This window comes from Methanomassiliicoccales archaeon (assembly GCA_026394395.1).
Taxonomy (GTDB): domain Archaea; phylum Thermoplasmatota; class Thermoplasmata; order Methanomassiliicoccales; family UBA472; genus UBA472.
The window spans coordinates 223,709-279,610 of record JAPKYK010000003.1 but is presented as its reverse complement, the minus strand read 5'-3'; the positions used below and the strand labels follow the sequence as shown (position 1 = coordinate 279,610).

The following is a 55,902-nucleotide window of genomic DNA, read 5'->3' as shown; positions in this document are numbered from 1 at the left end:
CGACGAGTGCGGTTTCATCATCACCGGGGTGAACCCCCAGGGATATCTATCTTTCAGTCAGCTCGGCGGTTGGTTCGACCAGGTCCTGCTGGGTCAAAGGTTACTGGTGCATACCAACAAGGGAGAGCTGAGAGGCGTCATCGCCTGCAAGCCCGTGCATCTCATGGACCCTGAGGAGGCCAAGAAGGTCGTGGTAAAGGACATGATGTTCATCGACATCGGCGCTTCGAACAAGGAGGAGGCTCAGGCCATGGGAGTTAGGCTGGGCGACGCCGCGACCCCCGATTCCAGGTTCCACACCATGGTGAAAGAGGCCTACAAGGACGGCAAACCCGCCGGCAAGAGGACCATCGCCTTCGGGAAGGCCTTCGACGACCGCCTCGGCGTGTTCACCGCTGTGGAGCTGGTGAAGGAGATCAAGAAGAAGAAGGTGCAGCATCCCAACCACCTGGTGTCTGCCGCCACGGTGCAGGAGGAGGTCGGGTCCAGAGGCGCCAAGACCGTCTCCGCCTCCGTCAAACCGGACGTAGCCATCATACTGGACGTGGACATAGCCGGGGACGTTCCGGGGATCGATCCACTGCAAGCCCCGGCGAAGATGGGCGAAGGGGTCGCTGTGACCGTCTTCGACGGCATGATGATACCCAACCTTCCGCTGAAGGAACTGGTCATTTCCACATGCGAGAAGAAGAAGATCCCTTATCAGCTGGCCTACGTGGTCCGTGGGGGGACGGACGGGGCGTTCATACACACCTCACTGGCCGGGATTCCCACCGTGGCCATCGGCGTTCCCACGCGGCACATACACTCGCACGTCGGGGCCTTCGACATGAAAGACCTGGAGGACTGCCAGAGGCTCGCTCTGGAGCTGGTCAAGGCGCTCGACCGCAAGACCGTGGATTCGCTCACCCGGATTTAAGCCTGGTCCACCAAAAGATATAATTAGAAAGAATCACTCAACCAATTCGCCTTAATTAGTATCACTGGTGAATATCATGACCACTAAATCTGCGACCGCTAAGGTCTCCAAGGGTGACATTGTCCACATTGATTACGACGCCTTCCTCGCTGAGAGCGGCGTGCTTTTCGACACTACCAACGCGGACAAGGCCAAGGAGGCCGGTATCTTCAATGAGAACCTCACCTACAAGCCCCTACCACTGTTGATCGGCGGCGGAAGGGTGTTCCCCGGTTTGGACGAGGCATTGGCCGAGGCCGAGGTCGGCGTCAAAACCACCGTGGAGATTCCCCCGGAGAAGGCCGCCGGAGCCAGGGACGCCAAGCTGATGGAGAACATCCCCCTGCGCGAGTTCTTCAGGCAGGAGATACGCCCCGAGCCAGGCATGGAGGTCAACATCCACAACCGCGTCGGAACGATCATCACCGTCACCAACAGGATGGTCCGGGTGGACTTCAACCGCCGCTTCGCCGGAGCCTCCCTGAAATACGAGTTCACCGTCCTGGACAAGGTCGAGGGCGACGATAACAAGGTCCTGGCCATCTGCGAGATGGACTACGCCACCAGCGAGGGATTCCGTGCCACCGTCACCGCCGAGAAGGTGGTCCTGTACCTGCCTGACGTGTGCAAGTACGACCAGAAGTGGCTGCTGACCAAGTACAAGGTGGTGGCCGACCTGCGCGAGGCCTTCGGCGCTGTGGACGTCGAGCTGGTGGAGGAATACCTCAAGAAGGAGGACAAGCCCGCCGCCGAAGAGACCAAGGAAGAGAAGGCTCCAGAAGAGCTCTGAAACCCTTCCCTCAAAACATTTTAAATAATCATCTTATAATCAACGGAACGCAAGGGCGGGTGGCCTAGTCTGGATATGGCAGCAGCCTCCTAAGCTGCAGGCCGGGGGTTCGAATCCCCCCCCGCCCGCTTTCATTTCTAAGAGTTAAAAAATAACATGTTTCACCGAACTCAGTTCCGTCCGAACCACACCGTCTTCCGGGGCAGGGCGAACTCCACCTTGCTCTCGTTGAACAGGCGATAGAGGTTGGTGCGGTACTCGGTGCGGGCCAGATAACGGTTCTGGACCCGGTCCACCCATAGGAAGATGGTAAAAAGAATCCGTCCATCCTTGAGGTCCGAAACGCGCACCACCGGGGCGCTCTTCCCTTCCTGCAATATCTGCGGGACGAGCCGGGCGGCTTCGAGCATCAGTGCCTCGATGCGCTTGGGGTCCTCCCCCACTGGTACCTTGACCTTGACGTCCACGATGTACCGGACGTCCGGAGCGGACATGTTGACGATGACCTTGCTCATTAGTAAAGAGTTAGGGATTACCACAGCCTCGTTGGTATCCAGGTCCAGGAAATGGCAGGTCTGCAGTCCGATGTGCTGCACATGGGCGATATGTCCGCCCTCCAAAGGTACCTGGTCCCCTATCTTGATGGGGCGGTCGAACAAGAGCTGTATCCCGGCGAAGACGTTGCTGAGCCAGGCCTGCGTGGCGTAACCGACGATCAGGCCCAGAAACCCCAGCCCGATAATGGCGCTGCCGAGGTCCAGCCCGAAGATGGCGGCGATGACGAAGATGGTCACCACCGGGACCAGGACCTTTCCCAGCATCTCCATCGCTCCTACCAGTATGTCGTCCGCCTCCGTTTCGGTGGTCTTGCTCCGTTCGCGGGCGTAGCGGACCACGACCTTCACCAGCAGTCGATACGCCAGAAGGGCCCCGACCAGCACCAGGACCACCAGGTAGAGCAGCTCCATGTCCGCCATCAGCTCGGAGCTCAGGGAGAGGATCTCCAGCGAGGATATGGTCCCGTAGGCCAGGATCAACAGGAAAATAGGTTGTTTGAGCACGTCGATGATGATATCGTCCCATTCCAAGGCGGTCCTCTTGGTCAGGGCGTGCAGGGCCGGTCCGAAGACCTCCATTATCAGAAAGGCGATGGCCAGCCAAATGAGCAAGCTGACCAGGAAGGCGCCCCAGCTGCCGTCGAAGGGGGCGGGCAGAAAATTGTCCCAGGTGCCCATTATCTTGTTCTGACGGTCCAGGTGTCCGTAGATGGAGTTTACTTCCAGCGCCACCGAGTAGTCGCTCTCTTCGGAGACATCGGTGACCATGTCGGTCACGTTGAAAAGGACCTGCAAGTACAGGTCATCGCTGTACATATCCGCATCCGCGGTCACGTTCAGGAACACATCCTGCCCCCGCCCTGGCTCAAGGACCAGGAAGGCCGGTTCCAGTACGTATGACATGCGCGATGGAAGCCCCGTCTCCAGCTCCACGGTGAGCAGTAGCGGGTCGGAGCCGTTGTTGTAGACCACCCATTGGAACGAGGCGGTGGAACCAGTGTCCATTGCCTTTTGCTCGTCCACCTGATAGATGGTGGCATCTTCCGGGGATGCCTGCAGGGCAGAGCTGAAGCTGACCAGCAAGAGCGCGATCACCATCAGGGACCAGATGTACCTCCATTTCCGCAGCATGGCTGTCCTCCCCCATGACCCCGCAGCATAAAACTTTTGCTTCAGGGAACGGTCAACCGTTCACCCGGATGGAGTAAGGTCAATCGGAACAGGGCGTTCGCGCAGCATTGGCGCATACGGTCCTCAGGAACGACGATGTCCTCGAATGTCCCGTAATGCATGGGCACCATTATTTTGGCCCCCAGGAGTCGCATCGCCCGGACCGCGTCCTTCAAACCCATGGTGAAAACCCCGCCCACAGGTAAGAGGGCCACGTCAATAGGCGCCTCCTCCCCTATCAGTCTCATGTCCCCGAACAGCGCGGTGTCGCCGGCGTGATAGACCACCTTCCCGCCGATTTCGATGAGGAAGGAGCAGGGGACGCCCACGCTATTCACGTCGTCAAAGGATGAGGAGTGCACCGCCTGGAACAGCTTTACTCGGCCGAAGGGAAAAGTGAACTCGCCGCCTATGTGAGCGGATATCACCGAAGCGCCCATCTCGGCCATCCTATTGCCGACCTCGAAGGTGGCCAGGACCGGGCATCCGCAACGTTTGGAGATCTCCACGGCATCCCCGGAATGGTCGCTATGGGCGTGGCTGACCAGGATGAGCGTCGGCTTGATAGCGCTGGCCGAGGCTGGTGCTTTAGGATTTCCAATTATGAACGGATCAATGAGGATGATGTTCTGTCCATGCCGCAAAGCAAAGGCCGAATGCCCCAGATATTCGATGTCAACCATCGTTGCCTAATTTCATTTCACGGCTCTTCAACCTTTGCTGAACGGCCTCGCTATTCAACTCCTTAAGGGCGTCCGCAGCTACCCACCTCGAGAATTTGTCGCCCTTGACCATGATCCTTTCCGCTGTCTCCACGGAAATCCGATTCAGATGGAGATTCCGTTTCCCTATCTGCCTCAGAGCCCAGTTCACCGCCTTCCTGACGTAATTGCGTCCGTCCGCGCTTTCCCGTTCCACGGCCTTCAGAAAAGGTAGGAACTCCTCGTCTCTCGCCTTTTTGTCATGGACGGCCAGGGCGGCCATCAGGGCGAAACCAGCCCTCTTCTGGAACACCCCCTCTCTTTCGCTCCATTGTACAGTCTTCGTCCAGGCCATAGGGGTATAGCTGAACAAGTTGGAGCAGCATTGGTCGCAAACGTCCCACGAAGAAAAGTCTTGGACCATGGCCTCCATCTGCCCTTCCGTGACCTTTCCCGGTTCATCCACCAGGCTGGCCATGATCATAGCCTCATGCACCCCGGAATCCCATAAGGCCAGAGCCAGCTGATGGTCCCTCCCGGCCAGTTTCGCCAAGGTCCTCATCTGAGGTAGGCTTACGCCCAGAGCCCTATCGATGGGGATCCCGTAGCGAGCCATCCCCTCCAGGCGCGAGCGGTCGGCCATGTCCTTCAATCGTTGCATAACGGTGTCCGCTTCCATACGATAAAGTAATGGATAAAAAAGGATAAAAAAGGGGAAGGTAGAGGCCGTCTCAGGCCTTCCCGTTGCTGTTCTCGCCGGTCCTTATCCTTATGACCTCCTCCACTGGTGAGACGAAGATCTTGCCGTCCCCGATCTCTCCGGTCCTGGCGCACTCGATTATTGTGTCGATGACCTTCTTAGCATCATCGTCCTTCACCACCAGTTCTATCTTGATCTTGGGAAGCAGGTCGATGCGGTACTTACCAGTCCGGTGAGTGAATTCCAGCCCTTTCTGCTCGCCGCGGCCCATCACGTCGGTCACGGTCATGGCGTTCATTCCAATCTTCTCCAGCCCGCACTTGACCGCGTCCAGTTTCTCGGTGCGTATTATCGCTTCGATCTTTTTCATTCTCATCACCTAAAGTAGTATGCGCTCTCACCGTGCTGAATTATGTCCGCGCCTATCCTCTCCTCGTTCTTGCTCATGCGCAGGGGCATTACCTTGGATATTATCTTCAATATTGCGAAGGTCACCCCGAAGGCGAAGGCCCACACAACGAGCACGGCTATGGTCTGAGCCACCAGCAGGTCCGCTCCACCGCCGTATAGGAGCCCGTCCTTGCCCGCCGCGTTGACCGCGGTGGTGGCGAACAGCCCAGTAGCCAACGCCCCAAAGGTACCGCCGAGCCCGTGCACACCCCAGACGTCCAAGGCGTCATCGAACCCGGCTTTCTTGCGCAGCAAGATGCCGCCGTAGCAGACCACGGCCGCGCCTAGGCCGATGAACAGCGCACCAGTGGCATTCACATAGCCCGCAGCCGGGGTTATGGCCACCAGTCCGGCCACGCCTCCGGAGATCAGACCGAGCACGCTCACCCTGCCGGTGTGTAGCCAGCTTATGAGGCCCCATATCAACACGGCCATCGCCGCAGAGATTTGTGTGACCACAAGGGCGTTGGCCGCCAGTCCGTTGGCCGCCAGAGCGCTGCCGCCGTTGAAGCCGAACCAACCTATCCAGAGCAGAGCGCCACCTAGCACAACCATGGGTATGTTGTGAGGCACCTCAGGGTTACCATTGCCATGACCCAACCTTTTTCCCAGCACCAAAGTTGCGGCCAGTACGGAAACGCCGGCGGTGATGTGCACCACTGTTCCCCCGGCGAAGTCCAAGGCCCCAATGTCGTAGATCCAACCTCCGCCCCAGACCCAGTGGGCCACAGGTATGTAGACCGCCACGGTCCAGATGGATAGGAAGACGATGAGCGAGCTTAGCTTCATGCGCTCGGCCACACCGCCGATGATGAGGGCTACGGTGATGATGGCGAACATGCCCTGATACATCATGAACAGGATGTGAGGTACGGTGGGGGCGATGCCATTAGGCGACAGGCCTACACCATTTAGCATGATGTAACCGGCATCCCCGATCAAACCCCAGTTATCCGAACCGAAGCTCAGGGAATATCCGAAGATCACCCAGATCAGGGTCACTACGCCTATGATTATGATGCTCTGCCCAAGCATGGACAGGAAGCTGTTCTTTCGCAGCATTCCGCCGTAAAAAAAGGCCACGGCCGGGGTCATGATGAACACCAGCCCGGTCGAGATCATCAGCCAAGCAGTATCGCCGCTGTCCACGTCGCCGCCCGCCGCTGCCACCGGGGAAGAGGCCAGGGGTAGCAGCAACAGGGCGAATCCCAGTAGCAGCGCGAGCTTCATTCCGATTCCATGTTTCATTATTTACGACCTCTTTGCAGTCTTAGACCGTTATATTTGCGGTCTTACGGCGCCTTCAATAGATAATTAACTAATAAAATGTTTCTATACGCAACATATGAATGTTATTTCAGTTGAATATTGTGTAAATGTATAGATGGAATCAAACGATTCCAATAAGAATTAAAACGATAGGTTCCCGAGATTAATGAATGAATATGAAAATCAGTTCTTGGGCAGGACGTCCTGACATAACCGTACGGCGCGGTCGACGTCGCCCAGTTCATGCCTCAGGTCATCGACCTTCTTCAAGCCCAGGTCGGTGATGAGCACATGATGCGTCACCTTGATACCAGCCTTTTCGAGGGTCTTCCGGGCGCATTTGATCGGACAACCGTCCACCGCCAGGACGTACTTGGCCTGGTTGGCCCCGGTTATCGGCCCGGGCATTCCCACCGACACTGCCGCCAAGCAAGCCATCTTACCAGTGCCGCTCAAGACCAAACGTTCCACGGCATCATTGGCTAACTGCCCTATGTTGCATCCTCCCGAGCAGGAAAAGATCATCAGTTCATAGCCGCTGCATTGGCATTCGTCGTTCCCGGTCATATTGCTCAAGCAGAAATGACACCCGCCATCACATAATCCTTGCGCCAGGAAAGCTTAATCTAAGATGGGCGCACCTAAGATGGGACGGGGTTCCGCATGAAGGAGTACGACCTGATCGTGATCGGTTCCGGGGCAGGACTGAACGTGGTCTCAAAGGCCAGACAACGAGGTATGAAGGTGGCCTTGGTGGAGAACGGACCCATGGGAGGGACCTGCCTTAACCGGGGCTGCATTCCCAGCAAGGTCCTGGTCACCCCGGCCGAACTGGTCCGGGTCATTGCCGACGCCAAGAGGATAGGCATACATGTTAAAGTGGAGATGACGGACTTCCAGCTGGTACGGAAGCGCATGTGGGACCTGGTACTTCCCGACCGAGAAGGGATGCTAAAGAGCGTGAAGGCCGACGACGGGTTGGACTTCTACTCGACCACCGCCCATTTCGTAGGAAAGAACACCTTGCAGGTGGGGGAGGAGCAGATAACCTCTCAGAGGATCATCATCGCCGTGGGGACCCGCACCAAGGTGCCCGACGTCCCCGGCCTGCTAGACGCCGGATTTTTAACCACGGAGGAATTCTTCGAGATCACCGAGCTTCCGGAAAGCATGATCATCCTGGGTGGAGGGTACAAAGCCTCCGAGCTCGGTCTGTTCCTTTCTTCCTTCGGCTGCCGCACCACCATAATCGGACATAACGCCCGTCTGCTCAAGAACGAGGAGCCGGAGATCAGCGATATCGTCCTCAAGAAGTCCAGGGAATACATGGACGTGCGAGTGAACCAGGAAGTCACCTCCGCGCGCGTGGAAGGGGGCATCAAGGTCGTTGTGCACAAGGACCGGAATACCGGCGAGGTCAAGGAGGCAAGGGCTTCTCAGATCCTGGTGACCACCGGGATCCAAAGCAACGCCGATTGGTTGCGACCGGCGGCCGGGGGCATAAACGTGGATAAGGACAACTACATCGTGATCGACGAGCACCTGGAGACCAGCGTCCCTGGGGTGTTCGCCATCGGTGATGTCATCGGCCGCACTATGTTCCGCCACACCGCCAATTACCATTCCGAGCTGGTCTGGTACAACATGTTCGGGAAGAAGAAGGTGGAGCTGGACGAGCACGCCGTGCCCCATGCCGTCTTCGGATACCCTGAGGTGGGCAGCGTCGGCTTGACCCAGGAGCAGTGCAAGAAGTTGGGGTACAAGGTCCTGGTAGGGACCAGTAACTACATGGACTGCGCGAAGGGGTACGCCATGGGCGAGGAAGAGGGGCTCGTCAAGGTCATAGTGGACCAGGGCAGCCGGCGGATCCTCGGGGCCCACATCGTCGGTTCGCACGCCGCCATCCTGGTGCAACAGATCGTGTACCTGATGAACGCCGGGGACCAGACCTATATGCCCTTGGCCCGCAGCCAATGCATCCATCCCGCTCTAAGCGAGGCGGTCACCAAGGCCTTCGGCGCCCTGCAGGACCCGGAGCACGAGCACTATCATCATTGATGTCCATCAACGGTGTGGTAGACCGCGGCCCGCTTGGGGTTGTTCATGAATTTCATTATCTTGACCCCGGTGACGCTGGTCAGGAAGGGCACCGGCGGGGTGAGGAAGAACATGGATGATATGAGGGCGCCCAGCTTCCATTCGCCCTTCATGGAGTTTATCTTCTTGATCAAGGGATCGTCCGGATCGTCGCTCTTCAGTATTCCGAAGAAGGACTCCAGCAGAAGCTTGTCCGCCTGCAGGACCACCTGAATGCTCCACTTGACCCCCATCTCGAGGGTAGAGATCATGCCCTGGGCCATGGTGGTCTTGTTCAAGAGCGCCTGGCGAAAGTCCTCGGCCGTCTGGCCTGGGAAGGTGGTATGCGAGCATCCTAGCTGGCCGATGGAGTGAGCATCGCTTCCACCCACCTCCGCCCACCTTCCGCACTTAGCATGCTCTTTGGCTGTAGCGTTAGCATATCCGTCCAGATGCCCGCCGTTCAAGGTCTCCAAGGCGTCGATGTCCAGCTCGTCCACCAAGGAGCCTAAAGCCGGTACGTGCCTAGAAAAGGGATGAGGGGCCACGACCAGTCCGCCCTGCCGGCGTATGTTCTCTATGGTCTCGGCCGCCGGAAGGTTCATGGGCACGTCCTCCTCGATGAACAGCCCTATCACCTCGCCCTCGGCCGTCTTTATCTCGGAACCCACCACCACTTCGATGTCATCGTACTTCTTGGCGTATTCGCGGGCCTTAAGGCCGCCCTTAACTGAGTTGTGGTCGGTTATGCACAGCACCCTCAGCCCGATCTTGCGGGCGATGTCCACTACGTCCTCTGGACGGCTTATGGACTCCGGGAACTTCAGTGCCTTGTATTGGCCAAAGCCAGAATATTTTGTGTGCACGTGAACGTCGGCCTTGCTGAGCACAAATTAGTGAACGGATGTTCACTTATTTAATACGGTCCGGGCACTGGGTAAGAAAATATTATGTAAAAAAGGGTTGCGATGAACGTCAACCGCTGACCTTGGTCATGTCCTGACCACAGCATACCAGGGTCCCGTCCCCGGAATCCACGACCTTGACCTTGTTCCCGCAAATCTCGCATTCGTAGACCTCTCCGACCTTGGTCATTTCAAAGCACCTGCCAAGTGAACGCAGCATTTACGACTTAATGCTTTTCGCTATCTCCATGCCGAATGCGTGGCATTTTTTCACGCCCTCCTTCATCGGGGCGAACTTGATGTCCAAGTCCTGATACGGCAGCTCGAACCCGCCCGCTTCCAGGTTCTCCCGGATGGCCTTGGTAGCCCCTCCGCCCCATCCGTAGGAGCCGAACACCGCGGCCTTCCGCCCCTTGGGCCTCAGCCCTCTCATGTACGTGGTGATGTCCGCCACGGTGGGGAACATGCCATTGTTGATAGTGCACGAGCCCACGACCACCACACGAGAGCGGAGCACTTCGCGCATGACCGCAGAGCGTTCCGTGCCGGTGAGGCGCATCATGGTGACCGGGACGCCCTGGGAGCGGACCCCCTCCGTGATGGTCTCGGCCATGGTCTCCGTCGATCCCCACATGGTGTCGTAGACCACCAGCACCCTTTCCTCGGTGCGCCCCTCGGCCCATCCCAGGTACGCGTCAACGATGTCCTTGATGTGCGAGCGCCAGAGGATACCATGGGAGGTAGCGATGGTGGCGATAGGAAGGTCCTTCACCTTCTCGTAGGCCTTCTTGACCTGGCTGCCGAACGGCAGCACGATGTTGGCGTAATAGGTGGCCGCCTCCTCCATGAGGGTGCCAAGCTCCACCTGGTCATCGAAGCGCTCCGAGCAGCAGTAGTGCTGGCCGAAGGCGTCCATGGAGAACAGGACCTTATCTTCCACGGCGTAGGTGAACATGGACTCTGGCCAGTGCAGCATGGGCGTCTCGAGGAAGCGCAGAGTGCGCTTACCTATGGAGAGCTCCTCGCCATCCGCCACCCCCCTCATCTTCATCTCGCCATAGTTCAGTCGCAGCGCCTCCAGGCCCTTCTTGCTGGTGACGATCTCCGCCCCGGTGAGGTGCTGGGTCATGGGCAGTCCGCTGGCGTGGTCCCCCTCGGCATGATTGGAGACGATTAGATCGATCTCCTTGGGATCTATAACCGATTTTATGCGGGATATCATCTCCCCCAGGAACGGGGTCTTGACGCAATCGATCAGAACGTTCCTCTCGTCCAGGATGAGATAGGCGTTGTAGGACGTCCCCCGTGGCGTGCTGAACCCGTGGAAACTGCGGGCGTTCCAATCCAGCGCTCCGACCCAATAGATGCCTTCTGCGATCTCGACCGCGTCCATGGTATCGGTCATTGATAGCGCCTTGGATTTATACATTCTTGGCAGGAAGGTTTTTTGAGCTCCCCCGCAATCACCCGTCGATGAATGAGACCCTGCAGATGGTGGTCGTGGCCTTGCGCGACGTCATGGGCGAGGGCCGTTACACCACCAGAGAGATGGAGGACATGCTCTTCTCCTTCTTCGGGTACCGCTGTCCCGACGACCTTTCACGTTCGCTCAACAAGCTGCGCCTGATAGGACTTATTTGCGGCGAGGTGGACCGTGAGAAGGCCTGCTGGGTATGGTGGATGGGTTCGGAGAAGGCGCCTCAGTCCGAATAATAGTACTCGCCCTTCTCCTTCTGTTCCCGATCCAAGCGGGACCCGGCCTTGTTTATGCGCGGGCGGTTGGTGTCGTTGTCCCTGCGGAAAGTGACGTCCACGTCCTTGAGGAAAAGGTTCATGCCCTGGCGCATTTCGAGCGGTCCTTTGCCCAGCCCCTCTTTCCCGGCCACGCCGCTAAACACCATTATGGAGTCAGAGACCATGTCCAGGAAATAGATGTCGTGGTCCACGACCAGGGCGCTGCGCCCCCTCTTCTCCATCACCCGGCGGACGGTCTTGGCCGCCTCCATCCTCTGGTTGGAGTCCAGGTAAGCGGACGGTTCGTCCAGCAGATAGATGTCCGCCTCGCGGGAAAGGCAGGAGGCGATGGAGACGCGCTGCAGCTCGCCCCCGGAAAGGGTCATTATGTTCTTGTCCAGGAGGTTCTTGAGGGACAGCGGCTTGGCGATCTCGCTCTGGAAGAAGCTGGATTCGAAGAAGTCCTTCACCGTGGCGGTGAACATCTCCCGCACCGTGCCCTCGAAGTCCGGGCTGATGTATTGTGGCTTGAAGCTGACCTTGAACTTGCTGTCTATCTTGCCCACCGTGGGCTGCTGCACCCCGGCCAGCACCTTGACGAAGGTGGTCTTGCCGATGGCGTTGGGACCGACCACGCCCACAGTCTCCCCGATCTTGATGGAGCCTGGCTCCACCTTCAGGTGGAAGGAAGGGTACTGGCACTCTATCGTCCCATACTCCATGAGGTTGAACTGCTCCCAGTTGGAGCGCGGCGGCCGGGACTCGAACACGATACGGGTATCCCGGAAACGCATGTTCTCCTCCTTGGCGTACCCATCCAGATAGATGTTGATAGCCGAGCGCACCGGCCGGGGGAGGGAGAATATGCCGAAGGCTCCCTCGGAACCGAACACCAAGTAAACGTTCTCGGCCAGGAAGTCCAGGATGGCCAGGTCGTGCTCGATGACGATGACCTGCTTCTCCTTGGCCAGCTTCTCGATGATGCGGGCTACCCTCATCCTCTGGTAAATATCCAGGTAGGACGAGGGCTCATCGAAGAAATAGATCTCGGCGTCCTTCATTATGGAGGCGGCTATGGCCACCCTCTGCAGCTCACCGCCGGACAGTTCGGTCATATTGCGGTTGACCGCCTCCTGCAGCTCCAGCAGCGGCACCACCTCGTCCAAGGTCATGCGTCCCTCCACCTTCTTCAGCAGCTCCCGCACGCTGCCCTTGAACACCGACGGCAGCTTGTCCACGTACTGCGGCTTGATGGAGGTGCGCACCTTCTTGTCGAACACCCGTTTCAGGTGGTCGTGCAGCTCGGTGCCGGCGAAGTGCTCTAGCACCTCGTCCTTGCTAGGAGGGTTATCGTAATGCCCGAGGTTAGGTATCTCCTCCCCGGACAACAAACGGAAGGACGTGCTCTTGCCGATCCCGTTCGGACCAAGTATTCCTGTGACCAGGCCCTCCTTGGGAATGGGAAGGCGATAAAGGCGGAAGCCGTTCTCCCCGTACTGGTGTACGATGTCCTGGTTCAGCTCGTCCGGGAGACCGATGATCTTGATGGCCTCGAAGGGGCATTTGTGCACGCAGATGCCGCAGCCCACGCAAAGCTCCTCGGATATGATGGGGCGGTGATCCTCGCCGATGACGACCGCCTCCACTCCAGTGCGGACCTTGGGACAGTACTTCAGGCATTCCTGGTTGCACTTCTTGTACTGACACCGGTCCCTCAGAAGCACCGCTATGCGCATGCCCCCACCTATTGAAAGGGGGCATAAAAAATTAATGGACGGACGTCACGCCCGTTCGTAGTACAATATTTAAGATCCCAGCGATTCGGCCAAGCGTCTGACCGCCTGCATGTACGGTCCATTACCGCCGACCAGTGGAGAGACGTCCGGCTCACGCTCGCCTACCTCAGGGTCCAAGGGCAGCAAGTGCACCCGGTCGAAGTCCGCATCAGGCAACAGCCACCGTGCCTTCTGCTCGTCCTCCGTTCCATGGCATTTGTTCAGCACCAGGTCCACCCGGCGCACCCCGATCTCCCGGGAGAGATGAGCGACACGCCCCGCCACCTGCAATGAGTTGAAGGTGGGCTCGGAGACGACCAGCGTGGTGTGGAAACCATCGGCCACGGTCCGCCCGAACGGTTCCAGTCCGGCCTGGGCATCCATGACGATTAGGTCGTCCTCCCGGGAGTTGAGGAAGCGAACCAACGCTCCGAGCAGAGAGTTCTCCGGACACAGGCAGCCGGTAGAAGCCTGCACTACCCCGCCCATGACCAGCAGATGCAGGTTCGGAGAGATACGGATGCCGAATCGCTCGGTCACGTCGGAAACGTCCGGGTTCAGGTTGATGAGGCCGCCCCAACCCTGGCCGGGGCGGGTGCCCACGCGCTGTTCCACGTAATCCAGATCCTGGGTGATGGGACGGAGGGCGGCCGCCTTCTCCGGCGGATATCCTAGCGAATAGGCCAGATTCTGCTGGGCGTCCTGGTCCACCGCCAGTACTCGCCGTCCTTCAGCAGCCGCCAGGAGACAGAGCGCGGCCGAGAGGGTGGTCTTGCCCGCGCCCCCCTTTCCGGCCACCAATATCCTCTGTCCGCCCTGGTTCCCCGATCTCCGGCGCAGTTCCTTGACCAGTTCTGAAGCGCCCTTCCGGCTCATAGTCCCAGTTCCGCCCTCTTCGTCTCGATGTGGTCGAAGAGTATGGCTGCGGTCTTCTTGGGATCTGGTTCGACCCAGAACTTGGCCTTCACCGCTCCTTCGAGGTCCTCGGTCAACAGCTTGATGACGTTGGGACTGCCGGAGATCTTGGGCATGACCCCCAGTGCGACGCTGATGCCCGAACCTACGAAGTAACAGCCTATGGTCACCGCTTTCGGCGAGTACCACTCGGGAGCGGCGCCGGCCACAGGCAGCTGGTCCACTCGCACTCCGGCCAAATTGGCCAGTTCCGCGGCTAGGGTCAGGATCCTGGTGTTGTCCACGCAGGAACCCATGTGCAGCACCGGGGGTATACCGAGGGATCGACAAACATCTCCCAGAGATTTGCCCGCCAGGTCTGCGGCCTCTGGCCTCATCAATCCCGCTTCGGCGCAGGCGATGGCGGCGCATCCGGTCTCCACCACGATGATGTTCCGGCGAATCAGCTCCTTGGCCAGGGTGATGTGTCCGTAGTCCTGCTTTATCTTTGGATTGTTGCAACCGACGATACCCACGGCCCCTCTGATCTTGCCCTCAAGGATAAGGTCCAGCAACGGCTTGAGCGTTCCTCCCAGAGCGGCCCGCAGCGATTCGACCGAAAACCCGACCATGGCGTCCATGGGCTTGTTCGGTATGAGCACGCGTCCCTCATCCCGGTTCTTGAAGTTGGCTATGGCCATGGAAATCATGCGCTTGGCCTGCTCGTAGGCGTTCTCCGGATTGACCTCCATATATATTCCGCCCGGGATCTTGGCCTTGGGGGAGGTGGTGATCACCTTGGTGTGGTAGCAGGCGGCAGTGTGCGGCAACGACGGGAAGATGCACTGGTAATCTACTATCATGACCTCCAGGGCACCGGTGGTTATAACCAGTTCTTGGCTTAGGTGATTACCGGCCTGCGGCACACCCTTTCGCATTAGCAATTCGTTGCCAGTACAACATAGTCCCACCAGATTGATGCCTTTGGCTCCAACCTCCTCGGCCGCCTTTTTCATTTCCGGCAATGCGGCAGCTTTCACTATCATCTCCGACAGCACCGGGTTGTGGCCGTGCAGGGAGATGTTCACCTGGTCCTTCTTCAGAACGCCCAGGTTCACCTTAGTCTTCTTGATGCTTGGCGTACCGAACATCACGTCACTGACCTCGGTCCCGATCATGGAGCCTCCCCAGCCGTCACCCAGCGAGGCCCTCACTCCGTGCGCCAGGATGTTGCGGTAATCCGCACCCACGCCCATATGCACCCGGTGCATGGCCTCCACGATCTCGCGGTCGACGGAACGGGGAAGCAACCCACCTTTCTTGAGCATCTCGTATGTTCCCGGGGGTAGGCGCTTTATCATGGTCAGTTCCCCCTTCAAAGTGCCGAACTCCTCCAGCATGGCCAGGGCCAAACTCTCCGCCACCTTGTTCACCGGGGCCTTGATGTCCAGGTCGTATTCCTTGGCCAAGGTCATCAACTTGACCTCGTCCGTGATCCCATACTTGGGGGCTTCGCCTCTGGCCGCTTTAAGCAGGGTCTCAGCCACCTCTCGCCCGTGGTCGGAGTGCGCGGCAGCCCCAGTGGCGATCTGGTCCAACAAGTTGCGGGAACATATTAGATCAGCTGTGGCGCCACAGACCCCGCGGTCCCTCCCTTCACCCATGATACGGCAGGGGCCCATGGCGCAGCGTTGACAGGATACCCCGCTGTCGCAGAACTTACAAGAAGGCTGTTGCTTCTCGAAACGGTCCCAAACGGTCTCCACGCCCTCCAGCATGGTTTTGGCCAGTACCTCCTTGACCGAAGGGTCCATTGCCCTCTTTTCCACATTCTCCGGCACCTTATCCGGGGTGACGCGTCCTGGAGGTGTTCTTATACATTCCACCGTAATGATTTCGATTTCCTGATCATCTGCCATACGACCACCTGCATCATCTTCAATATCTTCTGCACGATAATGATATTAAAATTTGAATTTGTAAGTATATGAAGTTGCGCTATTTTCTTTCGACAGCAAAGTTAAATGCCGAAAAACTATTCCTCCGCCGATGGAGCGACCAAAAGTATTCATCGGCGTGGCCTGGCCTTACGCCAACGGCGCAATTCACATGGGGCACCTGGCAGGATCGCTGCTGCCCCCCGACATCTTCTGTCGCTATCATCGTCTGAAGGGTCACGAGGTCCTCATGGTATCCGGCTCGGACCAGCACGGGACACCGGTGACGGTCCGCGCTGATAAGGAAGGCTCAACGCCGGAGCAGGTGGCCGAACGCTACCACGAGATCAACAAGAAGGCCATCGAGGACCTGGGCATAGAGTTCTCCCTCTTCACCAAGACGCATACTCAGAACCATATCAACGTGGTGCACGATATCTTCCTCACGCTCTTGAAGAAAGGATATCTGGAACAACGCCAGACGATGCAGTACTACTGCCACAAGTGCGCCAAGTTCCTACCCGACAGGTACGTAGAAGGAAAGTGCGTAAAGTGCGGTAACGAGAACAGCCGCAGCGACCAGTGCGATAATTGCGGCACCACCTTCGAAGTGGGAGACGTCGTCGATCCAGTGTGCATCAACTGCGGGTCCCGCCCGGAGATGCGTGAGGCGCAGCACTACTTCTTCAAGCTGACCGATTTCGAGCAGCCGTTGCTCTCCTATGTTCAAGGAAGCAAGCACTGGCGCTCCAACGTGCAGCTCTTCACCCAGAATTGGCTGGAATCGGGTCTCAAGGACCGCCCCATCACCCGTGACATGACATGGGGCGTGCCGGTACCGCTTCCGGGAACGGAAGGCAAGGTCATCTACGTCTGGTTCGAGGCGGTCATCGGTTACCTCTCGGCGAGTAAGGAGTGGGCCCAGAGGATCGGCCGGCCTGACGCCTGGAAGGACTACTGGATGGACCCCGAGATCAAGAGCTACTATTTCCTGGGCAAGGACAACATACCCTTCCACACCATCATCTGGCCGTCCATATTAATGGGATATGGCGGACTGAACCTACCGTACGATGTTCCGGCCAACGAGTTCCTTACTTTCAAAGAGATGAAGCTATCCAAGAGCAAGGGGCCGAGCATCGACATACCAAGCATACTCAAGCTGTTCGACGCCGACCTGTTGCGTTATTACATGTCGATCAACATGCCAGAGGGCAAGGATGCCGACTTCTCTTGGGAGGACTTCGAGACCAAGATCAACAACGAACTGGTAGCCACGCTTGGCAACTATTTCCACCGGGTCCTCAGTTTCACCCAGAAGAACTTCAAGGAGGTCCCGCCCCTGCCGGAAGGGCTAGAGGCGGAAACGAAGCTGGTCGACGAGGCCATCGCCCAGGCACTGCTGGAAATGGACACCAACGTCTCCATCTGCCAATTCAAGAAGGGTCTGAAAGCGGTCATGGACCTGGCCCAGTTCGGCAATCGCTTCTTCGATTCTGTGGCACCATGGAGCCTGCTGAAGACGGACAAAGAAAAGTGCGGCGGAGTGTTGCACCTGAACCTCAGGATCGTGCAGGCGCTGGCGGTCCTCGCCAACCCCTACCTGCCCTTCTCCACGCAAAAACTCTGGGGGTTCCTGGCCAACGACGGTAAGATTGCCGACGGCTCCTGGGAATGGGCCACCAAGGAATTGAACGTAGGACGGACATTACCAGAGCCGAAGCCGCTATACAAGAAGGTGGAGATGCCCAAAGAGGAGTCTCCTTTCTCCGCGTTCGAGTCCCTGGACCTCCGCGTCGGACTGATCGAGGAGGTCAGCGACCATCCTAACGCCGACAAGCTGATGGTGCTCAAGGTCAACATCGGCCGGCCGATACAGTTGGTGGCCGGGCTGAAGGCATTCTACAGCAAGGAGGAGCTCACCGGGAAGAAGGTAGTGGTCATCACCAACCTGCAGCCGGCCAAGCTGCGCGGCGTGGAGTCACAGGGTATGGTCCTAGCGGCCGAGGCCGGAGAGAAGGTCAAAGTGCTCACGCCCTCGGGACCTGCCGATCCTGGCGATAAGGTGACCAGCGGATTGAACCCCGGTAGTAAAGTACTCTCTTTCTCGGAGTTCCAAGCGTTCGTGCTGCGCACCGGAACCGTCGTCGACGACAAAGAAGCGGACCTAGGATACAGGGTCAAAGCGGACACATCATCCTTGGTGAAGGGCAAGCAGGCGGCCTTCTTCTTACCCAAGGAGGGGGCGGACGTCGCCCTGCCGCTGTACACCGAGAAGAAGGTGAGCATCGGCGTGGACGGGGAATTGGACAACGGGGCGAAAGTGAGATGAGGTTCGACCTTCATGTGCACTCCTGTCAGTCCCGCGATTCCAGCAACCTGATTGAGGAAGTGCTGGACGCCTGTGCCAAAAAGGGCCTGGCCGGAGTGGCCATAATGGACCATAATTCCATGAACGGATCCCTTAAGGCCATAGCGTTGCACTGCCAGGACGTTCTGGTCATCCCTGGGATGGAGATATCCTCGTCCAAGGGGCACATATTGGCTTATAACATCCAGGAGGAGGTCCCTCGGAACCTGGAGGTGGGGGAGACCATAGACCGTATTCGGGCACAGGGAGGCATCGCCGTGGCCGCCCATCCCTACCGTGTCTGGTCAGGCCTGGGCGAGGAGGTCGTACGAGCGAACGACTTCGACGCCATCGAGGTACACAACGGCCGCTCCACCCATCGGCACAACGCCATGGCCAGAAAGCTGGCCTCCGATCTGAAGCGCCCCTTCTCGGCAGGCAGCGACTCCCACGAACCAGAGACTATCGGGACAACATATTTCGAGACCTCAAGGGACTGCGGTTCGGTGGAAGAGGTCATCAAAGAGATCCTTTCCGGGTCTGGCAACACCGGGGGCCGGAACCGGCCCAGGGTGGAGTCGGTCGGGTATGGGGTAAAGTGCATCGGTCAATGGATGGGTCGTGGCCTGAAAAGAATGTAAATCGTAGGTCATCCGATCATATCAACGCACCTTCCAGAACACTTTTTTGTCGCGTCGATCACATCAATGATCGAATCCAGATTCCCATTTTTTATCAGCTATCCTCATTGAAAACACTCCTCAGTGAGCAACATCAACCCTGTTACACCGGGTCATGTCTGACACCCGTCATCCAATATCCAGGGTTTTAAAATAAAGCAAACTTTATATTTGCGTTTTTCCTTATCCTATGCAGAGGGATGCACTAATGACCAGTTCTTTGGTTAAGAATGCTTTAGCGAACACTAAGTATGAGAACGCCAACGGCAAGGTCGACCCTGCAAAGCAGGAGCCGATCCAGTCGCAACCAGCCCCCAAGTCCGCCATCGATGAGGATTTGGAAAAGATAGCCGCCCAGCTTGATGTCTGCATCAAGATCATAGGCTGCGGTGGCGGCGGTTGCAACACCATCAACCGTTGCTGGGAAGCCAACATCAACGGTGCTCAGCTCTGCGCCATCAACACTGACGCCAAGCACCTGCTGACCATAAAGGCCCCGCATAAGATCCTGATCGGACGCACGGCCACTCACGGAATGGGCGCCGGTGCCAAGCCCGAGATCGGCGAGTCAGCCGCTCGAGAGAACGATGGAGAGATCAGGGAGTTCCTGAACGGCTCCAACATCGTCTTCGTAACCGCCGGTATGGGTGGCGGGACCGGTACTGGCTCTGCGCACTATGTAGCGCGGATCGCCAAAGAGCAGGTCCGCGCGCTCACCATCGGTGTCGTCACCATCCCCTTCAAGGCCGAAGGGACCGTACGCATGGAGAACGCCCTGGACGGCCTCAACAAGATGAGGCTGATCTGCGACACCACCATCGTCATACCCAACGACAAGCTGCTGGAGCTGGTGCCTAAACTGCCGGTCGACGCCGCCTTCAAGGTGGCCGATGAGGTGCTCATGCAGACCATCAAGGGCCTGACCGAGATCATTACCAAGCCCGGCCTGGTCAACCTGGACTACGCCGACATCATGACCGTCATGAACGAGGGTGGAGTAGCCTTCGTCGGTATCGGAGAGGGAAACAGCGACGAGGACGACCGCGTGAAGTCCGCGGTGCACGAGGCGCTAACCTCCCCCATGCTAGGAGAGATCGAGCTGAAGGATGCTAAAGGCGCCCTGATCCGTGTCGTCGGCGGTCCAGACCTGTCCGTGGGCGAGGCCCAAAGGGTGGCCGAGCTCGTCACCAACAGCGTCTCTCCGCGTGCTCGCATCATATGGGGATGCTCCATCGATCCTGAACTGGAAGGGATCGTCAAGGTGCTGCTCATAGTGACCGGGGCCAAGTCCAAGTACATCATGGGCAGCCGCGGCGCCCCAATGGAGGCACAGCGCAGTGGCCAGGGTTACCCGCAGCAGAACCAGCAGCCGCAACAGCAGCAATACCAGCAGCAGAGGCCGAAGAACCGGGACGACGATATCGACTTCGTGCGCTGATGCGGAGGGGGTCAACGAGGGCTGCGCCGATTGACCCGGCCACCGTCCACTATATGTCGCCGGTGGCCTCTAAAAGTCAAAAGCGGCGTCGCCGAAGCTGATCGCCGGGCAGGGCTCGAAGCATCTACCGCAATGGATGCATCGGCTCGCTTCCACGCGAATCCTGCCCTGCGTCAGTAAAAGTGCACCCTCATTGCATCTGGCGATACACACTCCGCAACCGACGCATTCCTCGGCCTTAACCACCGCACGGCGAACCTTTTCCACATTTTTTCTTATTTGCTCTTGGTCCGGACCTTTGGCGATCAACGCCCCTTCGCGGAACACCGTGACGTTGCCAACGGCAGCCCATCCGTCCATCGCGCCGTTCTCCACTTCCCCTAACATATTGAGCACACTGCTGACCTGCTCCAGGTCCAGGTCCCGGCTGAAGGCCCCTTCGATGCTGAATCCTAAGGTGCAGGGAGAGAACCCGTCCTGCATGCGCAAACGGAGGTTCCCTTCTCCTGTGCGCATCCCCTCCTTTCTGGTCAGCTCGAAACCGGGGATGTTGCGCTTGAGCTCCTCCATCACCGACGGAGGGACCTTCTTCCACCTCCACAGACCATGTTCCACCCATTCCGGGCCCAGCCCCTTCTTCTCCGCATAGCTGCGCAGAAAAGCCTCCCATCTTTCGTAGGCCGGGCTCCCCCTGATTAATCCGATCTCGGCCATGTCCGAGGCCGGGCACAGGAAACAGCCGATGCGGTCCAATCCCCTCTCGTACCAGGGGTTGTAGCTGACGCCGCTCTGGAAGATGTATAGCCAGACGTGTAGGGAGGTCCAGTCTTGTATAGGGGAGGCGCCGATCTGCCCCGGAGTCCAAGGATTGCGCCAGACCCGGGGCTTGCTGGCCCGTTGCTCCGATTCGTATCTGCGCTGGCCGATGAAAGAGAGAAGACCGTTCGGATAGTGTTCAACGATGGCCTTCACTGTAGGTCCCAGCTTATTGGTCTTGCAGCACCAGCGATAGTCCTTTCCCGGAGGCCCGAAGAACTCCAAGTTGCCGAAGAAGGCGTCCTCCTCCGCCTTCCCCAGGACAAGATCGAGGTTCAGCTCTTCTTTGAGGCGATAGACGTATTCCACCGTCTCCGGGAATTCCAGTCCGGTATCGATGAAGAATGCCGGGAGCCTTAGGCCGGCATCCCTGGTCAAAAGCAACGTGGCCAGACTGTCTTTACCTCCGGAGAAGGAAACCACCTGCGGAATGTCCTTGTGCTCCTCCGCCAGGCGGCGCACGAACTCCATGCTTTCCTCCACGCGACGGTGCATGACCTTGGAATTGGCCTCGATGGCCACTTTCCAATCGGCCTTTGCGCCAATCTCCACCGCGCCTGTCCTCTCCGACCACCGGACCTTGACGGCCACCCCCCTCTCGGCAGAGCACATCTCTGCGGAGTCCATGCGGGCGACGCCAGTGGCCAGGGCGTTCCCGTCGGGGTGCAATACGATAACCTCCTCTCCCTTGCCGAACTCGCCCACGACCTTCCCAACACCCGGGGCCATGAGGTTCTGCGAGCCAAGGATCGGTTCCACCGCCCCGGCGTCGGCCACGACCATATTCTTGGTGGCCTTCGCAATTATGCGGGACGCGCCCTTGACCCTGAGGAGCACTTTCCATCCCACCCCCAGGTCGTAGCGCATAGTGGCCACGACCATGCCTCCGGAGATGACCTCGTCCATACGGTCCAGCCCGGGGACCTTGTTCATGACATGGGCCTGGTCCATCGGAAGCAAGGCCTCTCCGGAACCTGGACCGAACTGCAGGTCTATCAGGCTTCGAACCATGTTCAAGTCATATGGGAAGGCCGGTCTGGCGTCACCCGGAGGGGTCATTTCCACCGCCTCCGTCCTACCTCCGCAGCGCCCGCACTTATCATCCTCGAGGACCGGGACGTTGCACTGATCGCACCAGCGCAGGTGCATCTTCCCAAGGCGGACCAAGGCCATGCCTGCGGCTAGTGCAGGGACCCCTATAAAATCTCCGTTTCCCTTCGGGGTAGGTTTTGTCGGTCAAAATGACTTCCTTCGGGTATAGTGTCAGCATATCTAAGCCTAAATAGCAGTAATTTCATCATCCCGCCCTGATACCATGAAAGCCACCAAGCGCACGATGGGTATCAGCTATGCGATCCGGGAGATGCTGCTGCCAGCGAGGGAACTGGAGAAGCAGGGTCACGAGATCATAAAGCTGCATATCGGGGACCCCAACAAGTTCGACTTCAAGACGCCGAAGCATGTAAGGGACGCCCTCTGCGCTGCCGTGGAGAAGTGCGACAACGGTTACGAGGAGTCCGAAGGCAACGTCGAGCTGAGGAAGGCCATCATCGAGAAGGAGAAGAAGAAGAACGGCATCGACCTGGACCTCCAGGACCTGATCGTCACCAACGGTGTGACCGAAGCATTGCAGATGATATGCGCGGCCACCATCGACAACGGCGACGAAGCGCTGGTCCCCGGACCCAGCTACGTCTCTTATCTGGAGTTCCCCAAGTTCTTCGGCGGGAAGGCGGTCACCTACCGCACCATCGAGGAGGAGAACTGGCAACCGGACATCGACGACCTGAGGAAGAAGATCACTCCACATACCAAGTTCATCGCGGTCATCAACCCTAACAACCCCACTGGAGCGGTATATGGCCGGAAGAAGCTGAAGGAGATCGCTGACCTGGCCGGAGAGTACGGCCTTTTCGTCATATCCGACGAGATTTACGACCTGATGACCTTTGAGGGCGAGCACTACTCCCCGGCCACCCTGGCCAAGGACGTACCCTGCATATTGGTCAACGGGTTCTCCAAGGTGGACCTGCTTCCCGGCTGGAGGCTGGGCTACGCGGCCTTCCACGACACGACCGGCCAATTGGACGAGATTGAGGAGGCCGTGCACAAGCAAGCCAGGCTCAGGCTAAGCGCCAACGCTCCCTGCCAGATGGCGGTCATCGAGGCCTTGAAGCACCCCAAGGACCACTTGGAAGGGATGCGCAACAAGCTCAAGGCCCGCGGCGAGTTCGCCTATAAGAGGGTGAACGAAATCCCCGGGCTGAGCTGCGTGAAGGCCCAGGCGGCCTTCTACATGTTCCCCAAGATCGAGTCCGATCACTGGAAGGACGACCGGGAGTTCGTGCTGGACATCCTGAACAAATGCCACGTGCTCCTCGTCCCCGGCTCCGGGTTCTGCCCGGTGTACGGCAAGGACCACTTCCGCATGGTGTTCCTGCCCAACGAGGAGATACTAGGTAAGGCGTTCGACTCCATCGAGAGCTACATGAGAAAGGTGGCCTGAGGCCGCCCTTCTCAAACGCTTTTGTTTTATCTTTAAAATTGATGATAAAGAGGTTTCAATAGAGCCGCTTCAGCATCTTGACGCAGGCTTCCATGGCGTTCTTGGCGTTCTCGATGCGGTCCTCGGCCTGCAGTCTGGTCATTCCCGGTCCAGTGATGCCTAGTGCCACCGGCTTCATGAACTCCAGCGACAGGTCGGTTATCTTCCTCGCGGCGTTCTGGATGACGATCTGGTCGTGCTCCGTCTCGCCTTCGATTACGCAACCGAGCGTAACCACGCCGTCGATGCTGTTGTCCTTGAGCAACATCTTGGTTGCCAAGGGTATGTCGTAGACCCCGGGGACGTGCACTACCTTGGCCACTTTCGCCTCCAGGAACTCCGCGTGCGCCTTCGCCCGCTCCAGCATCATGCTGGTTATATCGTAGTTGAACTCCGAGACCACTATTCCGATGTTGTACCTCGTCATTTTCATCTCTCCCTAACTGGGCCAACGTCCTCGTAGCCCTGCCTCAATCCCCGACCGGCGTTCTTGGTCAGCCGCTCGGGCTTGAATATCATGTCGTAGGCGTTCCGGGCGTGCTCCCTCGCTCTATGTTCCATCAGCCAGGCCAGCTTACCATCTTCCGCCTCGTCCTCGTGGACGAACACCTCGATGATGTGCTTGTTGGTCATCAGCTGCGCGGTGATTATACCGGTGGAGGCCTCGTGCGCACACATCTTGTCCGTGGGCTTGCTGCCGGGCATCCCCAGGGCCATCACAATGTCGCACCCATCGTCTAAAAGCTTCTTTGCCGCCACCGGCAAGTCCTTGATTCCGGGCACGGTGACCCGGACGATCTTGTACCCTGTGCCGTAGTTCTTCAGCTCGTCTATGGCCGCCCCGCCCATGTCCGCCCGGGCGAAGGTGGTGTCGACGATCCCGATGGTCTTCATCAGTCCTCCACGGCCTTCTTGTTCTGGGTGTACCAGTCTATGACCTTGCCTATGATCTTGCGGGTGCCGTTGAGGTCCCCGCCGTGCTTGGAAAGTCGCACGATTTTCACCTTCATTCCCCGCTTGGCCAAGGTCTCCTCGATCCTCTTCTCGTCGAAGTCCTGGTCATACCCCAAGGCGATGATGTCCGGCCTTATCCTCTCCACCACGCTGAACATGTCCCCGTCGCTTCCGAGAACGGCCTGGTCCACCATCTTCAGCGCCGAGATCAGTTCCAGGCGCATCTTGTCCGGGGTTATCGGCTCATGCTTTCGGCGGCGCACCGTGGCGTCGGTGGCCACAACGACGACCAGCTCGTCCCCTAGGTCCTTGGCCTCTTGCAGATAGCGCAGATGCCCCGGATGCAATATGTCGAAGACGCCGCTGGCCATTACCCTGGTCATTTCCCGTTACCGCCCCTCTTCCAAAATTCGATGATGTCCTTCCCTTCCAGGAAGCATAGGTCAAATCGTTTTGCATACTTTTTAGCCTTTTCTTTGCTGAGGGCGTACCCGTCGTCGCCCATCATCTCGCAGATGGTGGCGCTAGGGGTGACCCCCGCGAGGACCATCATGGCCGTGGCCAGTTCGGTGTGCCCCTTACGCTTGCTCAGCAGCTGGGGCGTGGAATTCAGCATATGGATGTGTCCGGGAGAACGGAAGCGCTTTCCGAACTCCGTCCTGGCCTCCTCGTCGCTCATGGACACAGTTTCCTGTGCCAACTTGGCGAACTCGGACACGGTGAGGGCGCGGTCGTTGTCGGTCACCCCGGTGAAGGTCTTGCGGTGATTGATGGTGATGGAGAAGGCCGACTTCGTATCGTAGGGAATGTCGTTCGGGGACAGCAGTTCCAGGACCGGATGCTGGCGGTGATTGCAGGCCAGGACGTCGACCAGAAACGGCATGTCCAGCTTGCGACAGATGTCGTTGTCGACGGTAGTGCAGATCAGCCCGCCGGCGTTCTTCCGCATCTCCCTGATGGAGGCGGAGGTCACGAACTGAGAGGCTATGGTCATGTCCGTCTCCTTCTCCCGGTTGTCAGAATCGAAGATGAACACCATCTTGCCCTCGCAGATGTCCTTCATGGCATCCAAGATAACTTCGTCGCTCATGATGGCCTCTCCGAGAAAGAGATAGCATATTAGTTATTGCGTTACTACAACTCATTTGGTAAAGAACAGCGTCCAGCACATGGTGAAAAACATATATCCGCCATACGTTACCGATAGCGATGGTTGATAGACTGGACGACGCTGCTGGAACGAAAGCCCTGGACCCCAGTGACATGATGGCCCAACTTGTCTCGTTTCCAGACCAACTGCTGTGGTCAAAGGATTCACGCATCCTGCCGATGGAAGGCATCCACAACGTGGTCATATGCGGCGTGGGCGGTTCGGCCATCGCCGGGGACGTCATCACCGACCTGCTGACGCCTACCTGCAGGATCCCGATTACTACCTCCCGGCATGTGGCCTTGCCCGGTTACGCCAACGAAGGGACGCTGGCCCTAGTCATCAGCTATTCCGGAAACACCGCCGAGAGCCTGAACTTGTACCATGATGCCACAGAACGAAGGTGCCGCATGGTGGTCATAACCTCCGGCGGAGAGCTGGAGGAACTGGCGAAAAAGGATTCGGTACCGAACCTCAAGGTTCCCCCGGGCAACCAGCCCCGAGCCTCCCTCGGTTATCTGCTAGGAACCTCGGCGGCAGTGCTTCAGGGTGCTGGACTAGGTCAGGTGCATCAAGAGCTCATCCGAGCAGTGCCAGCGTTGCACGAGTACATCCAGAGCATAGGAGTAAACGTGCCCGCGTCCAAGAATCCGGCCAAGAAGATCGCCCTGGCCTTGCGGCAAGGGGTGGCAGTCATCTACTCCCCCCGCAATGTGAGATCGGTCGCCCTGCGCTGGCAGAACCAGATAAATGAGAACGCCAAGGCGGTGTCCTTCTCCGGGGAGATACCGGAGATGGACCACAACCAGCTGGTCGGCTGGCTGGAAGGGGGCCAGGACTGCTCCTGCCGCCCGGTCGTGCTGATGCCCGAGGAAATCCATCCCACCGTTCGAAAGATGACCGAGGTCACCCTGCAGATGCTCAACGAGCGCGGGTTGGACCCGGTCAAGGTCGAGCTGCCTGGTAAAGGGCTCATGGACAACGTCCTGCAGGGAATCGCCCTGGGCGACATGGTCAGCTACTACATGGCGCTGCTCAAAGGCATCGACCCGGCGCCGGTGACCGTCATCAAAGAGTTCAAGAAGCGCATCAGCTGACCTTCTTCTCCGCTGGCCGCAAAGCCTCCTCTATCTTTTCCATCTCGCCCTGCGGGTTGCGGAACCATTCCGTGCTCCAGGTGCGGTGCAGCTTCCATCCCAGTCTGGCCAACTGCGCCTGCCTGGTGCGGTCCCGGTCCCTTACTGTCAGTCCGGAAGCGTAGTGCGCCCCGTCGCATTCTATTCCCAGCAGGTACTTGCCTGTCTCGTTGGGGTCCTCGATGGCCAGATCGACGCGGTAATCAGAGGTGCCCACGTCCCTCTTCACCTTGTGCCCCCGGGCCTCCAACGTCTTCGCCAGCTGTTCTTCGAACGGCGATAGGGGATCCCAGGTCCGTCCAGGAGGAACGGGCAGGGCTCGGCGGTCCCCTCCGGACTCGGCGAAGGAAAGGTACTGCTTCAGGAGCCGAGCCCCGGTGCTCTTGGCCCCCGCCAGGTCGATGTCCTCGGAATGGATCGATGAAACGACGTCCAAGCATAGCTTGGCCCTGGTTATCGCGACGTTCAGGCGACGCTCGCCGCCGTCCTTGTTCAGCGGGCCGAAGTTGAGCAGGAACTTGCCTCCCTCATCCTTTCCGTAGCCCACGCTGAGGATTATGCGGTCGCGTTCGTGCCCCTGGACGTTCTCCAGGTTGTACAAGAGGAACGGTTCTCCCTCGTCCGAGCTCAGCTTAGCGTCCAGATCCTTATCCTTGCGCCGCAGTTCCATCAAGGCCTGGTCCACCGCATCCATCTGGGCCTCGGAGAAGGCGATCACTCCCAAGGACCTGCCGTCCTTGCGGGCGTAATGCTCCTGGACCATGGCGGCCACCACCTTGGCCTCCTCCCGGTTCGTCCGCGTCTTACCTCGGTCGAAGACCCCGTTGGGAACGAAGACGTGGCGGATGCCAAAGCCTTCCCGGCCGAAGACCGAGCTGGGGAAGGTGTTCAACCGACCGCCGTAGAACTGGTAATTGGAGAAGGCGATGAGCGATTCGTCCTTGGAGCGATAGTGCCACATGAGCATGCGACGGGACATGCCGCAGGTCTCGCATTCGTCGAGAACGCTCTCCAGGTCCGGCTCCTCGTCATCCTCGTCCGCGGAGAGAACGAAGAACGAGGTGGGCGGCATCTGCTTGCTGTCCCCGACCACGATGACCTGCTTTCCCCGGGCGATGGAGCCTACGGCATCCTCCGGACAGATCTGCGAGGCCTCATCAAAGATCACCACGTCGAACCTGGACCGCTCCCGATCCAGGAACTGGCTCACGGACAGCGGGCTCATCAGGATGCAGGGCTTAAGCAGCCCGATAAGGTCCCAGCAATCGCTGAGCATGGCCTTGACCGCCTTCCTCTGCCTCTTGAGCTTGGCCAGCCTAGCTATCTCTATCTCCTGCTTCTGCAGCATGGGCTGTTCCGGCCCGGTGCGCCTCTTCCGGATGTTCTCCTCCACCCGGGCCTGCACCCGGCGCCGGCTTCCTTCGACGTACATCTGGTCCAGCTGCACGAACTTCTGTATCAGGCCCATCTGCTGGTCCCGGCGGAAGCGGTTGAGGGAGGGTTCGGAGGCCAAAGCCTCCTCCGTCCATAGCCGGCGGAACCTCTTCTGGAAGGCTGGCAGCATGACCTCCGCCGGCACCCTCCTGGCCCGCAGGTCCATGAGCGCATCCGTAAGGCCCAAGGCCTCCATCCCCTGCAACAACGAGGTTAGGTCCAGCCATTCCTGATAGCGATACCTTCCCTCCTGGGCCTTGTCCGTCCAAGATCGGACGTCGTTCAACCGGGCGTCGCGCAGCGGCCGGCCGTTGAGCGGTCGGTCCGAAGCAAACCGTGCGAGGAACACGTTCAGGGCGGAATCGAAACGGCCCAGGTACAGTTCCAGGTCCACGCCGGCGTCGATCACGGCCGGCGGCAGGGCGATGGAGGTCAAGGCGTCCAACACCTGAGGGTTGAGCAGAAGAGCATGGTTGGTGCGGAAGGCCCTGGTCCAGTTCAGCCGTTCCACCAGCCCCTGAAGCTCGTCCCCATCCCCGGAGAACGCCCCTTTAAGGGCGGTGACGAGGTCGTCCCGTCTCACCTTCCAGGACGACAGCACCTGCTGGTATCGTTCCACGATGACCACCAAGTGCCGGGCCTCGGGATAGGTCAAGTTGCGGCCGGAAATGGTCTGAAGCACCTTCATGTCCTGGCGGAAGCCACCCTTCAGGCTCCTGAGCGCCCCGGCGTATTCCACCTCGAAGCGCTGCTTGAAAGCCTTCCCGTCCAGGTCCAGTATATCCCGGGAACCCATGCTGAGGAGCATCTTTTCTAGCTCAGAGACCTCCCTATGTAGCGCCTGGCCCTCCTTGGCCATCTTGATCAAGAGATCGAGGTCGCCATCCAGCCATTCCCTGCGCACCGACAGCCTTTCGTTCAGGTCCCGGTACAGAAGGCGCCAGCGCCGCACTTCCGGCAGCGCGTCCGGTTGTGATAGTCCCAGAGCCTGGGCCGCGTTGGGAAGGACGTTGGACAGGCGGTCACGGGCCTCGATCAGCGAGGATAGCTCCTCCTGCACCTTGGCCTGCAGTCGGTCGCTCCATTCTGTGGCTATCGCTCCGGCCCAGGGGTGGTCGTTATCACAGAACGCCTTAGACATCTGCGAGAGCCGATGGACGTCCGATTCCATGCGACCGAGCCGCTCGTCATCCACATCCAGTACCTCGGGCAGCTGGAAGGACATCTCCGGAGCGTCCGGTAATGAAGCATAGAGTCCGATCATACGGAAAACGCTCATGCCCTGCAGTCGTCCACGGGAGGCATGCAAGGCCCGGACGTACTCGGCCAGTTCCTGGCGAACTGCGGCCAATTCCCGGACATTGGCCCCAGCCAGCGGTGGTTTATCCGCCGACTCAAGGTTGGCGGCTATCTCCTTCACGATGTCGGCGCGATTTCGCTTAGGGTCGTGCAGTTCCAGGCAGCGGTCCCCCAGCCCGCACTTCTCCATGTTCCCCCGGACCACGTCCAGGGCGGCCATCTTCTGGGAGACGAACAATATGCGCTTGCCCCTAACGATCAGCTCCGCCATCATATTGGTGATGGTCTGGCTTTTACCGGTGCCCGGCGGTCCCTGCAGCACGAAGCTGACCCCGGACAGGGCCGCCTGGACGGCCTCCTGCTGGCTGGAGTCAGCGTCCAGGACCTGAAAGCTATCCTCCGGACGTATGCGAGAATCGTAATCCCTGGGCGACAGCATGTTCGACGGTTCCGGCGGCAGCGCCGAGGGGTCCCCGGAAAGCGCCCTTATCACCGACGAGGCGACCATGGTCCCCAGGCCGCCATCAAGGTCGGCGTACATCAATAGCTTTGAGAAGTGGAAGAGGGCCAGATAAGTCACTCCCGTAACCTTCCATCCCGAGGCTGGAGGCAGGGCGGTCTGTATCTTCTCCAGGGCGGAAGGGAGATCGAACCCGTTGTCCAGGTCGAAGTCCGGCAGCTTCAGACGGTAGTCCATCTCCAAGCGCTTCCGGATGCTGGGATTGAATGCGGTATCCTCGTCCAGAGGTACGAGCTTATACGGGGAGAAGGAATCCTTCCTCTCCAAGCTCACGGGGATCAAGAACAAGGGCGATTCGCTGAACTCATCGCTCCCTAGCTCCTTCCAGAGCAGCGACCCCACGGAGACGAAGAGGATGTTCACCCCGTGATCGGCCTGGAAGGTCCGGGACTTGCTCCTCAGGTTGTATAATACCTTGTCCACCTGCTGGTCGGCGTCGTGGGCGGAGACGAGCAGACGGGAGCATCCCGCCTCTTCCTTGGCCTGTGGATCGGAGACCACGGTGAACGCTTTACCCTGGTCCAATTCCCGGTAAAGAGTAGCAGAATCAGGCAAGGCCACGGCCAGCGTGGATGCTTTTTGCCTCCGGAACCTTATGAGAGGGTTCCGGTTGGACACGTCGAGGAGCTTGCTCTTCCACAACTCCACCTTGTTGGCTACCAACTTTTCCGGCTCGGTCATCTAGCTCCATCTAACGCAAGGCGTGCTGGGTAATTAATTGTTGGATAGTCCAATCGGAATCGAATTTCATCCGGGAACGCCAACATTTTTAACCCCGCCTCATGATGAGGGTTCAAGTGACCTTATGAAAGAGGATGCCTACTGGATTCGGGACCAGGTGCAGAAGCACAATAAGTGGTTCGAAGAATCGCTGCCCATGATAGCCTCCGAGAACCTGATGAGCCCATTGGCCAAGGAAATGATGATATCCGACTTCCACGACCGCTACGCCGAGGGACTTCCCGGAAAGCGCTACTACAATGGCAACATCTACGTGGACCAAGTGGAGATCAAGTGCCTCGAGCTGGCCCAGCGCATCTTCAAGTGCCAGTTCGCTGACGTCCGGCCGATATCCGGCACCGTGGCCAACATGGCCGCGCTCATGGCCCTGACCCAGCCGGGCGATACCATAACCTGCACCTCGCTGGACCACGGGGCGCATATATCCACCGCCAAGTTCGGCGCCGTGGGCTTCCGCGGCGTGAACACCGTGACCTATCCCTTCGATATTCATGAGATGGAGATTAATGTGGACGGTGCGGAAAAGGTCATACGCGAGACTAAGCCTAAGGTCGTCCAGTTCGGTCTTTCTGTCTTCCTCTTCCCCGCACCGGTCAAACAGCTAAAGGATGTCGCCGCCGAGGTCGGCGCCCCCATCTGGTATGACGGCGCCCACGTGCTCGGCCTGATCGCTGGCGGAAAGTTCCAGGACCCCCTACACGAGGGAGCGAACGTTCTGACGGCCTCTACGCACAAGACCTTCCCCGGACCCAACCACGGCATCGTGCTAGGGCAAAATCTGAACGAGGATCTAAGCAAGAAGCTTACCTCAGCATGTTTCCCCGGCGTCACCTCGAGCCACCACCTGCATGCCATGGCCGCCTTGGCCATCACCTTCGCGGAATGGGAGATCTACGGCGAGAAGTACGCCGCCCAGGTGTGCAAGAACGCCAAGGCCCTCGGCCAGGCGTTACACGAATTGGGCATTGAAGTGCTATGCGCCCACAAAGGGTTCACCGAGAGCCACACCATCGCCGTGAACGTCGCCGCCTACGGCGGGGGTGCGGAGGCGGCCAACCTAATGGAAAGAGCCAACATGATCGCCAACAAGAACATGCTGCCCGGCGACAAGAGCGCCAATAAGCCCTCCGGCATTCGCCTGGGAGCCCAGGAGCTGACCCGGGTGGGCATGAGGGAGAGCGAGATGAAGGAAGTCGCCAGCCTCATACACCGGGTGGTGGCCAAGAAGGAGTCTCCCGAAGTGGTCAAGAAGGACGTCATGGCCCTGAAGCGCAACTTCACCAAGGTGCGGTACTGCCTGCACGAGGGCGAAGAAGGATACGCCTACCACAAGCTGGTGTGAGTGTTGCTGCGCCAAACCTCTTCCTAAAATTCATTTTTTAAGTTTTCTGAGCATCTCGCAGGCCATGCATCGCTCGTTCAAAGTGGGTTCTCCGCACTCGCAATCCCTAAGATCGGCCTGAGGGAAGCCGTCCCGCATGAGGGGGCGTAGCCGATCATAGCTGCTCAGTATGGAATGACGGGTGCCTGGATGCTTCATCTCCATGCCGTTCACTATCTCCCGGTACTCGTTGCGCAGGGCGTGCACGGCGTACGGGCACTCGGCGTCGGAGAACGGTATGTCGGAAAGCATGGCGTACAGTAACGTCTCCTTCTCCGGGATGAGGCGAAGGGGCTGGACCCTAGGCACCAGTCCTGGCTGGACCCGTTCGTGAGGACCCAACCTGGCCAGCCGCTCCACGTCCCCCCGCATGAAGTTCATGAGGATGGACTGGGTCATGTCGTCCAGGTTGTGGCCTAACGCCAGCACGTCCACCTTTAGCTCTTTAGCTTTCAGGTTCAGGCAGCGGCGGCGGAACACCCCGCAGTAGGTGCAGGCCTCTCTCTCGTCCGTCCTCCGGACCATGTCGTCAAGGGTCATCCCGGTGACCTCCTGGAACGGGATGACCGCGTGCTCTATCCCCAAGGAATCGCAGAGCTCCCGCACCTTGGGCAAGGTCTTATGGCGATAACCTTCGATGCCCTCGTCCACGGTGATGGCGGTTATGCGCACCCCCTGGCGGCATCCCAAGATCTTATGCAGGAGGAGAAGGGCTGTCTGACTGTCCTTGCCCCCGGAAGCCCCGACACCTATGTGCACGTTCCCTTCCAACCTCAGCTGCTGGCGAACCTCCTTCTTGACCCTCTTCTCCACGTACTCGAGAAAATGCCCCTGACAGAGGTGGGCGCCGTTGTACCTGACGAAGGTCACGGCCGGAGCGGAGCACTTGGAGCAGTGCATGACCCCGCTGACGTTGGACGGATTAATAAATGTTAGCGGTCACATTCGGCGGTTCCCCAGGAAACCTTTTAACCCCGATACGGCCTTGAAGTGGCCGGAGAACATGCAGGAGATTTGGACCGAGAAGTACCGTCCGCACAAGCTGTCGGAGGTAGTGGGGCAGAAGGAAATAGTGGAAAGGCTGGCCTCATACGTGCGCTCGGGCAATCTGCCACACCTCATGTTCGCCGGTCCCGCCGGTACCGGGAAGACCACCTCCGCCCTGGCCATGGCCAAGGAGATGTACGGGGAGTCCTGGCGGGATAACTTCATCGAGCTCAACGCCTCCGACGAGAGGGGGATCGACGTGGTCCGCGGGAAGATCAAGGAGTTCGCCCGCACCGCGCCCATCGGGGACGCGTCGTTCAAGATAATCTTCCTGGACGAGGCGGACGCGCTGACCTCGGAAGCGCAGGCCGCTCTGAGGAGGACCATGGAGAAGTACAGCCGCAACTGCCGCTTCGTGCTCTCCTGCAACTATTCGTCCAAGATCATCGAGCCCATTCAGTCCCGCTGTGCCGTCTTCCGCTTCCGTCCGCTCAAGGGCGAGGACATCCGGGCCTATCTCAAGTCCATCTCCAAGAAGGAAGGCGTGAAGATCGACGACGCCGCCCTTGACGCCATCGTGCACGTGGGGGAAGGGGACATGCGCAAGTCCATCAACTCCCTGCAGGTGGCGGCCACCATCGGCAAGGATGTCACCATCGAGGTGGTCTTCGAGGCCACCGGGAACGCCCGCCCGGAGGATGTGGTGGACATGATAGAGACCGCCCTGAACGGTGATTTCCTCGGAGCCCGTTCCAAGCTGGACGATATGATCGTCACCTACGGGCTCAGCGGCGAGGACATCATAAAGCAGATACACCGCTCCTTCATGGACCTGAACATTCCGGACCGGGACAAGATAAAGCTGATCGACCGGACGGGCGAGATAGAGTTCCGCATCGTGGAGGGCAGCAACGAGAGGATCCAATTGGAGGCCCTGTTGGCCTACCTGGCCCTTACGGGGAAAGAGTGAGATTGCCAACGTATTTATACCCGCTCCTTATTTCAAGGCGGGAGGAGTCAAATGGCCCGTTTCAAGGAAGCTGACGAAAGGCTGCTTAACAAAAAGGTATGCCTTAGCTGCTATGCCCGTAATGCCGTGAAGGCCACCAGGTGCCGCAAGTGCGGGTACACCCAGTTGCGCCTGAAGGCCAAGGAAAGCCGCAAGGCCTGAGCTTAATCAAACCCATTCCTTCACACTAATTATCCATCCTGTCCTTTTACAGGATACCTTTTTTAATTTAGTTCGTGCATGACCAACCGTCCATAGGCGTCGGGAGGGAGTTCTAATCAAGAAGGTTCTGGTCGTGGATGACAATGCCGCCATTCTGGAGATAGTCTCCGAGCTTATCTCCGTGGCGGGCTATCAGCCCGTGACCGCTTCCGGTGGAAAGCAGTGTCTGGAAAAGATCGTTAGCGATAAACCGGACCTGGTGCTGCTGGACATCAACATGCCGGACATGGACGGATGGACGGTGCTGCGCACCCTGAAGGAAAAGGGGCTCACCGAGAACACCAAGATAATGATGCTCACCGCCACCACCGAGATAGGCACGGACATCTTCGGGCTGCAGGACGTCGTCACCGGTTACATCCGCAAGCCGTTCAACAACGACGAGCTTGGCGCAAGATTGAGAGAAGTCCTTGGCGACCAGCCTCCGGTGAAGAAGGAGGTCAAGCCGGAGAAGGACCACAGGGGACTGCGTTCTTTGCTGCGAAAGAAGGACGAGCAGGACGGCATGGAGGTGGCCAAGAGCAGCGCCAAGGTATACGAGATACGGCGCGGGTTCAGCTACCTGGTCAAGGAGGCCAAGCCCCACAAGTCCTTCGAGATATTCATGGACCAGGTCACCCACAACATACAGGGGCTGTGCGTGACCCGGCAGCATCCGACCATCCTGCGCAAGGAGTGGGGCATGGAGAAGACCCCCATCATATGGCTCAGCAACCAGCTGGGCAAAGTTTACGTGAACCCGTCCAACATCGGCATTCTCAGCGATACCATCATCCGGTTCGTGGAGAAGAGCGAGGACAGCGTGACGCTCATAGACGGCGTGGAGTTCCTCATCGTGAACAACGATTTCGAGAAGGTGCTGAGGATGATACACCACATCACCGAGGCGGTAATGGAGAACCGGTCCCGGCTCATCGTCTCGGTCGATCCCCGCACCCTGGAGACCAGGGAGCTGGCCCTCCTGGAACGCAACATGGAGATTATCGAGACTGAAGAACCGCGCCCGCGCCAATAGGATCTGGAAGTGCAGACCATGTCAGAATACATGATAACCAGGGTTTGGAGCAGAGAAGTTCTAGATTCCCGCGGCAACCCCACGGTCGAGGCCCAGATAGAGACGGAATCGGTGCTGGTCACGGCCATCGCCCCCTCGGGAGCGTCGACCGGCACGTTCGAGGCCCTGGAGCTCAGGGACGGGGAAACGAGGTACGGCGGGAAAGGCGTGCAGAAGGCCGTGAAGAACGTCCGCGAGCTCATATCACCGAAATTAACCGGAATGGACGTCACCGACCAGAAGGCGGTGGACGCGGCCATGAAGGAACTGGATGGGACAGGGAACATGGCCAGGTTGGGCGGGAACGCCACGACCGCCGTCTCCTACGCCGCGGCCAAGGCCGGGGCCATCCTCAAGGGCGTGGAACTGTACGAGCACCTCGGCTCCGGAAGCAAGGTGCTGCCGGTCCCTTGCATGAACGTGATAAACGGCGGGAAGCACGCCGGCAGCAATCTGAAGATCCAGGAGTTCATGATCGCCCCCTGCGGAGTCCCCAGTTACTCCGAGGCCCTGCGCGTAGGAGCCGAAGTATATCATTCCTTGAAGCAGGTGCTGAAGAAGGAAAGGGGCCCCATGGCCATCAACGTGGGCGACGAGGGCGGCTTCGCCCCCCCGTTCGACACCAGCCGCCAGGCCATGGACACTCTGCTGAAAGCGATCGAGAACGCCGGCTACACCCCGGGCAAGGAGGTCTTCTTGGCCATGGACGCCGCGGCCAGCGAGTTCTACAAGGACGGCATCTACGATCTGGACGGTAAGAAGATGACCTCTGGAGGGATCGTGGACTTCTACGTCGCGTTGAGCAAGGAATATCCGTTGATCAGCCTGGAGGACCCGATGGAGGAAGAATCCTTCGAGGCCATGGCCGAACTGACCAGGAAGATCGGTGGCAAGCTGCAGCTGGTGGGGGACGACATCTTCGTCACCAATCCGGTCCGCTTGCGGAAGGGGATCGATATGCGGGCGGGCAACGCCATGCTGCTCAAAGTCAACCAGATCGGGACCATCACGGAGGCCATGCAGGCGGCGGAGATGTGCTTCGACCATGGCTTCAACGTCATGGTCAGCCACCGCTCCGGGGAGACGGAGGACACCACCATTGCGGACATCGCCGTGGCCTTGGAGTGCGGGCAGATGAAGAGCGGGGCCCCGGCGCGAGCGGAGAGGACGGCGAAATACAACCGCCTGCTGCGCATAGAAGAGGGACTGGGCAAGAAGGCCAAGTTCATAGGCAAGAGCGCCTTCTACTGACGAAACTTGAATAGTGCGTAAGGCGGTTCCCCCCGGGAAGTGATGACATGGGCAAGTTCTTCTCTGCCGACCACGAGGACATACGCAAGGGGCTGACCACCGACGTCTATTTCCAGCGCACCGAGGCCATACTGAAGGCCAAAGGGCTGCTGGACCTGGACACCAGGTCCGAGTTCACCGTGGCCGCCCTTCCCGACGCCTGGCCCTGGGCCGTGCTGTGCGGGACGGAGGAGATGATACGCATCCTCGAGGGCAAGAAGGTGGACCTATTCGCCCTTCCGGAAGGTACCATTTTCACCTCTCGCACCAAAAAGGGGATCAAGCTGCCAGTGGCCAGCATCGATGGCCCCTACGGTCAGTACTGCTCGCTGGAGACGCCCGCCTTAGGGTTCATCTGCTTCGCCACCGGCGTGGCCACCATGTCCGCCAGGTGCAAGATGGCCGCCGAAGGCCTCCCGGTGCTTTCGTTTGGCGTCCGCCGCATGCACCCGGCCATGGCCCCGGTCATCGATCGTTCCTCCTTCATCGGAGGCTGCGACGGCGTCTCCTCGCTGAAGGGGGCGGAGCTGGTCGGCCATCCGGCCAGCGGGACCATGCCCCACGCCCTGGTGATAATGATGGGGGACCAGCGCGAGGCCTTCAAGGCCTATGGCGAGATCATGGACCCGTCCGTTCCAAGGGTGGCGCTCACCGACACCTTCTGGGACGAGAAGGCCGAGGCACTGATAGCGGCGGAGGAGATGCCTGGGTTGCAGGCGGTGCGCCTGGACACCCCGGGTTCCCGGCGGGGATCCATGGCCGACATCGTGCGCGAGGTGCGTTGGGAGCTGGACCTGAGAGGACATTCCGACGTAGGGGTGTTCGTCTCCGGCGGGCTGGACGAGGTCAAAGTCAAGGAGCTAGTCGGGGCTGGTGCCAGCGGTTTCGGGGTCGGCACGGCCATAAGCAACGCGCCGACCGTGGACTTCGCCATGGACATTGTGGAGAAGGACGGAAGACCGATTGCCAAAAGGGGCAAGTTCGCCGGACGCAAGTACGTCTTCCGCTGTCCAGATTGTTTGGAGTTCGAGGTCTCTTTAGACAAGGAAGCGCCGCCGACCTGCTCCTGCGGCAAGGAGATGAAATGGGCCGAGATCCAGGTGCTGAAGAAGGGCAAACGCATAGTGCCGGAGGAAAGCGCCGACTCCATACGGAACAAGGTGTTGCGCCAGCTGGAAAAGGTCTCGATGTGAGGGGATGGCATGCAAGAGGAGTTCCTTACCGACCTGGAGATGGTGCACGACTACCAGTTCCGCGTGAGCTTTGACGACGAGGGGCTGGCGGACATAATCAGCGATGAGCCCAAGCCGGTGGGGGGCGGAGAATACCCCAACGCCACCAGATACCTGTCGGCGGCGGTGGGTAACTGCCTGTGCGCCTCGCTGACGTTCTGCCTGAGGAAGGCCAGGTCCGAACCGATATCCATCAAGGCCAGGGTCAAAACGGTACTGGGGAGGAACGAAAAGGGGTGGCTTAGGGTGCAGGGCATGCAGGTCACCATATTCCCTGAAGTGGACGACCCGGCCAAGCTCGAGCGCTGCCTTCCGCTCTTCCAGGACTTCTGCACGGTCAGCGCCGCGGTGCGGAAAGGGATCGACATCGAAGTGATTGTCGAGCCCCAGACCAAACGAGGGGCATAACCTATTTTAGATGGTCGCTCATTTCCAACATCCATGCTCGACGACAAGGACCGAGCCATTCTGAATGAGCTGGAGAAGGACTCGAGGCGCAGCACCAAGTCCATCGCCAAAGACCTCAACATACCCCGGGCCACGGTGCACGAGCGCATCCGGCGAATGACCGAGAGGGGCATAATCAAGAGATTCACCGTAGTTCCAGACTTCAGCAAACTGGGTGAGCCGGTAACGGCCTTCATCCTGGTCTCTTTCCTCCCTAACAACAACATCTCCCAGAGGGAGCTGGCGGACAAGATCAGCCGATTGGACGGAGTGCACGAGGTCCATCTGATCTCCGGCGAGCACGACATCCTGCTGAAGGTGCGGGGGGAGTCCATGGAGCGCATCGGCGATTTGGTCATCGACAAGATCAGGCAGTTGGACGGCGTCGGCAGGACGCTAACATGCACTTGTTTCGCCACGGTGAAGGACGAGTGACCGCCTCAAAATTCAAAGTATATAAAATCAATCGTTAACTAAATTCGGGTAGGTGCCGTTTTTTCCGGTAACGACCGCTTCTGTTTTTATATTAAACGAGCATTGCTCATTATCGTACTGGATAACATAAAAAAATCGTTTATGACGTTAAGGAAATCTTTAAAATAGTCAACAACCTTAGGCATTTTTGTTCAGAAAATTGCAAGGCGTCGGTCTTACCGTCCAGTAACTTGTGGGCTGCTGGTTGGGAGGGCAGCAGGCTCTGAATAGGAAGGGGTTTATTGCATAATGGTCAATTAGCGCAAGCCATGTTCAGGTCGGACGGGGCCGTCATGAGATCCAGGCTTGAGGTCCCCATCAGGGAGAAGGAGGTAGTGGTGTTCGACCCCGAGACAGAGCGTCGCTCCAGCCTCCATTCGTTCTTTGGGGAATGGCATGGCTCCACAGTCCTATGCTCCTGCGGGGCATTGGTGAGGATCGACCAGGCTGCGGTCCGACGCCGCCGGATGATGGGAAAGCCGGTGGAGTGCCATCAGTGCCGCAATCGCCGGGTGGCCCTCGAACACGAGGACATAGACATGGAATTTTACGATCGCGAGGGAGAGTAATCTCCATCCGTCACCTCCACTTGACCAACGGACAACCTTCTTATACATCCCTCTGGATTAATTTTCTCCGGCTCGAGGTGTTGAAATGGACATGGTCATCATAGCAGGTTTCCTGGGGAGCGGGAAAACCACCCTTATAATGAACAGCATTGGCCAGATCACCGAACGTACTGGCAAGAAGATCGCGGTCATCGTCAACGATTTCGGTAACATCGGCATCGACGGGAAGGTCATGGAGAAATATGGGCTGAAGGTGCAGGAGCTGCCCCGCGGCTGCATATGCTGCACTCTCGGTCCCAGCTTCCTGGAGACCGTCCGTCTCATCTACGACAAGTACCAACCCGACCTCGTCATTGTCGAGCCATCGGGCATCGCCGACCCGGACGCCATTCTGGCCACCATGGAGCACTATCGCGGGCCTCCGCTGGGCTACATAAAAGTCGTGGTCCTTCTGGACGCGGTGCGCTTCCCCGTGCTTATCCAGGCCATGAAGAATCCCCTGCACAATCAGCTGCGGGTGGCGGACATCGTCCTCATAAGCAAGGCCGATGAGGTCGACACGACCAGACTGAAACAGGTCGAGGATTATGCCAGGCAGCTGGTAGGCGATAAACCAGTCATACCCGTGTCCGCCATAACTGGCCACAATTTGGATGTATTCGTGGAAAGAATAGTGGGAGCATGATCACCGAAGACTTCGCCGCCTACGCTGCCCGCGTGCGCATAGGCTTTCCCGCTCCGGTATCCCCGGAGGACTCTCAGAAGATGCTGGAATCGTTCATGGGAGGGGTGGCCATGGACTGCCTGGAATCAGGTACCAGGCTCATCGGCCACATCAAGAGCGTGGTGGAGAATGGGGAGTCGCTCATCGCCTGTAGCGTCACCGACCACGACGCCCTGGTGCGCTGCCGCGGCCGCTTCGAATCCCCTCAAGAGCGGGTGGACGTAATCATCAACGTCCTGCAATACGGACTAGCGAAAAAAGAGCTGGTCCGCATCGTGGCCGAATGCGCCAAGCGCAACTTCGCCGGATACAGCTCGTTCAGCATAGAGGACCTGGAGATCGAGGAGAAGGAACTCATTCGCCTGAGCTGACCTTCTTGGTCTTAGCGGGTGCCTTCTTCTTGGGCTTTGCCTCGGATCCGCTGGCTTTCTTGGCCGCGGTCTTGGTCTTTGTCGCCGTCGAGCCCTTGGTCGAGACCTTCTTGGTTGCCGTCTTCTTAGCCGGCTTATCCTCTTCGACCGCCTCTTCCTTTTTCTTAATCGAGGCCTTCTTGACCGCAGCCTTCTTAACTGGCTTCTTCTCCGCGATATCGGTATCTTTTTCCGCCTTCTCGGCCTTTTTCCTCTTGCTGGTGGGGCAATCCATGTTGGCGCAGAACTGCCATCCTCCCCTCCCCTTGACCCGGAGCTGAGGCGCCCCACACTCCGGACATTTCTGGCCCAGGAACTCGAGCACGCCGAACTGCGGAAGGGGATAGGTCCGTTTGCACTCCGGGTAGCCGGAGCAGCCGATGAACCGCTTGCCCGCCCGCGAATAGAGGATGCGCAGTTCCTTGCCGCACACCGGGCAATCGCCCACGCTGTCCTTGCCCTGGTTGCTCTGACAGTCCGGGTCGATGCATTGCACCTTGACCGGCGAACCGCGCCGGATGACCCTGACCATGGGCAGCTTGCACGTTTCGCATTTCTCATCGCTCGGCTGGACCAAGGCCCCGCCGGGCTTGGGGTAGGTCACGTTGCACTCCGGGTAGCCGGAACATCCGATGAACTCGCTCCCCTTGTGGGTGCGGATGATGCGTAGGTCCTTGCCGCACTTGGGGCATTCTCCGATGAAGCGCTGCTCCTGCAGGGCCTTGTGGATCTCGTCGCCGATCTCCTTGCGGTGTTCGGTCATGACCTTGACGATATCTTCCAGCATGTCCTGGGATTCCTCCACCACCTCGGCCTGGGTCGAACCGCCGTTGGCGATGTCGTCCATGTCCTTCTCCAGCTGGGCGGTCATGCGACTCTCGGTGACGATCTTAGCGTGCTTCTCCAGAGCGCTGACCACGGCCACGCCGCTGAGGGTAGGTATCAGGTCGTTGCCGTCAACATACTTGCGGTCGTAGAGCTTCTGGATGATGTCATGCCTGGTGCTCTTGGTGCCCAGTCCCAGCCTCTCCATTTCCTGCAGCAGGGCACCTTGAGAGTAACGGGCCGGAGGTTTGGTCTCCTTGTGTTCGCACCCTACTTCCTTGACAGCGACGAGGTCATCGGCTTTCAGATCGGGAAGCAGGACCTCGGTCACCCTCCAGTAGAGGTAATACTTCCTCCAGCCGGGGTACAGCAAGCGGTAACCGTCAGCCTGGAAAGGCTCCCCTCCTAGGTCCAGGACGCACTTGGCCGATTCGGAGCGGGCCGAAGGGGCCAGAGTGGCCAGGAAGCGCCTGGTGACCAGTTCGTACAGCGTCCATTTCGCCCCTTTCAGGTCCTTCTTGCTGGCCGCCTCGGTGGGATAGATAGGCGGATGGTCAGTGGTCTCCACTCTGCCGCGCGAAGGCCGGATCTGCTCCTGTACCAGGATCTCCTCGGCCTCCTTGCCCAGGTCAGATTTCCTTAGCTTCTCCAAGATGTTCCTGAGGCCCAAAGAGCGAGGATAGACGGTGTTGTCCGTCCTGGGGTAGGATATGTATCCGGAGGTATACAGGTCCTCGGCGATCTTCATGGCCATGGACGGCGAGAGCCCCATCTTGTTAGCCTCGCTAAGCATGGAGGTGGTATTGAAAGGGGCCGGAGGATACTCGTCCTTCTCCTTCCTCTCCATGGATACGACCTTTCCTGAACCGCAGTCGGCTTTCTGCCGCGCCGTCTGGGCCAGCTTCTCGTCCTTGAATGGATTGGCCTGATGATTACCGAAGAACTCATGTCCCTTCTCCATCTTGGCCGAGACGGTCCAATAGGGCTCGGGTACGAACTCGCTGATCGTCCTGTGGCGATCGACGATGAGCGTGAGAGTAGGGCTCTGCACCCGACCTACGGAAAGAAAGTTCTTGCCCATCTGGCTACTGGCAAGGGAGATGAACCTAGTGAGCACGGCCCCCCAGGCCAGGTCGATGATCTGCCTGGTCTCCGCCGATTCAGCCAGGCGGTGGTCTGGGTCGGTCAGCTGCTTGAAGGCGTTCTCTATCTCATACTTGGTAAGGGCGCTGAACCTGACCCTGCGGACGTTCTGCGGCTTCTTGTCCAGGTGATTGACCGTCTCCAGTCCGATCAGCTCTCCTTCCCGGTCGAAGTCGGTGGCGATGATCACCTCGTCGCACTCCTGCGCCAGCTCGCTGAGGGTGTGCAGGATGTTGAGCGCGGTCACCCGCTTGGCCGGGGCGGTCCGGACCAGCTCCGCCGGGTCCACCTTGCTCCACTCGTTGAACTCTGGTGGATAGTCCAGTTCGATGATGTGGCCGCGGAGACCTACCACAAAGAACTCGTCCTCTCCGCGCTCGAAATTGAATACCTGGACCCCGTGCACGCTCTTGCGTTTGGCGCTGCCATCCGAAAGGATGGTGGCCACGCGAGCCGCGGCGTTGGACTTCTCCGAGATGACCAGTCTCTTCATTGAGGGGGCATCAAGAGCTATTGTTTTAAAAGGTTTCTCCCCCAGCTCCCGCCTTTCTGAACAGCTCACTGCTCGTGGATATGATGTTCCCCGTGGTCCTCGCCCAGGATCACTGGCGTGCGGTGCAGCGTCCGGTGTATGACGCCCTTTACGCTGCCCAATTCGTCAGACAATTGTCTGACCTCCTTCACGGTCCCATGAACGATCAGCACCTCCAGGCACTGCTCGATATCCAAATGGACGTGGATGGAGGATAATATTTTATGGTGATGTTCGTGCTGTATATCCATCAGACGCTCCTTCACCCCGCCCTTGTGGTGGCTGTAGAAAAGGGTGATGGTCCCGAAGACCTCGGCGTTCTCATCTTCCTTGATGATATCCTTGGCCATATTGCTGCGGATCAGGTCCCTTATGGCCTCGGACCGGGTGATGTATCCCTTGCGCTCTATGAGCTTGTCGAAATCCTCCAATAGTTCCGGCTCGAGGGAGACGCCAATCCTAGTAACATTATCCATGGGCTCCCTTCCTTATTACTCTGATTAATAATAATGCTATTCAGCATCTCAAGAAAGGATTATCAGATGGTCGTCCATACTGGGCAACGACATGCTTTCTCATTTGCGGAGATCGTTGGAAGCGTGCCTGGAGGCCAGGCTGGATGGTAAGTCAGGGGTGATGTTCTCCGGAGGCCTGGACAGCTCTCTGCTTGCCGCCATGGCCCGGCCGTACAGCCAACTTCAACTGTACACCGTGGGGTTCCCCGGGGCTCACGACATAGGGGCGGCAAGAAAAGGTGCGGAGGAGCTGAGCTTGCCCTGGCAACAGATCACCCTGAACGATGGGATGGTCCGACAGGGCGTGCACTTTTTGCGCTCCGAGATGGGACTGGACGATCCTCTGGTCATATCATTCGAGCTACCCCTGTACTTCGTCTGTTCCGTCGTCCCCGAGATAAGGCTGATGAGCGGCCAGGGGGCCGACGAGCTTTTCTGCGGCTACGCCCGCTACGCGGCCATGGGAACCGAGGAAAGGGAAAGGGCCATGCGCTTGGACCAGGAAAATCTTTTGACCCGGGGGCGTCAATTGGAGAACCGCATCGTCAGCTACTTCGGGAAGGAGATGATCTGTCCTTACTTGTGTCCCGAGGTGGTCGAGGCCGCCCGCCGCTTCTCCTCCGGTGAGATGATCGGCGAGTTGGGCAATAAGGCGCCCCTCCGTCTTCTGGCATCGGATCTGATGCTGTCCGCCGCGGCCGCTCCAAAGAAGGCCGCGCAGTACGGCTCGGGCATCGCCAACTCCATAAAGAGGATGGCATCGAGGGATAAGATGGACCTCCGAAGCTGGGTCCAGGAGGTGCGCCTGTGAACGCCACTCTGAATGAGGATCTGCTCTGGTTGTATTCCCTGGAGAACGCCGGCCTCAAGCTGGGCCTGTCGAACGTGCGGGCCTTGCTGAGTCGCCTCGGAGACCCCCAGGACAAGTTCGGAACGGTGCACGTGGCCGGTTCCAACGGCAAAGGGTCCGTATCCGCCCTCACCGCCTCCATCCTGCGCTCCGGAAGATACCGCACCGGGCTGTACACCTCCCCCCACCTGGTCCGTTTCACCGAGAGGATCACCATCGACGGAGTGGAGATGCCCGAGGCCAGACTGGGCAAGATGATCTCCGAGGTCAGGGAGCTTATGGATGACGGAAGGTTCCCCCGCCCTCTGACCTTCTTCGAGATAACCACGGCCCTCTCCTTCCTGCATTTCGCCGATCAGGGGGTGGAGGAAGCAGTGGTGGAGGTGGGCATGGGCGGAAGGCTGGACGCTACGAACGTCCTTCATCCCCGGTGCTGCGTGATCACCCCCATCAGCCTGGAGCATACCGCTTTTCTGGGGGACACGGTGAGCAAGATCGCTTACGAGAAGGCCTCCATAATCAAAGAAGGCGTTCCGGTCATCTCCTCCCCCCAGTCGCCTGAGGCGCTTCGTATGATATCTCACATGGCCAGATGCCACTCCTCCTCCCTCAGGGCGATGGGAGTGGACTTCCAGGCGGAATGCATAGGAAGGGAAATGGAAGGAACGACGGTCCGCTTGCCGTCGCTGGGAACCGACGTGCGCCTCGGCTTGCTGGGAAGATACCAGTGCGAGAACGCGGCGGTGGCCGCGGAGTGCGCGCTGATCTTGGGGCAGCACATCGAACTGTCCAAGGAAAGCATCTTGGAAGGTCTGGCCAAGGTCAGATGGCCAGGGAGATTGGATGTGGTGCTCAAGGGGCCCCTTACCATCCTGGACGTCACCCACACCCCGCACGGAGCCTCGGTTGTGGCCGCAGAGCTGGACATCCTGCCAGGCTCCCCCCGCATATTGGTTGTTGGCATGCTGCGCGACAAGGACGTGCGAGGGACGATGAGAATCCTGGGGCCTCATTTCGACCAGGTCATCTGCACCAGCGCTCGCACGCCTCGAGCTTTGTCGTCCGAGGAGCTGCTCGCTGCCTGCCAGGGAGCGAACCCACGCTGCCGGACCGTGGAGGGCGTAAGCAACGCCGTACGGGAGGCCAGGCAGTTGGCCGGTAAAAAAGGAATGGTCATGGTCAGCGGCTCGCTGTACACGGTGGGCGAGGCCATGAGCTACTTGGAGGGAAGGCATGGACCTTAGGTGGCTGTTGCGGACCATGCGCGATTCGGTGAAGGGGCAGGCCTTCCCCGGCCTGATCGACGAGGGGGAGACCTGGTGGGAGAGGGACCCCTTCCATGTGATGGTGGCGACCGTTCTGTCCCAAAGGACCAGGGACCTCAATACCTACAAGGCGTCCTCGGACCTCTTCCGCCGTTTCTACAGCCCGGCGGAGATGGCCGGGGCTCCGCTCGAGGAACTGGAGAATATCATCCGACCGGTAGGCTTCTACAAGGCCAAGTCCAAGGCCATAAAGGAGATCGCCCGTCTGGTGCAGGAGAACGGGGGGCAGGTGCCCAAGGATATAGAGGCGATGACCAAATGGCCGATGGTAGGACGGAAGACGGCCAACTGCGTAATGGCCTACGCCTTCAAGGAACCGGCCATATGCGTGGACGTACACGTCCACCGCATCAGCAACCGCATCGGGCTGGCCGATTGCAAGACCCCGGACGAGACGGAGATAGCGCTGCGAAAAAAGTTCCCCCGGGGGTTGTGGTGCGACATAAACGCCACCATGGTTCGCTTCGGGCAAAAGGTGTGCCTTCCGCGCAATCCCCACTGCGCGAACTGTCCGGTAAAAGATGTGTGCAATTACTACGCCAAGCTGCCTAAGAAGGTATGATCAAGTGCGCAGGGTCTCATCGATCTTCTTGGACATCTCCTTTTCCAGCTGGATCTCCGCTTCCCATTGATCCAGTCCTTCCAAGGTCTCCTTCAGCGACCGCAGGCAGTCGATGCATATCCACCTATGGCCGACCGGACGCATGGGGCGCTTCCGGTAGCCGATGGCGCCGCACAGGGTGCAGGCGTGCATGTCCTTGGTGCGATGCTCCGCATAGGCCTCCATCTTCTTGCCCTCGATGATGGACTCGATGGCCGCGTCGCTGTTCGGTTTTTCGTCCGGCATGTTGAACGGGGATTGGTATTTCCCTAAGCGTATATCAGGATTGCTCAACGCCAGTCTTCCTTCGCCCCCGGCGGACGAGGTGAGGGCAGGGATTAATAATGGTTGATGGATTGGCGTAGACGATGCATGAAGTCTCGGTGATGTCCGGCATCGTGGAGAGCGTGCTCAAGGAACTGGAGAAGCACAAGGTCCTGAAGGTGGAGGAGGTCAGCCTGACCCTCGGCGAACTCACCTTCCTGGGCGAGGAGCAGCTGCAGTTCGCCTACGAGATAATCACCCGGGAAACGCTGCTCGAAGGCTCCAAGCTGGTGATCGAGCCGGAGGAGACCGAACTGCTCTGCCTGTCCTGCGGCTATCAGGGAAAGGCTGACAAGCTGGGCGAGGAATACCACATGACCATGCCCTCCCTGATCTGCCCCAAATGTCGGGGGAAGGTCAAGGTGCTGAAGGGACAGTCCTGCCGGGTGACGTCGATGAAGGTGGTGCAATAATGAAGGACCTCAGATATCGTGACGAGGGTACGGCCTCCAAGATAATGGAGAAGCTGAAAGGCATGGACCTGGACGTCCGGTTCATGCACGTCTGCGGCACGCATCAGGACACCCTGGTCAAGTTCGGTCTGGAGAAGATGCTCTCCGATGTCGGCGTGACCATCGGGCAGGGGCCGGGATGCCCCGTTTGCGTCACTACAACCAAGGAGGTCGTCGAGACCATAACCCTGGCCCGGGCCGGCATGACCATAACGGTGTTCGGGGACATGATGGCCGTGCCCACGCCCATCGGTTCGCTGGCGGACGTCAAGGCCGAGGGGGCGGACATACGTGTCGTTTATTCTGTCGAGGACGCTCTGCGCATGAGCCACGAGGTCGATCGCATGGTGTTCATGGCCATCGGCTTCGAGACCACCAGCCCTTCCACCGCCTACGCCCTGTTGCACTCCCCTCCCCAGAACTTCAGCGTGCTCAGCTGCCACCGGCTGCTGCCACCCGCCCTCCAAGCCCTCTTCGCCATGGGCGAGGTCAGGATAGACGGGCTCATCCAGCCGGGGCACGTGGCCACCATAATCGGCATGGAGCCCTTCGCTCCGTTCGCCGGTCCGAAAGGCGTTCCGCAGGTGGTCACCGGCTTCGAGCCCCTAGACCTTCTAATGGGCGTATACATGCTGGCCAAGCAAGTGAAGGAAGGGCGGTCCGAGGTGGAGAACGAATATCCCCGGGTGGTCCGACCGGAGGGCAATCCCAAGGCCAAGGAGATGCTGGCACGAGCGTTCAAAGAGGAGGACCGAGCCTGGCGCGGCTTCCCCATGCTGCCCCTGAGCGCCTTGGAAGTGGCCGACGACCTATCCAGGCACAACGCCCGCCTTGTCTACGAGAATGTTCTGAAGGGCGCTCCCAAGGTCAAGGAGGACATGGGCGGATGCCGCTGCGGCGAGGTGCTGCGTGGGCTGATCCGTTCGGAGGAGTGTCCGGCCTTCGGCCACGGCTGCTCGCCCAAGCGCCCCATGGGCCCTTGCATGGTCAGCCGGGAAGGCAGCTGCAACATCAGCTACCGTTATCGGGAGTGACCGTCAGGCGCTCCTTCCGCAGCTTCAACAGCATAAGCACCGAGATGACCACGATCCACACGCCTAAGACCAGCACTACCAGGATCTCGCAAAGCTCGTTCCTGATCAGCCCCAATTGCACCATAGCCTCGCCTATCAAACTGAAGGCCGAAACGATAATGATGCTGATAAAGGCTATTCTGTCCAGCCTGTTGGTGTTCCACATCAGCGGCACCATTAGAATCATGGACATCACGAAGATGAAGAACACCCAGGTCAACTTGTCGTGCAGATCTCCGTAATTGATAGGGAAGAAGCCCACCAGGAAGAGGGCGGCGGAGCCCACGATGAAGCTAAAGGTCGATATCTTTCCCAGAAAGTGCCAGGAGATGAACTGATCAAGGCCCAGGGCGAAAACGACGCTCAGGGCGCCCATCAGCATGACGGCATAATTGAAAAGTCCGGCGTCCGATTTAGGGGTTCCCAGCACGTTCATGAAGTCGATACCGAAGCGCCAATCGCTGTGCAGGGAGACCGGCACGATGAAAAGAAGGTTGAAGGAGAACGTACCCGCTATTCCAGCTAGGGGACCTAATTGGATGAGGCGTTCTCGCATATCGTCCATGATTATTTTTTCCGATATTTATCTCCAACCGTTTTTCAGTGTTTATCCAGATGCAACAAATTTTTTAACGAGTATGTATTAACCACCAACCGGGGAATCTTGATGTTCGCCATTGAGGTCAAGGACCTGGTCAAGGATTATGGGTCCTTCAAAGCGATCAAGGGGATATCGTTCAACGTGCGGGAGAAAGAGGTATACGGTCTCATCGGCCCGAACGGGGCGGGCAAGACCACCACCCTGCGTATCCTGTCGACGCTGCTGGAGATCACCGGAGGGGAAGTTAAGATACAAGGCATCGACCTTAGGAACAAGCCGGACCAGGTCAGGAAGGTCATAAGCTACCTCCCTGAGGACGCCGGGGCCTACAAGCACCTCAGAGGTCGCGAGTACCTGAAGTTCATTGCCCAGTTCTTCGCCGAGGGCAAGGGAGCGGAAGAACTGGTGGCCCGGGGGTTGGAGATCGCTAACCTGGGCGAGAGGATAGATGATAAGGTCGAGACGTACAGCAAGGGCATGGCCCGGCGCCTGCTGGTGGCCAGAGCACTGATGATCAAACCGAAATTGGCCATCCTGGACGAGCTGACCTCCGGCTTGGACGTGCTGAACGCGCAGGAGATAAGGCGCACGGTGAAAGCGTTCGCCGCACAGGGCACTACGGTGCTACTGTCCTCGCACAATATGTTAGAGGTCGAGCTCCTATGCGACCGCATCGCCCTCATCAACGACGGCAGGATAATGGCCGAAGGGACGCCGGCCGAACTTAAGGAGAGATATGGGGCCAACAACATCGAGGAAGTGTTCGTCACGGTGGTGAAGGAATGAGCAACCTGTCGAAGATAGCCAGGAAGGAGATCAAAGAGCTGCTCACCCCGGCCACTCTAATCCCCATAATCGTCATCGCCCTGCTGTTCGGTTCCCTCGGAGGGGCTTTCAGCGGCGTGGAGAACTCGCTGGACGAACCGCCCAAGATCGCCCTGATAAACAACGACACCGAGATCCTTTCAGAGGTGGCCTTCCAGGTCATGAACCAGACGGCTGAGATAGTGTACGTGGGGAACAGCGTGCAGGAGGCCTTGCAGACCCTGGACGACGAGGACGGTGTGGCCCTCTTCATCATCCCCAGCAACTTCACCTCGGACATACTGAGTAACAAGACCGGCACCATCGAGGCCTACTGGATTATGAAGGGCGCCGGCATCATGGATTCGCTCCCAAGCGCCGTGGCGGAGAACGTGCTGTTCAATGTGGACCAGACCATCTCGGCCACCCTGATCACCTATGACCTGAGCAACAATGCCACCATCATCCTGAACCCCACGCAGCTGACCGAGACCACCATTTTCAAGGACAAGGAGATGGCCGGCATATCCCCGGTCACCCTCTCCAGCGTCATGTCCTCCCAGTCCTTCATCATGCCATTGATCGTCATGATGGTGATAATCTACGCTGGTAGCATCGTCATCTCCTCCATGGGCTCGGAGGAGGAGAACAAGACCCTGGAAACGCTGCTCACGATGCCCATCAGCCGCACGTCCATCGTCTTCGGCAAGTTGCTGGGCGCGGCCGTGGTCGGCCTGATAATGGCGGTCATCTACATGCTGGGCATGAGCTTCTACTTCAATTCCCTGATGGGATCGTCCAGCATCGACCTGGCGCAGTACGGGCTGACCTTGGACCTTCTGGACTACGTGCTGGTCGGGGCTTCGCTCTTCGCCGCCCTGGTGTTCGCCCTGGCCTTGTGCATGATACTAGGCATATTCACCAAGAACTACAAGGCGGCCCAGACCATGACCATGCCGGTGACGTTCCTGGCCATGATACCCATGTTCATCACCATGTTCACCGATTTCGACACCCTGCCGCTGGTGGCCAAGATATTGGTGTTCGCCATACCCTTCTCCCATCCCATGATCGCCATGCGCTCCCTGATGTTCGACGATTATCCGCTGGTGCTCGCCGGGATTGCCTACTCGACGATCATGGCGCTGTTGGCCATGTTCGTCGCCGTCACCCTGTTCAAGAAGGACATACTGCTGACGGGGAAGATGATCAGCGAGGAGAAGATGGCCAAGTTCCCGGTGCTGGCAGCGATCATGAAGATGTCGAAGAGGAAGCGGCGCTGATCGGCAAACCCCTTTCCATCACTTTATCTGATTAGAAACGAAGGAAGAGGTTTCCGCCTACTGCATGGATATCGGGGGCAGCTCGCGGTGGACGATCTCCACCTTGAGCCTTTTGTCGTTCAGGCGCAGGGACTTCAGCTCCATAAGCACCTTCTTGGCCGAGTCCTTGTGGATCTCGAACTCGGTGCGGTCCTGAAGCACGTTGATGTTGCCCACCCCGAGCTCCGGGACCCTTAGCTTGCGCACCAACATATCCAGGAGCGCCCCGCGCTCCACCGACGCGCCTTCCGCGGTGACCGCAAAGAGCACCATGCCGAACAGGTCCGCCTGGTCCTCGAAGTCCATGACCCGGCGGATGACGTCCTTGCGACCGCTCTCCGGAACCTCCTCGTGGGTGATCTCCGTAACGCCTAACTCGTTGATCTTCTTCAGCAGGTAGTTCTCCTTTGAGGTGATGAAGGTGATAGCTACGCCTTCCTTGCCAGCGCGCCCGGTCCTACCGATGCGGTGCACGTAGATCTCCGGGTCCTCCGGTATATCATAATTGATGACGTGGGTGACACCCTCGATGTCCAGTCCGCGGGCGGCCACGTCCGTGGCGATCAGCACAGCAGTCTTGTCATCGCGGAAATCCTGCAGCACCTTCTCCCTCTTGGCCTGCGTAAGATCTCCATGCAGGGAGCTCACGGGGTAGCCGTATGACGCCAAATGCTTGGCAATTATTTCCACCATCACCTTGGTCTGCACAAAGACCATGGCCTTGGGCTTGTAGGCGTCCAGCACCCGGCAGAGCGCCCATATCTTGTTCTTGCGCTCGATGTTGAAGTAGATCTGTTTGGTGGTGGGCAGCACTAGTTGTTCTTCGCCAATCATTATCGTCTCCGGGTCGTTCATGTACTTCTGTGCTATCTCGCGCACCCCGACGGGGATGGTGGCCGAGAACAGCATGGTCTGGCGCGGGGTCTTGACCTTGGAGACGATGTAATCGATGTCCTCGATGAACCCCATGTCCAGCATGCGGTCGGCCTCGTCCAGCACCAGGACCTCGATCTCGTTGAGGCTGAGCGTCCCCCGGTGCAGATGGTCGATGATGCGGCCGGGGGTGCCGACGACGATGTCCACGCCCTTGCGCAGTACATCGATCTGATCGTCAATGGACTTTCCGCCATAGACCGACAGCACCCGCACGTCGTCCATGTAATAGGAAAGCTTCTTTATTTCGTCGGCCACCTGGGCCCCCAGCTCTCTGGTGGGCACGATGACGAGGGAGAACGGTTTGACTCCTTTAGTGAGGGACTCAAGGATGGGTATGCCGAAGGCCGCGGTCTTGCCCGTGCCCGTCTGGGCCTGGGCTATGACGTCCCTCCCCTTCATGATAAGGGGGATGGTACGCTCCTGCACCGGGGTCGGTTCGACGAACCCCATGCGTTCGACGGCCCTCATTATCTCATCCCTTAGGCCGAAATCTTGGAAACTAGTCATCAGGATCACTTGTCAATTGCAAGGGCATAGCCCTGAGGATATTAATCATTTGGAGTCTTTTCCCTTCGGGACCCGAGCCTCCATGGCCGCCACTATGGTCTGCAGCGTTTTCACTCTGGAGTAGTACTTGTCGTTGCTCTCCACGATGGTCCAAGGGGCCTGGTTGGTGCTGGTGCGGAAGAGCATCTCGTCTATCGCCCGTCCGTAGAAGTCCCACTTGTCCCGGTTGCGCCAATCCTCCTCGGTGATCTTCCACTGCTTGTGCGGGTCGGCGTCCCTCTCCTTGAAGCGCTGCATCTGTGTATCCTTGTCGATCTCCATCCATATCTTCACCAGAACGGTGCCGTTCTTCACCAGCATCTCCTCGAACTGGTTGATCTCCTTGTAGGCGCACTTCCACTCCTCGGTGGAGCAGAAACCCTCCACCCGTTCCACCAGCACCCTTCCGTACCAGGAGCGATCGAAGATGCGGACGTGCCCGGCCGGGGGCAGCTTCTGATAGAACCGCCACAGGTAATGGTGAGCTTTCTCGTCCACGGTCGGCGAGCCCACCGGGACCACTTCGTAGCCCCGGGGGTTAAGCTCGGCCGTCAGGCGCTGAATGGCCCCGCCCTTCCCCGCCGCGTCCCAGCCCTCGAAGACCACGATGGTCGAGAACTTAAGGCGGTTAAGTTCGCACTGCAGTTCCCCTACCCGGTCCTGCAGCTTCTTCAGCTTATCCCGGTACTCGGCCTGGGAAAGATTCTTCTGCAGATCCACTCCGCCGCGCGAGGAATTGAACATCTGTCCGTTCTTGATGAGCGGGTTGCTGTCCATATGGATCTGGTTCTTACTGGCCAATTTTGATAGCCCGTACTCCAGCATGCGCACCGAGGTGGTGAGAATCTTGGCCGAGGCGAACTTTGGATCCTCCGCCTCCACGATGGTCCAGGGGGCGTGCTCCCGGTCGGTCCTCTCGATCATCTCCTCGATCAGCGGCAGCATCTTCTCGTACTTCTTGAAGAAATCCAGCTCCACGTCGCTTATGCCGCACTGGTTCAGTTCGGACTCGCGGTACTTCTCCAGGCGCTTCTTGTGCTCCTTCTTGCTGATATGCAGGAAGAACTTCATTATGAGGTAGTCGTCCCGGGAGAGCATCTCCTCGAACTCCGCGATCTCGCGCCAGGTCTGGCGGGCGTCGTCCTCCTTGCGGTCTATGGCCCTGGCCAAGGAACGGAAGTACCAGGAGCGGTCGAAGACCGCTATCCGGCCACGGGCGGGGATGCGCACGAAGAATCGCCATAGAAAAGGTCGGGAGCGCTCCTCGGAACTAGGTGCAGATATGGGATGCACCAGGAAGCCACGGGGGTCCAAGGGCAGGATGAACTTGTTTACGATCTCGCTAAGGCCCACGGTGTCCCAGCCCTCGAAGACCACTATGACGGGCATGCCCGCGTCCCTGGCCTGCCGCTGCAGTTCGCCCAGCCGGTCCTTCAGCTCCGGGACCACCTTGTCGTAGCTAGCCTGGTCCAAGTGCTTGTCCAGATCTACGTGCTCGAACATTCTCCCTATGGGAGATGGCGGAGGGGGATAGATAACGATTGGCTCGGCGAAAGGCTAATGTCCCTTCAGGGCTTGACCCCGTTCATGGGAAACCTCAACGTGGCGGCGGTCGGCGTCCTCGGACTGGCCAAGGAGCTGGGGAAGAAGGGGACCGTCAGCGACATCACCATCTACGACCTGAAGAAGGGTCATGATACCGTCAGCATCCTGGAACCGTCCAAGTACCCGGAGCGCATCAACTCGCTGTACTTCTGCGTCAACCTGGCCGAGATAGCGCTGGTCGTGGTGGACAAGATAGACGCCTCTTTGGGCGAAACGTTGCTCATGCTGGACTGCGCCAAGGTCAAGCGCGGCGTCTTCATCCTGCGTGATTACCTCACCCCGGACCGCATCGCCCCGTTGCTCAAGGACACCGTCCTGACCAACTACACCTACATGCCCGACGACGCCAACATCATCCGCGAGTTCCTGCTGGAGGAGGCGGCCAAGGTCCAATATGTGAACGAAGGGCTGGGCGTCGTGCCCATAGACCATCACTTCAACGTGAAGGGGGTCGGGACCGTCATATTGGGGTACGTGGCCAAGGGCGTCGTGAACAGGCACGACAACCTCAAGGTGCTGCCGACGGAGCGGACGGCGCTGGTGCGCTCCATCCAGAAGCACGACGACGACTTCGACGTGGCCTACCGGGGCGACCGGGTCGGCCTGGCCCTGAAGAACATCGAGGCCGAGGAGCTGGACCGTGGTTTCGTGCTCACCAACGACCCGGGCATGATCGTCACCTCAGAGATCAACGTCCAATTGAACCTGGTAAAGTACTGGCAATCGCCGATCAAGGAAGGTATGGTGTTGCACCTGGGACATTGGATGCAGTTCCTGCCCTGCCGGGTGAAATCGGTCAGCGGGGACGTTAAGGCACCACAGGTCGTGCTGACGCTGGAAAAGCCGCTCATCCATTACAAGGGATCGCGCGCCGTCGTCCATTATCTCGAGGGCGGGAAGTTGCGCATCGTGGGCACCATCGACCTCTAACCCATACCAAAGGCCGCCCGGTGCAGTATGTCGGCGGTGGCGCTCATCGCCCTGCCGGCGTCCTTTATGTGATGGTATATCTCCCGCTTCTTCAGCACCATCATGTGATCTGGCAATAGGAAGACCTCGCGCATGCCGAGGATGTACGTCTCCTCCAGAAGCTCCTCCTCTGCCCGCAGTTTCTTGATGAGCAGGTCGGTCCTATCCAAACCCTTGCCGAGCACCTTCATGGCCTCAGTCACCTCCCTCGTACCCACTAACAGGTGTTCGGCCATGTCCAGCATGCAACGGTCCGGTTCCACGTCGAAGGCGTCCATCTCCACCAGCGTAGTCCGGGCGAAGTTCATGACCGCCTCCAACTGCCGGGACATGCTGTATATGTCCTGCCGGTCGAAGGGCGTAGAGAAGGCCTCCCCCAGTTTGCGCTCCATGTCGTGCCTAAACTGGTCGGTGCGGTGGTCCAGCTCCACCAGCGCTCTCAAGTGATTTTCCCTCTCCCCCCTCAAGGCCGCTAACAACAGCTCGACGCCTTCGACCGTGGAATCCGCCTGGGAGACCAGCATGGCGTGGAAATCATACTTCGGAGGGAACAGACCGTCCAACAGACCTTTCTTCTCTTCCATGTTACAACCCCATGAGCGACCTCAATGCTATTACCAGTATCGCTGCCAAGACCATGGTGACCGGGATGGACAGGAACCAAGAGACCACCAGGTCTTTCCCCACCCGCCAATGCACCA

General features: G+C 58.8%; 55 protein-coding genes and 1 tRNA gene (2 of these 56 only partly in view). 29 read left to right on the top strand and 27 right to left on the bottom strand.

Going from position 1 to position 55,902, the window contains the following annotated elements; genetic code table 11:
* From NT131_05160 to NT131_05150, 3 genes are all read left to right on the top strand, one after another.
* Positions 1-919, top strand: partial view of a M42 family metallopeptidase gene (locus NT131_05160; GenBank protein ID MCX6651030.1) — the 3' portion only. Its footprint begins 200 nt before the window's first position; 919 of the gene's 1,119 nt are visible here — the last part of the coding sequence; the start codon falls outside the window, past its left edge; the stop codon is at positions 917-919.
* 76 nt (positions 920-995) lie between these two features.
* Positions 996-1,748 carry an FKBP-type peptidyl-prolyl cis-trans isomerase gene (locus tag NT131_05155; protein MCX6651029.1) on the top strand — a complete coding sequence of 251 codons (753 nt, stop codon included), beginning with the start codon at positions 996-998 and terminating at the stop codon, positions 1,746-1,748.
* A 53-nt stretch (positions 1,749-1,801) separates the two neighbouring features.
* Positions 1,802-1,876, top strand: a tRNA-Arg gene (locus tag NT131_05150).
* Between the two features lie 42 nt (positions 1,877-1,918).
* On the opposite strand, the gene NT131_05145 is transcribed toward NT131_05150, so the two are convergent.
* The 6 genes from NT131_05145 to NT131_05120 all read right to left on the bottom strand — a co-directional run bounded on the left by NT131_05145 (position 1,919) and on the right by NT131_05120 (position 7,162).
* Positions 1,919-3,436: a mechanosensitive ion channel family protein gene (locus NT131_05145; protein ID MCX6651028.1), complete on the bottom strand. Its 1,518-nt coding sequence runs from the start codon at positions 3,434-3,436 to the stop codon at positions 1,919-1,921.
* Positions 3,437-3,477: 41 nt separating this feature from the next.
* Positions 3,478-4,158 (bottom strand): metal-dependent hydrolase, encoded by a 681-nt coding sequence (locus NT131_05140; GenBank protein MCX6651027.1) that lies wholly within the window; start codon positions 4,156-4,158, stop codon positions 3,478-3,480.
* Positions 4,151-4,855: a DNA alkylation repair protein gene (locus tag NT131_05135; GenBank protein ID MCX6651026.1), complete on the bottom strand. Its 705-nt coding sequence runs from the start codon at positions 4,853-4,855 to the stop codon at positions 4,151-4,153. The genes NT131_05140 and NT131_05135 overlap by 8 nt, the downstream gene beginning before the upstream one ends.
* Positions 4,856-4,907: 52 nt before the next feature.
* Positions 4,908-5,246 carry a P-II family nitrogen regulator gene (locus tag NT131_05130; protein ID MCX6651025.1) on the bottom strand — a complete coding sequence of 113 codons (339 nt, stop codon included), beginning with the start codon at positions 5,244-5,246 and terminating at the stop codon, positions 4,908-4,910.
* A 5-nt stretch (positions 5,247-5,251) separates the two neighbouring features.
* Complete coding sequence (locus tag NT131_05125; GenBank protein MCX6651024.1) at positions 5,252-6,574, bottom strand: ammonium transporter; 1,323 nt, start codon at positions 6,572-6,574, stop codon at positions 5,252-5,254.
* Positions 6,575-6,778: 204 nt separating this feature from the next.
* The gene (locus NT131_05120) at positions 6,779-7,162 is read right to left on the bottom strand and encodes a putative zinc-binding protein (protein ID MCX6651023.1); all 384 of its coding nucleotides are present in this window, start codon (positions 7,160-7,162) and stop codon (positions 6,779-6,781) included.
* Positions 7,163-7,258: 96 nt separating this feature from the next.
* On the opposite strand from NT131_05120, the gene NT131_05115 reads away from it, so the two are divergent.
* Positions 7,259-8,653, top strand: a complete 1,395-nt coding sequence (locus NT131_05115; protein MCX6651022.1) for a dihydrolipoyl dehydrogenase — start codon at positions 7,259-7,261, stop codon at positions 8,651-8,653.
* Here NT131_05115 and NT131_05110 read toward each other — a convergent pair.
* The 3 genes from NT131_05110 to NT131_05100 all read right to left on the bottom strand — a co-directional run bounded on the left by NT131_05110 (position 8,647) and on the right by NT131_05100 (position 10,969).
* Positions 8,647-9,561 carry a PHP domain-containing protein gene (locus tag NT131_05110; protein ID MCX6651021.1) on the bottom strand — a complete coding sequence of 305 codons (915 nt, stop codon included), beginning with the start codon at positions 9,559-9,561 and terminating at the stop codon, positions 8,647-8,649. The two genes, NT131_05115 and NT131_05110, sit on opposite strands and share 7 nt — an antisense overlap.
* Before the next feature lie 85 nt (positions 9,562-9,646).
* Complete coding sequence (locus NT131_05105; protein ID MCX6651020.1) at positions 9,647-9,766, bottom strand: desulfoferrodoxin FeS4 iron-binding domain-containing protein; 120 nt, start codon at positions 9,764-9,766, stop codon at positions 9,647-9,649.
* 30 nt (positions 9,767-9,796) lie between these two features.
* On the bottom strand, positions 9,797-10,969 hold the full coding sequence (locus tag NT131_05100; protein MCX6651019.1) for an FprA family A-type flavoprotein: 1,173 nt from the start codon (positions 10,967-10,969) through the stop codon (positions 9,797-9,799).
* An 80-nt stretch (positions 10,970-11,049) separates the two neighbouring features.
* Here NT131_05100 and NT131_05095 point away from each other — a divergent pair, with 80 nt between their 5' ends.
* Entirely contained in the window at positions 11,050-11,289 is a 240-nt protein-coding gene (locus NT131_05095; GenBank protein ID MCX6651018.1) for a hypothetical protein, read from the top strand.
* Here the strand turns inward: NT131_05095 and NT131_05090 are convergent.
* From NT131_05090 to cooS, 3 genes are all read right to left on the bottom strand, one after another.
* On the bottom strand, positions 11,277-13,046 hold the full coding sequence (locus NT131_05090; protein MCX6651017.1) for a ribosome biogenesis/translation initiation ATPase RLI: 1,770 nt from the start codon (positions 13,044-13,046) through the stop codon (positions 11,277-11,279). The two genes, NT131_05095 and NT131_05090, sit on opposite strands and share 13 nt — an antisense overlap.
* Positions 13,047-13,115: 69 nt before the next feature.
* Positions 13,116-13,961, bottom strand: a complete 846-nt coding sequence (locus NT131_05085; GenBank protein MCX6651016.1) for an AAA family ATPase — start codon at positions 13,959-13,961, stop codon at positions 13,116-13,118.
* Complete coding sequence (gene cooS / locus NT131_05080; protein MCX6651015.1) at positions 13,958-15,898, bottom strand: anaerobic carbon-monoxide dehydrogenase catalytic subunit; 1,941 nt, start codon at positions 15,896-15,898, stop codon at positions 13,958-13,960. The genes NT131_05085 and cooS overlap by 4 nt, the downstream gene beginning before the upstream one ends.
* A 130-nt stretch (positions 15,899-16,028) precedes the next feature.
* On the opposite strand from cooS, the gene metG reads away from it, so the two are divergent.
* From metG to ftsZ, 3 genes are all read left to right on the top strand, one after another.
* Positions 16,029-18,248 (top strand): methionine--tRNA ligase, encoded by a 2,220-nt coding sequence (metG, locus tag NT131_05075; protein ID MCX6651014.1) that lies wholly within the window; start codon positions 16,029-16,031, stop codon positions 18,246-18,248.
* On the top strand, positions 18,245-18,907 hold the full coding sequence (locus NT131_05070) for a PHP domain-containing protein (GenBank protein MCX6651013.1): 663 nt from the start codon (positions 18,245-18,247) through the stop codon (positions 18,905-18,907). Before metG ends, NT131_05070 begins: the two co-directional genes overlap by 4 nt.
* A 247-nt stretch (positions 18,908-19,154) precedes the next feature.
* Positions 19,155-20,384, top strand: coding sequence for a cell division protein FtsZ (gene ftsZ / locus NT131_05065; protein ID MCX6651012.1), 1,230 nt, complete (start codon positions 19,155-19,157; stop codon positions 20,382-20,384).
* Positions 20,385-20,453: 69 nt separating this feature from the next.
* Here the strand turns inward: ftsZ and NT131_05060 are convergent, their stop codons facing one another.
* Entirely contained in the window at positions 20,454-22,373 is a 1,920-nt protein-coding gene (locus NT131_05060) for a phosphoadenosine phosphosulfate reductase family protein (protein ID MCX6651011.1), read from the bottom strand.
* Positions 22,374-22,515: 142 nt separating this feature from the next.
* On the opposite strand from NT131_05060, the gene NT131_05055 reads away from it, so the two are divergent.
* On the top strand, positions 22,516-23,706 hold the full coding sequence (locus tag NT131_05055; protein MCX6651010.1) for an aminotransferase class I/II-fold pyridoxal phosphate-dependent enzyme: 1,191 nt from the start codon (positions 22,516-22,518) through the stop codon (positions 23,704-23,706).
* Positions 23,707-23,761: 55 nt separating this feature from the next.
* Here NT131_05055 and ribH read toward each other — a convergent pair whose 3' ends face one another.
* From ribH to ribB, 4 genes are read right to left on the bottom strand one after another with little or no spacing between them, the layout of a single operon-like run.
* Positions 23,762-24,172 (bottom strand): 6,7-dimethyl-8-ribityllumazine synthase, encoded by a 411-nt coding sequence (ribH, locus tag NT131_05050; protein MCX6651009.1) that lies wholly within the window; start codon positions 24,170-24,172, stop codon positions 23,762-23,764.
* A gap of 2 nt (positions 24,173-24,174) precedes the next feature.
* Positions 24,175-24,639, bottom strand: coding sequence for a riboflavin synthase (ribC, locus tag NT131_05045; GenBank protein MCX6651008.1), 465 nt, complete (start codon positions 24,637-24,639; stop codon positions 24,175-24,177).
* The gene (locus NT131_05040) at positions 24,639-25,082 is read right to left on the bottom strand and encodes an FAD synthase (GenBank protein MCX6651007.1); all 444 of its coding nucleotides are present in this window, start codon (positions 25,080-25,082) and stop codon (positions 24,639-24,641) included. The genes ribC and NT131_05040 overlap by 1 nt, the downstream gene beginning before the upstream one ends.
* Positions 25,079-25,789, bottom strand: coding sequence for a 3,4-dihydroxy-2-butanone-4-phosphate synthase (ribB, locus tag NT131_05035; GenBank protein MCX6651006.1), 711 nt, complete (start codon positions 25,787-25,789; stop codon positions 25,079-25,081). The genes NT131_05040 and ribB overlap by 4 nt, the downstream gene beginning before the upstream one ends.
* A gap of 119 nt (positions 25,790-25,908) precedes the next feature.
* Here ribB and NT131_05030 point away from each other — a divergent pair, with 119 nt between their 5' ends.
* Positions 25,909-26,946, top strand: coding sequence for a bifunctional phosphoglucose/phosphomannose isomerase (locus tag NT131_05030; GenBank protein MCX6651005.1), 1,038 nt, complete (start codon positions 25,909-25,911; stop codon positions 26,944-26,946).
* On the opposite strand, the gene NT131_05025 is transcribed toward NT131_05030, so the two are convergent.
* On the bottom strand, positions 26,939-30,919 hold the full coding sequence (locus NT131_05025) for a DUF4011 domain-containing protein (protein ID MCX6651004.1): 3,981 nt from the start codon (positions 30,917-30,919) through the stop codon (positions 26,939-26,941). The two genes, NT131_05030 and NT131_05025, sit on opposite strands and share 8 nt — an antisense overlap.
* Positions 30,920-31,043: 124 nt before the next feature.
* On the opposite strand from NT131_05025, the gene NT131_05020 reads away from it, so the two are divergent.
* On the top strand, positions 31,044-32,321 hold the full coding sequence (locus tag NT131_05020; protein MCX6651003.1) for a serine hydroxymethyltransferase: 1,278 nt from the start codon (positions 31,044-31,046) through the stop codon (positions 32,319-32,321).
* Positions 32,322-32,351: 30 nt separating this feature from the next.
* On the opposite strand, the gene NT131_05015 is transcribed toward NT131_05020, so the two are convergent.
* Positions 32,352-33,260, bottom strand: coding sequence for a TIGR00269 family protein (locus tag NT131_05015; protein MCX6651002.1), 909 nt, complete (start codon positions 33,258-33,260; stop codon positions 32,352-32,354).
* Here NT131_05015 and NT131_05010 point away from each other — a divergent pair.
* The 10 genes from NT131_05010 (at position 33,211) to NT131_04965 (ending at position 40,739) form a co-directional block, all read left to right on the top strand.
* Complete coding sequence (locus NT131_05010) at positions 33,211-34,317, top strand: replication factor C small subunit (GenBank protein MCX6651001.1); 1,107 nt, start codon at positions 33,211-33,213, stop codon at positions 34,315-34,317. The two genes, NT131_05015 and NT131_05010, sit on opposite strands and share 50 nt — an antisense overlap.
* A 51-nt stretch (positions 34,318-34,368) precedes the next feature.
* Entirely contained in the window at positions 34,369-34,518 is a 150-nt protein-coding gene (locus NT131_05005) for a 50S ribosomal protein L40e (protein MCX6651000.1), read from the top strand.
* Positions 34,519-34,651: 133 nt separating this feature from the next.
* Complete coding sequence (locus NT131_05000) at positions 34,652-35,593, top strand: DUF835 domain-containing protein (protein MCX6650999.1); 942 nt, start codon at positions 34,652-34,654, stop codon at positions 35,591-35,593.
* Between the two features lie 18 nt (positions 35,594-35,611).
* Positions 35,612-36,883 (top strand): phosphopyruvate hydratase, encoded by a 1,272-nt coding sequence (eno, locus tag NT131_04995; protein ID MCX6650998.1) that lies wholly within the window; start codon positions 35,612-35,614, stop codon positions 36,881-36,883.
* A 47-nt stretch (positions 36,884-36,930) separates the two neighbouring features.
* On the top strand, positions 36,931-38,115 hold the full coding sequence (locus NT131_04990) for a nicotinate phosphoribosyltransferase (protein ID MCX6650997.1): 1,185 nt from the start codon (positions 36,931-36,933) through the stop codon (positions 38,113-38,115).
* Between the two features lie 9 nt (positions 38,116-38,124).
* Positions 38,125-38,562, top strand: a complete 438-nt coding sequence (locus tag NT131_04985; GenBank protein MCX6650996.1) for an OsmC family protein — start codon at positions 38,125-38,127, stop codon at positions 38,560-38,562.
* 33 nt (positions 38,563-38,595) lie between these two features.
* Entirely contained in the window at positions 38,596-39,036 is a 441-nt protein-coding gene (locus tag NT131_04980) for an Lrp/AsnC family transcriptional regulator (GenBank protein MCX6650995.1), read from the top strand.
* A 332-nt stretch (positions 39,037-39,368) separates the two neighbouring features.
* Positions 39,369-39,644: a hypothetical protein gene (locus NT131_04975; protein MCX6650994.1), complete on the top strand. Its 276-nt coding sequence runs from the start codon at positions 39,369-39,371 to the stop codon at positions 39,642-39,644.
* Between the two features lie 85 nt (positions 39,645-39,729).
* Positions 39,730-40,329 carry a hypothetical protein gene (locus tag NT131_04970; GenBank protein MCX6650993.1) on the top strand — a complete coding sequence of 200 codons (600 nt, stop codon included), beginning with the start codon at positions 39,730-39,732 and terminating at the stop codon, positions 40,327-40,329.
* The gene (locus NT131_04965; GenBank protein ID MCX6650992.1) at positions 40,326-40,739 is read left to right on the top strand and encodes a hypothetical protein; all 414 of its coding nucleotides are present in this window, start codon (positions 40,326-40,328) and stop codon (positions 40,737-40,739) included. The genes NT131_04970 and NT131_04965 overlap by 4 nt, the downstream gene beginning before the upstream one ends.
* Here NT131_04965 and NT131_04960 read toward each other — a convergent pair.
* Positions 40,723-43,239: a DNA topoisomerase I gene (locus NT131_04960; GenBank protein ID MCX6650991.1), complete on the bottom strand. Its 2,517-nt coding sequence runs from the start codon at positions 43,237-43,239 to the stop codon at positions 40,723-40,725. The genes NT131_04965 and NT131_04960 overlap by 17 nt on opposite strands.
* 65 nt (positions 43,240-43,304) lie before the next feature.
* On the bottom strand, positions 43,305-43,754 hold the full coding sequence (gene nikR, locus NT131_04955) for a nickel-responsive transcriptional regulator NikR (protein ID MCX6650990.1): 450 nt from the start codon (positions 43,752-43,754) through the stop codon (positions 43,305-43,307).
* Between the two features lie 103 nt (positions 43,755-43,857).
* On the opposite strand from nikR, the gene NT131_04950 reads away from it, so the two are divergent.
* From NT131_04950 to NT131_04940, 3 genes are read left to right on the top strand one after another with little or no spacing between them, the layout of a single operon-like run.
* Entirely contained in the window at positions 43,858-44,604 is a 747-nt protein-coding gene (locus NT131_04950) for an asparagine synthase-related protein (GenBank protein MCX6650989.1), read from the top strand.
* Positions 44,601-45,887 carry a bifunctional folylpolyglutamate synthase/dihydrofolate synthase gene (locus tag NT131_04945; GenBank protein MCX6650988.1) on the top strand — a complete coding sequence of 429 codons (1,287 nt, stop codon included), beginning with the start codon at positions 44,601-44,603 and terminating at the stop codon, positions 45,885-45,887. Before NT131_04950 ends, NT131_04945 begins: the two co-directional genes overlap by 4 nt.
* On the top strand, positions 45,877-46,530 hold the full coding sequence (locus NT131_04940; protein MCX6650987.1) for an endonuclease III: 654 nt from the start codon (positions 45,877-45,879) through the stop codon (positions 46,528-46,530). The genes NT131_04945 and NT131_04940 overlap by 11 nt, the downstream gene beginning before the upstream one ends.
* Here the strand turns inward: NT131_04940 and NT131_04935 are convergent, their stop codons facing one another.
* Entirely contained in the window at positions 46,531-46,863 is a 333-nt protein-coding gene (locus tag NT131_04935; GenBank protein ID MCX6650986.1) for a hypothetical protein, read from the bottom strand.
* A 74-nt stretch (positions 46,864-46,937) separates the two neighbouring features.
* Here NT131_04935 and hypA point away from each other — a divergent pair, with 74 nt between their 5' ends.
* Both hypA and hypD read left to right on the top strand, forming a co-directional pair.
* The gene (gene hypA / locus NT131_04930) at positions 46,938-47,306 is read left to right on the top strand and encodes a hydrogenase maturation nickel metallochaperone HypA (protein ID MCX6650985.1); all 369 of its coding nucleotides are present in this window, start codon (positions 46,938-46,940) and stop codon (positions 47,304-47,306) included.
* Positions 47,306-48,379 carry a hydrogenase formation protein HypD gene (gene hypD / locus NT131_04925; GenBank protein MCX6650984.1) on the top strand — a complete coding sequence of 358 codons (1,074 nt, stop codon included), beginning with the start codon at positions 47,306-47,308 and terminating at the stop codon, positions 48,377-48,379. Before hypA ends, hypD begins: the two co-directional genes overlap by 1 nt.
* On the opposite strand, the gene NT131_04920 is transcribed toward hypD, so the two are convergent.
* A complete protein-coding gene (locus NT131_04920) occupies positions 48,357-48,983 on the bottom strand; it encodes a DUF998 domain-containing protein (protein ID MCX6650983.1) in 627 nt (208 codons plus the stop codon). The two genes, hypD and NT131_04920, sit on opposite strands and share 23 nt — an antisense overlap.
* A 102-nt stretch (positions 48,984-49,085) precedes the next feature.
* On the opposite strand from NT131_04920, the gene NT131_04915 reads away from it, so the two are divergent.
* Both NT131_04915 and NT131_04910 read left to right on the top strand, forming a co-directional pair.
* The gene (locus NT131_04915) at positions 49,086-49,805 is read left to right on the top strand and encodes an ABC transporter ATP-binding protein (protein ID MCX6650982.1); all 720 of its coding nucleotides are present in this window, start codon (positions 49,086-49,088) and stop codon (positions 49,803-49,805) included.
* On the top strand, positions 49,802-51,106 hold the full coding sequence (locus NT131_04910) for an ABC transporter permease (GenBank protein MCX6650981.1): 1,305 nt from the start codon (positions 49,802-49,804) through the stop codon (positions 51,104-51,106). Before NT131_04915 ends, NT131_04910 begins: the two co-directional genes overlap by 4 nt.
* A gap of 57 nt (positions 51,107-51,163) precedes the next feature.
* Here NT131_04910 and NT131_04905 read toward each other — a convergent pair whose 3' ends face one another.
* A complete protein-coding gene (locus NT131_04905; protein MCX6650980.1) occupies positions 51,164-52,549 on the bottom strand; it encodes a DEAD/DEAH box helicase in 1,386 nt (461 codons plus the stop codon).
* Positions 52,550-52,633: 84 nt separating this feature from the next.
* The gene (pap, locus tag NT131_04900) at positions 52,634-54,130 is read right to left on the bottom strand and encodes a polyphosphate:AMP phosphotransferase (GenBank protein ID MCX6650979.1); all 1,497 of its coding nucleotides are present in this window, start codon (positions 54,128-54,130) and stop codon (positions 52,634-52,636) included.
* An 84-nt stretch (positions 54,131-54,214) separates the two neighbouring features.
* On the opposite strand from pap, the gene NT131_04895 reads away from it, so the two are divergent.
* Positions 54,215-55,162: an EF-Tu/IF-2/RF-3 family GTPase gene (locus NT131_04895; GenBank protein ID MCX6650978.1), complete on the top strand. Its 948-nt coding sequence runs from the start codon at positions 54,215-54,217 to the stop codon at positions 55,160-55,162.
* On the opposite strand, the gene NT131_04890 is transcribed toward NT131_04895, so the two are convergent.
* On the bottom strand, positions 55,159-55,785 hold the full coding sequence (locus NT131_04890) for a DUF47 family protein (GenBank protein ID MCX6650977.1): 627 nt from the start codon (positions 55,783-55,785) through the stop codon (positions 55,159-55,161). The two genes, NT131_04895 and NT131_04890, sit on opposite strands and share 4 nt — an antisense overlap.
* A gap of 1 nt (position 55,786) precedes the next feature.
* Positions 55,787-55,902, bottom strand: partial view of an inorganic phosphate transporter gene (locus NT131_04885; GenBank protein ID MCX6650976.1) — the final stretch only. The gene runs 916 nt beyond the window's last position; 116 of the gene's 1,032 nt are visible here — the last part of the coding sequence; its start codon lies beyond the right edge, outside the window; it ends in the stop codon at positions 55,787-55,789.

What these genes read in the sequence shown, in the direction of transcription:
- NT131_05155 (MCX6651029.1), top strand. Translation starts at nt 996, where the DNA reads ATGACCACTAAATCTGCGACCGCTAAGGTCTCCAAGGGTGACATTGTC.
- NT131_05145 (MCX6651028.1), bottom strand. Translation starts at nt 3,436, where the DNA reads ATGCTGCGGAAATGGAGGTACATCTGGTCCCTGATGGTGATCGCGCTC.
- NT131_05140 (MCX6651027.1), bottom strand. Translation starts at nt 4,158, where the DNA reads ATGGTTGACATCGAATATCTGGGGCATTCGGCCTTTGCTTTGCGGCAT.
- NT131_05135 (MCX6651026.1), bottom strand. Translation starts at nt 4,855, where the DNA reads ATGGAAGCGGACACCGTTATGCAACGATTGAAGGACATGGCCGACCGC.
- NT131_05130 (MCX6651025.1), bottom strand. Translation starts at nt 5,246, where the DNA reads ATGAAAAAGATCGAAGCGATAATACGCACCGAGAAACTGGACGCGGTC.
- NT131_05125 (MCX6651024.1), bottom strand. Translation starts at nt 6,574, where the DNA reads ATGAAACATGGAATCGGAATGAAGCTCGCGCTGCTACTGGGATTCGCC.
- NT131_05120 (MCX6651023.1), bottom strand. Translation starts at nt 7,162, where the DNA reads ATGACCGGGAACGACGAATGCCAATGCAGCGGCTATGAACTGATGATC.
- NT131_05115 (MCX6651022.1), top strand. Translation starts at nt 7,259, where the DNA reads ATGAAGGAGTACGACCTGATCGTGATCGGTTCCGGGGCAGGACTGAAC.
- NT131_05105 (MCX6651020.1), bottom strand. Translation starts at nt 9,766, where the DNA reads ATGACCAAGGTCGGAGAGGTCTACGAATGCGAGATTTGCGGGAACAAG.
- NT131_05100 (MCX6651019.1), bottom strand. Translation starts at nt 10,969, where the DNA reads ATGGACGCGGTCGAGATCGCAGAAGGCATCTATTGGGTCGGAGCGCTG.
- NT131_05095 (MCX6651018.1), top strand. Translation starts at nt 11,050, where the DNA reads ATGAATGAGACCCTGCAGATGGTGGTCGTGGCCTTGCGCGACGTCATG.
- NT131_05090 (MCX6651017.1), bottom strand. Translation starts at nt 13,046, where the DNA reads ATGCGCATAGCGGTGCTTCTGAGGGACCGGTGTCAGTACAAGAAGTGC.
- NT131_05085 (MCX6651016.1), bottom strand. Translation starts at nt 13,961, where the DNA reads ATGAGCCGGAAGGGCGCTTCAGAACTGGTCAAGGAACTGCGCCGGAGA.
- cooS (MCX6651015.1), bottom strand. Translation starts at nt 15,898, where the DNA reads ATGGCAGATGATCAGGAAATCGAAATCATTACGGTGGAATGTATAAGA.
- metG (MCX6651014.1), top strand. Translation starts at nt 16,029, where the DNA reads ATGGAGCGACCAAAAGTATTCATCGGCGTGGCCTGGCCTTACGCCAAC.
- NT131_05070 (MCX6651013.1), top strand. Translation starts at nt 18,245, where the DNA reads ATGAGGTTCGACCTTCATGTGCACTCCTGTCAGTCCCGCGATTCCAGC.
- ftsZ (MCX6651012.1), top strand. Translation starts at nt 19,155, where the DNA reads ATGACCAGTTCTTTGGTTAAGAATGCTTTAGCGAACACTAAGTATGAG.
- NT131_05060 (MCX6651011.1), bottom strand. Translation starts at nt 22,373, where the DNA reads ATGGCCTTGGTCCGCCTTGGGAAGATGCACCTGCGCTGGTGCGATCAG.
- NT131_05055 (MCX6651010.1), top strand. Translation starts at nt 22,516, where the DNA reads ATGAAAGCCACCAAGCGCACGATGGGTATCAGCTATGCGATCCGGGAG.
- ribH (MCX6651009.1), bottom strand. Translation starts at nt 24,172, where the DNA reads ATGACGAGGTACAACATCGGAATAGTGGTCTCGGAGTTCAACTACGAT.
- ribC (MCX6651008.1), bottom strand. Translation starts at nt 24,639, where the DNA reads ATGAAGACCATCGGGATCGTCGACACCACCTTCGCCCGGGCGGACATG.
- NT131_05040 (MCX6651007.1), bottom strand. Translation starts at nt 25,082, where the DNA reads ATGACCAGGGTAATGGCCAGCGGCGTCTTCGACATATTGCATCCGGGG.
- ribB (MCX6651006.1), bottom strand. Translation starts at nt 25,789, where the DNA reads ATGAGCGACGAAGTTATCTTGGATGCCATGAAGGACATCTGCGAGGGC.
- NT131_05030 (MCX6651005.1), top strand. Translation starts at nt 25,909, where the DNA reads ATGGTTGATAGACTGGACGACGCTGCTGGAACGAAAGCCCTGGACCCC.
- NT131_05025 (MCX6651004.1), bottom strand. Translation starts at nt 30,919, where the DNA reads ATGACCGAGCCGGAAAAGTTGGTAGCCAACAAGGTGGAGTTGTGGAAG.
- NT131_05020 (MCX6651003.1), top strand. Translation starts at nt 31,044, where the DNA reads ATGAAAGAGGATGCCTACTGGATTCGGGACCAGGTGCAGAAGCACAAT.
- NT131_05015 (MCX6651002.1), bottom strand. Translation starts at nt 33,260, where the DNA reads ATGCACTGCTCCAAGTGCTCCGCTCCGGCCGTGACCTTCGTCAGGTAC.
- NT131_05005 (MCX6651000.1), top strand. Translation starts at nt 34,369, where the DNA reads ATGGCCCGTTTCAAGGAAGCTGACGAAAGGCTGCTTAACAAAAAGGTA.
- eno (MCX6650998.1), top strand. Translation starts at nt 35,612, where the DNA reads ATGTCAGAATACATGATAACCAGGGTTTGGAGCAGAGAAGTTCTAGAT.
- NT131_04990 (MCX6650997.1), top strand. Translation starts at nt 36,931, where the DNA reads ATGGGCAAGTTCTTCTCTGCCGACCACGAGGACATACGCAAGGGGCTG.
- NT131_04985 (MCX6650996.1), top strand. Translation starts at nt 38,125, where the DNA reads ATGCAAGAGGAGTTCCTTACCGACCTGGAGATGGTGCACGACTACCAG.
- NT131_04980 (MCX6650995.1), top strand. Translation starts at nt 38,596, where the DNA reads ATGCTCGACGACAAGGACCGAGCCATTCTGAATGAGCTGGAGAAGGAC.
- NT131_04975 (MCX6650994.1), top strand. Translation starts at nt 39,369, where the DNA reads ATGAGATCCAGGCTTGAGGTCCCCATCAGGGAGAAGGAGGTAGTGGTG.
- NT131_04970 (MCX6650993.1), top strand. Translation starts at nt 39,730, where the DNA reads ATGGACATGGTCATCATAGCAGGTTTCCTGGGGAGCGGGAAAACCACC.
- NT131_04965 (MCX6650992.1), top strand. Translation starts at nt 40,326, where the DNA reads ATGATCACCGAAGACTTCGCCGCCTACGCTGCCCGCGTGCGCATAGGC.
- NT131_04960 (MCX6650991.1), bottom strand. Translation starts at nt 43,239, where the DNA reads ATGAAGAGACTGGTCATCTCGGAGAAGTCCAACGCCGCGGCTCGCGTG.
- nikR (MCX6650990.1), bottom strand. Translation starts at nt 43,754, where the DNA reads ATGGATAATGTTACTAGGATTGGCGTCTCCCTCGAGCCGGAACTATTG.
- NT131_04940 (MCX6650987.1), top strand. Translation starts at nt 45,877, where the DNA reads ATGGACCTTAGGTGGCTGTTGCGGACCATGCGCGATTCGGTGAAGGGG.
- hypA (MCX6650985.1), top strand. Translation starts at nt 46,938, where the DNA reads ATGCATGAAGTCTCGGTGATGTCCGGCATCGTGGAGAGCGTGCTCAAG.
- hypD (MCX6650984.1), top strand. Translation starts at nt 47,306, where the DNA reads ATGAAGGACCTCAGATATCGTGACGAGGGTACGGCCTCCAAGATAATG.
- NT131_04920 (MCX6650983.1), bottom strand. Translation starts at nt 48,983, where the DNA reads ATGGACGATATGCGAGAACGCCTCATCCAATTAGGTCCCCTAGCTGGA.
- NT131_04915 (MCX6650982.1), top strand. Translation starts at nt 49,086, where the DNA reads ATGTTCGCCATTGAGGTCAAGGACCTGGTCAAGGATTATGGGTCCTTC.
- NT131_04910 (MCX6650981.1), top strand. Translation starts at nt 49,802, where the DNA reads ATGAGCAACCTGTCGAAGATAGCCAGGAAGGAGATCAAAGAGCTGCTC.
- NT131_04905 (MCX6650980.1), bottom strand. Translation starts at nt 52,549, where the DNA reads ATGAGGGCCGTCGAACGCATGGGGTTCGTCGAACCGACCCCGGTGCAG.
- pap (MCX6650979.1), bottom strand. Translation starts at nt 54,130, where the DNA reads ATGTTCGAGCACGTAGATCTGGACAAGCACTTGGACCAGGCTAGCTAC.
- NT131_04895 (MCX6650978.1), top strand. Translation starts at nt 54,215, where the DNA reads ATGGGAAACCTCAACGTGGCGGCGGTCGGCGTCCTCGGACTGGCCAAG.
- NT131_04890 (MCX6650977.1), bottom strand. Translation starts at nt 55,785, where the DNA reads ATGGAAGAGAAGAAAGGTCTGTTGGACGGTCTGTTCCCTCCGAAGTAT.